At 66.9% G+C, this 56,029-nt stretch carries 52 protein-coding genes (2 of these 52 only partly in view); 14 read left to right on the top strand and 38 right to left on the bottom strand.

Features of this window, described 5'->3' with window-relative positions:
• On the top strand, positions 1–782 hold the 3' portion of the coding sequence (locus KF707C_RS01055) for a Fic family protein (RefSeq protein WP_197704970.1). 424 nt of this gene lie to the left of the window's left edge; the window shows 782 of its 1,206 coding nt (coding positions 425–1,206); its start codon lies off the left edge, out of view; the stop codon is at positions 780–782.
• 127 nt (positions 783–909) lie between these two features.
• On the opposite strand, the gene KF707C_RS01050 is transcribed toward KF707C_RS01055, so the two are convergent.
• The 4 genes from KF707C_RS01050 to KF707C_RS01035 are packed head-to-tail and all read right to left on the bottom strand — an operon-like array spanning position 910 to position 4,343.
• Positions 910–1,908: a ribonuclease T2 family protein gene (locus tag KF707C_RS01050; RefSeq protein WP_003455768.1), complete on the bottom strand. Its 999-nt coding sequence runs from the start codon at positions 1,906–1,908 to the stop codon at positions 910–912.
• A gap of 48 nt (positions 1,909–1,956) precedes the next feature.
• A complete protein-coding gene (locus KF707C_RS01045; protein WP_003455769.1) occupies positions 1,957–2,751 on the bottom strand; it encodes a thymidylate synthase in 795 nt (264 codons plus the stop codon).
• Positions 2,748–3,551, bottom strand: coding sequence for a prolipoprotein diacylglyceryl transferase (lgt, locus tag KF707C_RS01040; protein ID WP_003455770.1), 804 nt, complete (start codon positions 3,549–3,551; stop codon positions 2,748–2,750). The genes KF707C_RS01045 and lgt overlap by 4 nt, the downstream gene beginning before the upstream one ends.
• Before the next feature lie 9 nt (positions 3,552–3,560).
• Positions 3,561–4,343, bottom strand: a complete 783-nt coding sequence (locus tag KF707C_RS01035) for a sulfite exporter TauE/SafE family protein (RefSeq protein WP_003455771.1) — start codon at positions 4,341–4,343, stop codon at positions 3,561–3,563.
• Between the two features lie 151 nt (positions 4,344–4,494).
• On the opposite strand from KF707C_RS01035, the gene KF707C_RS01030 reads away from it, so the two are divergent.
• Positions 4,495–5,247 (top strand): NRDE family protein, encoded by a 753-nt coding sequence (locus tag KF707C_RS01030; protein ID WP_003455772.1) that lies wholly within the window; start codon positions 4,495–4,497, stop codon positions 5,245–5,247.
• A 124-nt stretch (positions 5,248–5,371) separates the two neighbouring features.
• Here the strand turns inward: KF707C_RS01030 and KF707C_RS01025 are convergent, their stop codons facing one another.
• From KF707C_RS01025 to KF707C_RS00990, 8 genes are all read right to left on the bottom strand, one after another.
• Entirely contained in the window at positions 5,372–6,256 is an 885-nt protein-coding gene (locus tag KF707C_RS01025) for an ABC transporter permease subunit (protein WP_003455773.1), read from the bottom strand.
• Positions 6,253–7,161, bottom strand: coding sequence for an ABC transporter permease subunit (locus tag KF707C_RS01020; RefSeq protein ID WP_003455774.1), 909 nt, complete (start codon positions 7,159–7,161; stop codon positions 6,253–6,255). The genes KF707C_RS01025 and KF707C_RS01020 overlap by 4 nt, the downstream gene beginning before the upstream one ends.
• Positions 7,158–8,300 (bottom strand): polyamine ABC transporter ATP-binding protein, encoded by a 1,143-nt coding sequence (potA, locus tag KF707C_RS01015; protein WP_003455775.1) that lies wholly within the window; start codon positions 8,298–8,300, stop codon positions 7,158–7,160. Before potA ends, KF707C_RS01020 begins: the two co-directional genes overlap by 4 nt.
• A gap of 140 nt (positions 8,301–8,440) precedes the next feature.
• On the bottom strand, positions 8,441–9,514 hold the full coding sequence (locus KF707C_RS01010; protein ID WP_036993881.1) for a polyamine ABC transporter substrate-binding protein: 1,074 nt from the start codon (positions 9,512–9,514) through the stop codon (positions 8,441–8,443).
• 160 nt (positions 9,515–9,674) lie between these two features.
• The gene (locus KF707C_RS01005; protein ID WP_003455777.1) at positions 9,675–10,775 is read right to left on the bottom strand and encodes a polyamine ABC transporter substrate-binding protein; all 1,101 of its coding nucleotides are present in this window, start codon (positions 10,773–10,775) and stop codon (positions 9,675–9,677) included.
• A gap of 158 nt (positions 10,776–10,933) precedes the next feature.
• On the bottom strand, positions 10,934–12,301 hold the full coding sequence (locus tag KF707C_RS01000) for an aspartate aminotransferase family protein (RefSeq protein WP_085986677.1): 1,368 nt from the start codon (positions 12,299–12,301) through the stop codon (positions 10,934–10,936).
• Positions 12,302–12,367: 66 nt separating this feature from the next.
• Positions 12,368–13,726: a glutamine synthetase family protein gene (locus tag KF707C_RS00995; RefSeq protein WP_003455779.1), complete on the bottom strand. Its 1,359-nt coding sequence runs from the start codon at positions 13,724–13,726 to the stop codon at positions 12,368–12,370.
• Positions 13,727–13,868: 142 nt separating this feature from the next.
• Positions 13,869–14,621, bottom strand: a complete 753-nt coding sequence (locus KF707C_RS00990; protein WP_081608127.1) for a gamma-glutamyl-gamma-aminobutyrate hydrolase family protein — start codon at positions 14,619–14,621, stop codon at positions 13,869–13,871.
• Between the two features lie 278 nt (positions 14,622–14,899).
• Between KF707C_RS00990 and KF707C_RS00985 the strand changes: the two genes are divergently transcribed.
• The 5 genes from KF707C_RS00985 to aguA all read left to right on the top strand — a co-directional run bounded on the left by KF707C_RS00985 (position 14,900) and on the right by aguA (position 20,537).
• Positions 14,900–16,279 carry a glutamine synthetase family protein gene (locus KF707C_RS00985; RefSeq protein WP_003455784.1) on the top strand — a complete coding sequence of 460 codons (1,380 nt, stop codon included), beginning with the start codon at positions 14,900–14,902 and terminating at the stop codon, positions 16,277–16,279.
• A 148-nt stretch (positions 16,280–16,427) separates the two neighbouring features.
• A complete protein-coding gene (locus KF707C_RS00980; RefSeq protein WP_003455786.1) occupies positions 16,428–17,486 on the top strand; it encodes a polyamine ABC transporter substrate-binding protein in 1,059 nt (352 codons plus the stop codon).
• Between the two features lie 137 nt (positions 17,487–17,623).
• Positions 17,624–18,268 carry a TetR/AcrR family transcriptional regulator gene (locus KF707C_RS00975; protein ID WP_003455788.1) on the top strand — a complete coding sequence of 215 codons (645 nt, stop codon included), beginning with the start codon at positions 17,624–17,626 and terminating at the stop codon, positions 18,266–18,268.
• A gap of 198 nt (positions 18,269–18,466) precedes the next feature.
• The gene (aguB, locus tag KF707C_RS00970) at positions 18,467–19,345 is read left to right on the top strand and encodes an N-carbamoylputrescine amidase (RefSeq protein WP_003455789.1); all 879 of its coding nucleotides are present in this window, start codon (positions 18,467–18,469) and stop codon (positions 19,343–19,345) included.
• Positions 19,346–19,430: 85 nt separating this feature from the next.
• On the top strand, positions 19,431–20,537 hold the full coding sequence (aguA, locus tag KF707C_RS00965; protein ID WP_003455790.1) for an agmatine deiminase: 1,107 nt from the start codon (positions 19,431–19,433) through the stop codon (positions 20,535–20,537).
• Positions 20,538–20,726: 189 nt separating this feature from the next.
• Here aguA and KF707C_RS00960 read toward each other — a convergent pair whose 3' ends face one another.
• Both KF707C_RS00960 and KF707C_RS00955 read right to left on the bottom strand, forming a co-directional pair.
• The gene (locus KF707C_RS00960; RefSeq protein WP_003455791.1) at positions 20,727–20,942 is read right to left on the bottom strand and encodes a TOBE domain-containing protein; all 216 of its coding nucleotides are present in this window, start codon (positions 20,940–20,942) and stop codon (positions 20,727–20,729) included.
• A 166-nt stretch (positions 20,943–21,108) separates the two neighbouring features.
• Positions 21,109–22,440 carry an OprD family porin gene (locus KF707C_RS00955; RefSeq protein ID WP_003455792.1) on the bottom strand — a complete coding sequence of 444 codons (1,332 nt, stop codon included), beginning with the start codon at positions 22,438–22,440 and terminating at the stop codon, positions 21,109–21,111.
• 333 nt (positions 22,441–22,773) lie between these two features.
• Between KF707C_RS00955 and KF707C_RS00950 the strand changes: the two genes are divergently transcribed.
• The 6 genes from KF707C_RS00950 to KF707C_RS00925 all read left to right on the top strand — a co-directional run bounded on the left by KF707C_RS00950 (position 22,774) and on the right by KF707C_RS00925 (position 27,905).
• A complete protein-coding gene (locus KF707C_RS00950; RefSeq protein WP_003455801.1) occupies positions 22,774–23,775 on the top strand; it encodes a D-cysteine desulfhydrase in 1,002 nt (333 codons plus the stop codon).
• 107 nt (positions 23,776–23,882) lie between these two features.
• Complete coding sequence (tcyJ, locus tag KF707C_RS00945) at positions 23,883–24,680, top strand: cystine ABC transporter substrate-binding protein (protein ID WP_003455813.1); 798 nt, start codon at positions 23,883–23,885, stop codon at positions 24,678–24,680.
• Positions 24,677–25,345: a cystine ABC transporter permease gene (gene tcyL / locus KF707C_RS00940; protein ID WP_003455815.1), complete on the top strand. Its 669-nt coding sequence runs from the start codon at positions 24,677–24,679 to the stop codon at positions 25,343–25,345. The genes tcyJ and tcyL overlap by 4 nt, the downstream gene beginning before the upstream one ends.
• Positions 25,345–26,091, top strand: coding sequence for an L-cystine ABC transporter ATP-binding protein TcyN (tcyN, locus tag KF707C_RS00935; RefSeq protein WP_003455817.1), 747 nt, complete (start codon positions 25,345–25,347; stop codon positions 26,089–26,091). The genes tcyL and tcyN overlap by 1 nt, the downstream gene beginning before the upstream one ends.
• A 125-nt stretch (positions 26,092–26,216) precedes the next feature.
• On the top strand, positions 26,217–27,407 hold the full coding sequence (locus KF707C_RS00930; protein WP_003455819.1) for an MFS transporter: 1,191 nt from the start codon (positions 26,217–26,219) through the stop codon (positions 27,405–27,407).
• Between the two features lie 123 nt (positions 27,408–27,530).
• The gene (locus KF707C_RS00925; RefSeq protein ID WP_003455821.1) at positions 27,531–27,905 is read left to right on the top strand and encodes a nuclear transport factor 2 family protein; all 375 of its coding nucleotides are present in this window, start codon (positions 27,531–27,533) and stop codon (positions 27,903–27,905) included.
• Between the two features lie 10 nt (positions 27,906–27,915).
• Here KF707C_RS00925 and KF707C_RS00920 read toward each other — a convergent pair whose 3' ends face one another.
• On the bottom strand, positions 27,916–28,497 hold the full coding sequence (locus KF707C_RS00920; RefSeq protein ID WP_003455822.1) for an RBBP9/YdeN family alpha/beta hydrolase: 582 nt from the start codon (positions 28,495–28,497) through the stop codon (positions 27,916–27,918).
• Positions 28,498–28,677: 180 nt separating this feature from the next.
• Between KF707C_RS00920 and KF707C_RS00915 the strand changes: the two genes are divergently transcribed.
• Positions 28,678–29,598 (top strand): LysR family transcriptional regulator, encoded by a 921-nt coding sequence (locus KF707C_RS00915; RefSeq protein ID WP_003455824.1) that lies wholly within the window; start codon positions 28,678–28,680, stop codon positions 29,596–29,598.
• A gap of 4 nt (positions 29,599–29,602) precedes the next feature.
• Here the strand turns inward: KF707C_RS00915 and madM are convergent, their stop codons facing one another.
• The 23 genes from madM to KF707C_RS00800 form a co-directional block, all read right to left on the bottom strand.
• A complete protein-coding gene (gene madM, locus KF707C_RS00910; RefSeq protein ID WP_003455825.1) occupies positions 29,603–30,367 on the bottom strand; it encodes a malonate transporter subunit MadM in 765 nt (254 codons plus the stop codon).
• A gap of 5 nt (positions 30,368–30,372) precedes the next feature.
• On the bottom strand, positions 30,373–30,774 hold the full coding sequence (gene madL, locus KF707C_RS00905; RefSeq protein ID WP_003455827.1) for a malonate transporter subunit MadL: 402 nt from the start codon (positions 30,772–30,774) through the stop codon (positions 30,373–30,375).
• Between the two features lie 59 nt (positions 30,775–30,833).
• Entirely contained in the window at positions 30,834–31,760 is a 927-nt protein-coding gene (gene mdcH, locus KF707C_RS00900) for a malonate decarboxylase subunit epsilon (protein ID WP_003455828.1), read from the bottom strand.
• Positions 31,757–32,371, bottom strand: coding sequence for a malonate decarboxylase holo-ACP synthase (locus tag KF707C_RS00895; RefSeq protein WP_003455830.1), 615 nt, complete (start codon positions 32,369–32,371; stop codon positions 31,757–31,759). The genes mdcH and KF707C_RS00895 overlap by 4 nt, the downstream gene beginning before the upstream one ends.
• Positions 32,372–32,392: 21 nt before the next feature.
• Positions 32,393–33,178 carry a biotin-independent malonate decarboxylase subunit gamma gene (gene mdcE / locus KF707C_RS00890; RefSeq protein ID WP_003455832.1) on the bottom strand — a complete coding sequence of 262 codons (786 nt, stop codon included), beginning with the start codon at positions 33,176–33,178 and terminating at the stop codon, positions 32,393–32,395.
• On the bottom strand, positions 33,175–34,029 hold the full coding sequence (locus tag KF707C_RS00885; protein WP_003455833.1) for a biotin-independent malonate decarboxylase subunit beta: 855 nt from the start codon (positions 34,027–34,029) through the stop codon (positions 33,175–33,177). Before KF707C_RS00885 ends, mdcE begins: the two co-directional genes overlap by 4 nt.
• Positions 34,022–34,321 (bottom strand): malonate decarboxylase subunit delta, encoded by a 300-nt coding sequence (locus tag KF707C_RS00880; protein WP_003455834.1) that lies wholly within the window; start codon positions 34,319–34,321, stop codon positions 34,022–34,024. The genes KF707C_RS00885 and KF707C_RS00880 overlap by 8 nt, the downstream gene beginning before the upstream one ends.
• Position 34,322: 1 nt before the next feature.
• Complete coding sequence (locus KF707C_RS00875; protein WP_003455835.1) at positions 34,323–35,174, bottom strand: triphosphoribosyl-dephospho-CoA synthase; 852 nt, start codon at positions 35,172–35,174, stop codon at positions 34,323–34,325.
• Complete coding sequence (gene mdcA / locus KF707C_RS00870) at positions 35,174–36,838, bottom strand: malonate decarboxylase subunit alpha (RefSeq protein ID WP_003455836.1); 1,665 nt, start codon at positions 36,836–36,838, stop codon at positions 35,174–35,176. The genes KF707C_RS00875 and mdcA overlap by 1 nt, the downstream gene beginning before the upstream one ends.
• A 1,120-nt stretch (positions 36,839–37,958) precedes the next feature.
• Positions 37,959–40,388, bottom strand: a complete 2,430-nt coding sequence (locus tag KF707C_RS00865; protein ID WP_003449215.1) for a TonB-dependent siderophore receptor — start codon at positions 40,386–40,388, stop codon at positions 37,959–37,961.
• A 126-nt stretch (positions 40,389–40,514) separates the two neighbouring features.
• A complete protein-coding gene (locus KF707C_RS00860; RefSeq protein WP_003449216.1) occupies positions 40,515–41,519 on the bottom strand; it encodes a FecR family protein in 1,005 nt (334 codons plus the stop codon).
• A complete protein-coding gene (locus KF707C_RS00855; protein ID WP_003449218.1) occupies positions 41,509–42,111 on the bottom strand; it encodes an RNA polymerase sigma factor in 603 nt (200 codons plus the stop codon). The genes KF707C_RS00860 and KF707C_RS00855 overlap by 11 nt, the downstream gene beginning before the upstream one ends.
• Positions 42,112–42,238: 127 nt before the next feature.
• Complete coding sequence (locus KF707C_RS00850; protein ID WP_003449219.1) at positions 42,239–43,372, bottom strand: OmpA family protein; 1,134 nt, start codon at positions 43,370–43,372, stop codon at positions 42,239–42,241.
• 29 nt (positions 43,373–43,401) lie between these two features.
• Complete coding sequence (gene tssE / locus KF707C_RS00845) at positions 43,402–43,833, bottom strand: type VI secretion system baseplate subunit TssE (RefSeq protein ID WP_003449221.1); 432 nt, start codon at positions 43,831–43,833, stop codon at positions 43,402–43,404.
• Positions 43,830–44,372: a type VI secretion system lipoprotein TssJ gene (gene tssJ, locus KF707C_RS00840; RefSeq protein WP_003449223.1), complete on the bottom strand. Its 543-nt coding sequence runs from the start codon at positions 44,370–44,372 to the stop codon at positions 43,830–43,832. The genes tssE and tssJ overlap by 4 nt, the downstream gene beginning before the upstream one ends.
• Positions 44,353–45,447 (bottom strand): type VI secretion system baseplate subunit TssG, encoded by a 1,095-nt coding sequence (gene tssG, locus KF707C_RS00835; RefSeq protein ID WP_003449225.1) that lies wholly within the window; start codon positions 45,445–45,447, stop codon positions 44,353–44,355. Before tssG ends, tssJ begins: the two co-directional genes overlap by 20 nt.
• Entirely contained in the window at positions 45,411–47,180 is a 1,770-nt protein-coding gene (tssF, locus tag KF707C_RS00830) for a type VI secretion system baseplate subunit TssF (protein ID WP_003449227.1), read from the bottom strand. The genes tssG and tssF overlap by 37 nt, the downstream gene beginning before the upstream one ends.
• Before the next feature lie 28 nt (positions 47,181–47,208).
• Positions 47,209–48,792, bottom strand: coding sequence for a type VI secretion system protein TssA (gene tssA, locus KF707C_RS00825; RefSeq protein WP_003449229.1), 1,584 nt, complete (start codon positions 48,790–48,792; stop codon positions 47,209–47,211).
• Positions 48,789–52,148 (bottom strand): ImcF-related family protein, encoded by a 3,360-nt coding sequence (locus KF707C_RS00820; RefSeq protein ID WP_051050693.1) that lies wholly within the window; start codon positions 52,146–52,148, stop codon positions 48,789–48,791. Before KF707C_RS00820 ends, tssA begins: the two co-directional genes overlap by 4 nt.
• Positions 52,141–53,271: a hypothetical protein gene (locus tag KF707C_RS00815; RefSeq protein WP_003449234.1), complete on the bottom strand. Its 1,131-nt coding sequence runs from the start codon at positions 53,269–53,271 to the stop codon at positions 52,141–52,143. The genes KF707C_RS00820 and KF707C_RS00815 overlap by 8 nt, the downstream gene beginning before the upstream one ends.
• Entirely contained in the window at positions 53,268–53,531 is a 264-nt protein-coding gene (locus KF707C_RS00810) for a PAAR domain-containing protein (RefSeq protein WP_003449236.1), read from the bottom strand. The genes KF707C_RS00815 and KF707C_RS00810 overlap by 4 nt, the downstream gene beginning before the upstream one ends.
• Positions 53,528–55,849, bottom strand: coding sequence for a T6SS phospholipase effector Tle1-like catalytic domain-containing protein (locus KF707C_RS00805; RefSeq protein ID WP_096367999.1), 2,322 nt, complete (start codon positions 55,847–55,849; stop codon positions 53,528–53,530). The genes KF707C_RS00810 and KF707C_RS00805 overlap by 4 nt, the downstream gene beginning before the upstream one ends.
• Positions 55,837–56,029, bottom strand: partial view of a DUF3304 domain-containing protein gene (locus KF707C_RS00800; protein WP_096367998.1) — the final stretch only. The gene runs 326 nt beyond the window's last position; only the last 193 of its 519 coding nucleotides appear in the window; its start codon lies beyond the right edge, outside the window — the gene reads right to left on this strand; its stop codon occupies positions 55,837–55,839. The genes KF707C_RS00805 and KF707C_RS00800 overlap by 13 nt, the downstream gene beginning before the upstream one ends.

The raw sequence follows: 56,029 nt of genomic DNA, 5'->3' as shown, positions 1-56,029 counted from the left end.
ATCAATTGCAGGGGGTGCCACTCTCCATACGCCTGCTCAAGCAGACCCACTCGGTCCTGATGCAGGGCGTTCGCGGCGCGCACAAAATGCCGGGAGAGTTTCGCGCCTCACAGAACTGGATCGGCGGCAGCAACCTGAACAATGCGGTGTTCGTACCGCCGCATCCGCATGAGGTGCCCGACCTCATGAGTGACCTCGAACGTTTCTGGCACAACGACGACATACGAGTGCCCGACCTCATTCGCATCGCGCTGAGCCACTACCAATTCGAGACCATCCACCCCTTTCTCGACGGCAATGGCCGGATCGGGCGCCTGCTGATCACCCTGTACCTCGTGGACAAGGGGCTACTGCACAAGCCCGCGCTGTACCTGTCGGACTTCTTCGAGCGGAATCGGGGCGCCTACTACGACGCACTGACGGTGGTACGCGCCTCCAACGACTTGCTGCACTGGCTGCGCTTCTTCCTGACTGCCATTGTGGAAACCGCCACCAGCAGCAAGGACACGTTCATGGCCATCATGGCGCTCCGCCAGGATGTGGAGCATCAGATACTCGCCCTTGGCGGCCGGGCGGAAAACGCCAAGAAACTGCTGATGCTCCTGTATCAGCGCCCGCTGCTCAATGTGAACGAGGCGGCCGAGCATCTGGGAGTCACTCACCAAAGCGCCAATGCGCTGATCAAGCAACTGGAACAGATGAAGATCCTCGTGGAAACGACCGGCTACGGGCGCAATCGCCTGTATCTGTTCCAGCGCTACTTCGACCTGTTTGTGAAGTAGAAGGGCACGCGCTTACAGTGCAAAAATCATATGTAAGGAATAAGGCGTATTTCTTACATATAAGCAGTCTTATGTAAGGCGTCGCGCCTCAATCAGAGAGCCGCTCGGCAAAAGACCTGATCAGGCCTCACGAACCCGCCGCCTCGATCAGGATGCGGTCCCCCCGGCAGGCGTTGCGATCGTCCGGGCGGCGGGGGGCGAATTGCCCGTCCATGACGCCCACCAGGCTATCGGCGGGCTTCAGCTCGCGGGGAAGCGACACCCGGATCTCCTGCAGGTAGTTGCCCTTGGCGCAGATCAACAGGATGTTGTTGCCGGCCCTGGCGCTGCCGAACTCCTCCGTCACGCGCTGGTAGAACGCCTGCCTGGAAATGGCGCCGCCGATGTTCTCGACGACGTACTGGCCGGCGCGGGTGGCGTCCAGTTGGCGAACGAGATCGGCAGCCCGACGGAAGTAGGCGTCGTCATCCATCTGGGTCTGGCAGACGCCATGCTTGTCCCACTGGTAGCGGCCGAAGCTCGTGCCGAACTGAAAGTTGGGCATCCAGGGGCGCACATGCTCCAGGGTCGACTCGGAGAGTCTCAACGCCGGCCCGTCGCAGTGGCCGTAGTTTTTTCCACAGGACTGGCGGTTGGGCCAGAGCCCGTGCAGGGTCAGGTGGCGCGCCTGCAGCTCGCCGGAGGCGAGGGCGTCGCACTCGGGCTTGCGCCCCTTGAATGGCACGTGCTCGCAGAAACCCGGCTGCCAGGTGGCGGCCAGCACGTAGCCGTCATGCTGGTCCGGCTGGCGGCAGACATCGCCGCCGGCCTCGGACCGCTCGGTATCGCCGGTGTTGAACGCCAGCCCTTCCACGCTGCCGCACGAGGCGGCGACCCAGCGCAGCGGCGTCGGGCTGTCCGGGATGCGCACCCGCAGCCAGTCGTAATCGCGCTTGTTCACCTCCACGACCTCGTAGCGCTGGCCGGGTCTTACCTTGGCGTCATCGGGGTTGGTCCGCTTGCGGATGGACTGGAAGGCCTCGCACGTCTGGGCAGCGACGAAGCTGCCCTGGGCCGGCTCGGCGGTGGCGAAGCTCGACCAGAGGCCGACGAATCCGGTGAGCAGGACGGCGAACGGGGCTTTCATGACGGATCCTGGCGAAGGCCGCCCGGGGCGAAACGCCCCGGCGACGGGTCAGACGGCCACCGGGGCCTTGATGTGGGGGTGGGCCTGATAGCCCACCAGCTCGAAGTCCTCGAAGCGGAAGGCGAACAGGTCCTTCACTTCGGGATTGAGCTTCATGGTCGGCAGCGGCAGCGGCTCGCGGGTGAGCTGCAGGTCGGCCTGTTCCAGGTGGTTGGCATAGAGGTGGCAGTCGCCGCCGGTCCAGATGAACTCGCCGGGCGCGAGGTCGCAGACCTGGGCCACCATCAGGGTCAGCAGGGCGTAGCTGGCGATGTTGAAGGGCACGCCGAGGAAGATGTCCGCCGAGCGCTGGTAGAGCTGGCAGCTGAGCTTGCCCTCGGCCACGTAGAACTGGAACAGCGCATGGCAGGGCGGCAGGGCCATCTCGTCCACCAGGGCCGGGTTCCAGGCGGAGACGATCAGGCGACGCGAATCCGGGTTCTTGCGGATCATCTCGATCAGCTTGGTGATCTGGTCGATGGACTCGCCGTTGGGGGTCGGCCAGCTGCGCCACTGGTAGCCATACACCGGGCCCAGCTCGCCGTTCTCGTCGGCCCACTCGTCCCAGATGGAGACGCCGTTGTCCTTGAGGTACTGGATATTGGTGTCGCCCTGGAGGAACCACAGCAGCTCGTGGACGATGGATTTCAGGTGGCATTTCTTGGTGGTGACCAGGGGAAAGCCCTCGGCCAGGTCGAAGCGCATCTGGTGGCCGAACACGCTATAGGTGCCGGTGCCGGTGCGGTCGCTCTTGAAGGTGCCGGTCTCGCGCACGCGGCGCATCAGGTCGAGGTACTGTTTCACGGGGTCACTCCTTGGGCGTCCTGACGACGGTACGCCCAGACGATCAATGCGATGCCGCCGACGATCATCGGCAGGCAGAGGATCTGGCCCATGGTCAGCCAGCCGAAGGCCAGGTAGCCGAGCTGGGCATCCGGCACGCGGACGAACTCCACGGCGAAGCGGAAGAGGCCGTAGAAGAGCGCGAACATGCCGGAGACGGCCATGGTCGGCCGGGGCTTGCGTGAGTAGAACCAGAGGATGGCGAACAGCGCCACGCCCTCCAGGGCGAACTGGTAGAGCTGGGACGGATGACGCGGCAGCTGGGCCGGGTCGGTGGGGAAGATCATCGCCCAGGGCAGGTCGGTGGCCTTGCCCCAGAGTTCGGCATTGATGAAGTTGCCGATGCGGCCGGCCCCGAGGCCGATGGGTACCAGGGGCGCGATGAAGTCCATGAGCTGGAAGAAGCTCTTGTTGTTCCGCTTGCCGAACCAGAGGGTGGCCAGCATCACGCCGATGAGGCCGCCATGGAAGGACATGCCACCCTTCCACACTTCGAGGATCAGCAGCGGATTGGCCAGGTAGGCCGACAGGTCGTAGAACAGCACGTAGCCCAGGCGTCCGCCGGCGATCACGCCGAGGGCGACCCAGAACACCAGGTCGGAGAGCTTCTCGCGGCTCCAGGTGGGGTCGAAGGCCTTGAGTCGGCGCGAGGCCAGCCACCAGGCGCCCCCGATACCGATCAGGTACATCAGGCCGTACCAGTGGATCTTCAACGGGCCCAGGGCGATGGCCACCGGGTCGATCTGGGGATAAGCCAGCATCACAGCTCCTTAGATCAGGAAGTTCAGGCCCACTGACACCAGCAGCAGGGCGAACAGTCGCTTCAGCAGTCGCGGCGAGAGCCGATGGGCCAGCCGAGCGCCGAAGCGGGCGAAGAACATGCTGGTGACGGCGATACCCACCAGCGCCGGAAGATAGACGAAGCCCAGGCTGTAAGGCGGCAACTGCTCGTGGTTCCAGCCCAGGGCCATGAAGGACAACGCACCCGCCGCCGCGATGGGCAGGCCGCAGGCGGAAGAGGTCGCCACCGCCTGCTGGATGGGCAGGCTGCGCCAGACCAGGAAGGGCACGGTCAGCGAGCCACCTCCGATGCCGAAGATGGCCGAGGCCCAACCGATCACCACGCCCGCCGCCGTCAAACCGGGCTTGCCTGGGACACCGCGGCTGGCCTTGGGTTTCAGGTCCAGCCCCATCTGCAGGGCCACCAGTATGGCGAACACGCCGATGATCTTCTGCAGCACCGGCCCCTGGATGGCGGTGGCGGTGAGGGAGCCGAGGCCGGCGCCAGCGAGGATACCCAGGGCCATCCAGGCGAAGATGGGCCAGCGCACCGCCCCTTTGCGATGGTGTTCACGGACCGAGTTGACCGAGGTGAAGATGATGGTAGCCAGCGAAGTGCCTACCGCCAGGTGAGTCAGGATGCCAACGTCGAATCCATGGGCGGTGAAGCTGAATACCAGCACCGGCACGATGATCATGCCGCCACCTACACCGAACAGCCCGGCCAGTACGCCGGCGCAAGCACCGAGTACCAGGTAGAGCAGGAATTCCATGGACACCCCCGAAAACAAAGCGGCATGTTAACGGAAGGCCGATTTCCACTCCACCGGGGGCGATGGATGCCCGGCGGGACCGGGGACTCCCGCGTGCAGGAAGATTGGTTGCCGCCTGCTACACTCCGGCTCACAAGAAGGAGACGACCCCATGTGCCTGATCGTATTCGCATGGCGCCCCGGACACGACGTCCCGCTGGTGCTCGCCGCTAACCGCGACGAATTCTACGCCCGCCCCACCCTCCCCCTCGCCCGCTGGGAAGACGCGCCCGGTGTCGTCGCCGGCCGCGACCTGGAAGCCGGAGGAACCTGGCTGGGTGCCGGCCCCCGTGGCCGCTTCGCCGCCCTCACCAATATCCGCGATCCACGCACGCCTCCGGTGGGGCGAACCCGTGGCGAACTCTGCGTGCAGTTCCTGCGCGGCGAGATGGGGCCCGGGGAATTCCTCGAGGACGCCCTGCGCCGGGCAGGCGACTATTCGGGTTTCAACCTGCTGGTGGGGGACGACCGCGAACTCTGGTTCCTCAACCCCCGCAGTGGCGGCCCGATCAACCTGGGGCCAGGCGTCTACGGCGTCTCCAACGCCGACCTGGATACGCCCTGGCCCAAGGTGGAGCGCGGCAAGGCGGCGATCGCCGAGTGCCTGGAGCCGCCTTCCACCGATGCCCTGCTTAACCTGCTGCACGACCCGGAGCAGGCGCCGGACCACATCCTCCCGGAAACCGGCGTGGGGCTGAACACAGAGCGCATGCTCTCCAGCGTGTTCATCGCCACCCGCACCTACGGCACCCGCGCCAGCTCGGCGCTGATCGTCCGCGCCGATGGCAGCCGCGAGTTGGTGGAGCGCAGCTACGGGCCCTATGGCGCCCTGCTGGGGGATGTACGCTTCGACCTGCAGGACTGAACAGGGCCATCGGCGCCTGTGAGCGAATTCAATCGCCAATGGATCCGCCCACGCACCGATAGCCCCAGGTTCCTGAAACGACAAAGGCCACCCGAAGGTGGCCTTTGCGCGTTCGATCGCCGGATCAGGCGGTCTGGGTGGAACCCGGCTTCCAGTTGGCACCGCCGGCTTCCTCGGCCATGACCTCCATGGCCTGCTGGATGGCGCGCTTGCGACGCTCCTCGGCCTTGCGGGTGAAGTACCAGGCCAGGAAGGTGAACAGCGAGACGCTCAGCAGGATCAGGCTCGCCACGGCGTTGATCTCCGGTTTCACGCCCAGGCGCACGGCGGAGAAGACCTCCATCGGCAGGGTAGTGGAGCCAGGACCGGACACGAAGCTCGCCAGCACCAGGTCGTCCAGGGACAGGGCGAAGGACATCATGCCGCCCGCCGCGAGCGACGGGGCGATCATCGGGATGGTGATCAGGATGAACACCTTCCACGGGCGGGCGCCCAGGTCCATGGCCGCCTCCTCGATGGACAGGTCCAGCTCCCGCAGGCGCGCCGACACCACGATGGCCACGTAGGCCGAACAGAAGGTGGTGTGGGCGATCCAGATGGTCACCAGGCCACGCTCCTCCGGCCAGCCCACGAGCTGGGCCATGGCCACGAAGAGCAGCAGCAGCGACAGACCGGTGATCACCTCGGGCATCACCAGCGGCGCGGTCACCATGCCACCGAACAGCGTGCGGCCACGGAAACGCGGGATGCGGGTGAGCACGAAGGCGGCCAGGGTGCCCAGGGCCACGGCGGCAATCGCGGTATAGAGGGCGATTTCCAGCGAGCGGAACACCGAGTTCATCAACTGGGTGTTGTCCAGCAGGCCCACGTACCACTTCACCGACCAGCCGCCCCAGACCGTCACCAGCTTGGAGGCGTTGAAGGAGTAGATCACCAGGATGACCATGGGCAGGTAGATGAACAGCAGCCCCACCCAGAGCATCAGATTGGAGAAACTGAAGCGCTTCATACCTTGCCCTCCAGTTCCTTCGCCTGGTTCTTGTTGAAGAGGATGATCGGGATCAGCAGGATCGCCAGCATCACCACCGCCAGGGCGGAGGCCACCGGCCAGTCGCGGTTATTGAAGAACTCCTGCCACAGCACCTTGCCGATCATCAGGGTCTCCGGGCCGCCCAGCAGTTCCGGGATCACGAACTCGCCCACCACCGGGATGAACACCAGCATGGAGCCGGCGATGATGCCGTTCTTGGACAGTGGCACGGTGATCTTCCAGAAGCTGTTGAAGTTGCTCGACCCCAGGTCGGAGGCGGCTTCCAGCAGGCTGGGATCGTGCTTGACGAGGTTGGCGTAGAGCGGCAGCACCATGAACGGCAGGTAGGAGTAGACCACGCCGATGTAGACCGCCAGGTTGGTGTTGAGTATCTGCAGCGGCTGGTCGATCAGGCCGATGCCCATCAGCAGGCTGTTGAGCAGGCCGTTGTTGCTGAGGATGCCCATCCAGGCATAGACGCGGATCAGGATCGCGGTCCAGGTCGGCATCATGATCAGCAGCAGCAGCACGGTCTGCGCTTCCTTGCTGGCCCGGGCGATGGCGTAGGCCATCGGGTAGCCGATGAGCAGGCACAGCAGGGTGCTGAAGAACGCGACCTTCAGCGAGCCCAGGTAGGCGGCCAGGTAGAGTTCGTCCTCGCTGAGCAGGAAGTAGTTGCCCAGGTTGAGGATGAGCTGGATCTGGTTATCCGCCCAGGCATAAATGTCGGTGTAGGGCGGGATCGCCACATCCGCTTCCGCGAAGCTGATCTTCAGCACGATGGCGAAGGGCAGCAGGAAGAACAGGAAGAGCCAGAAGAACGGGACCCCGATGACGAGATGCCGGCCGGTAGGGACCAGGCGTTTCAGTTTGGCGATTTTCATGACCGCAGCACCACTCCGCTGTCGTCCTCCCACCACACGTACACTTCGTCTTCCCAGGTGGGACGGGCGCCGCGACGTTCCGCGTTGGCGACGAAGGACTGGACGATGGAACCATTGGGCAGCTGCACGTAGAACACCGAGTGGCCGCCGAGGTAGGCGATGTCATGCACCCTGCCGCGGGACCAGTTGTACTGGCAGTCCGGCTGCTCGGTGGTGACCAGCAGCTTCTCCGGACGCAGGGCGTAGGTGATGCGCTTGTCCTGGACGGAAGTGGTCACGCCGTGGCCGACGTAGATCGGGCGCTCCAGCTGCGGGCAGGCGATCAGGGCGTGGGCTTCCTCGTCCTCCACCACTTCGCCTTCGAACAGGTTGACGCTGCCGATGAACTCGCACACCAGGCGGTTGATCGGGGTCTCGTAGATGTCCACCGGGCTGCCGATCTGCTCGATGCAGCCCAGGTGCATGATGGCGATGCGCTGGGCCATGGTCATGGCCTCTTCCTGGTCGTGAGTCACCATCACGCAGGTCACGCCCACGCGCTCGATGATCTCCACCAGCTCCAACTGCATCTGCGAGCGCAGCTTCTTGTCCAGGGCGCCCATGGGCTCGTCCAGCAGCAGCAGCTTGGGACGCTTGGCCAGGGAACGGGCCAGGGCGACACGCTGGCGCTGGCCACCGGAGAGCTGGTGCGGCTTGCGCTTGGCGTACTGGGTCATGTGCACGAGCTTGAGCATCTCGTTGACCCGGGCGTCGATCTCGGCTGCGGGCAGCCTGTCCTGTTTGAGTCCGAAGGCGATGTTCTGCGCAACAGTCATATGCGGGAAGAGCGCATAGGACTGGAACATCATGTTGATGGGCCGCTCATAGGGCGGCATGTCGGTGATGTCCACCCCGTCCAGCATGATGCGGCCCTCGGAGGGGCGCTCGAAACCGGCCAGCATCCGCAGCAGGGTGGATTTACCCGAACCGGAGCCACCGAGCAGAGCGAAGATCTCACCCTTGTTGATGGTCAGGGACACATCGTCCACGGCCACGGTCTCATCGAACTTCTTGGTTACCCGGTCGATCTTCACCAGAACCTCTTTGGGTTGCTGGTTGCCTTCGAGGGCTTTCTTGTAGGCACCGGAGGCTATTGCCATTACCACACTCCCAGAATTTTGCGACCCGACCACCGCGGCCGGGCGCGTTTATACCGCATGGGCGCACGCCGGGCATCCTGCCTGGCTAGGCCTGGTTGGACCGGCGGGCACGCCACACCACGCGCCCGACCGGCCGGTTATCACTTGCCCGACTTGATCTTGGTCCAGCTGCGGGTCATCAGCCGCTGGACTTTCGGCGGCAGCTCCGCCGAGACGTAGAGCTTGTCCAGCACCGCTTGTGGCGGGTAGACGGACTCGTCGGTGCGTACTTCCTGATCCATGAACTCCCCAGCCTTGAGGTTGGGGTTCGCGTAGCCCACGTAGTCGCTCACCTTGGCGATCACCTCGGGCTTCAGCAGGTAGTTGATGAAGGCATGGGCCTCTTTCGCATTGGCGGCGTCCGCCGGGACCGCCAGCATGTCGAACCAGAGGTTGCCGCCCTCTTTCGGGATCGCATAGGCGATCTCGATGCCCTTCCCGGCTTCCTCGGCGCGGGAGGCGGCCTGGAAGATGTCACCGGAGAAGCCTGCCGCGACGCAGATGTCGCCGTTGGCCAGGTCGCCGATGTACTTGGAAGAGTGGAAGTAGGTGACGTAGGGGCGAACCGCCATCAGCTTCGCTTCGGCCTTCTTGTAGTCGTCCGGGTTGGTGCTGTTGGGGTCCAGGCCCATGTAATTGAGCACGGCGGGAATCATTTCGTCCGCCGAATCGAGGAAGGCCACGCCGCACTGGCTGAGCTTCTTCATGTTCTCGGGCTCGAAGATCGCGGCCCAGGAGTCGATGTGGTCGACGCCGAGCGCGGCCTTGACCTTCTCCACGTTGTAGCCGATGCCGTTGGTGCCCCAGAGGTAGGGAACGGCGTACTGGTTGCCCGCGTCGTTGCGCTCCAGTTGCTTGAGCAACTTCGGGTCCAGGTTCTCCCAGTTCGGCAACTGGCTGCGATCCAGCTTCTGGAAGGCACCGGCCTTGATCTGCTTGCCGAGGAAGTGGTTGGACGGCACCACCAGGTCGTAGCCGGTGCGGCCCGCGAGCAGTTTGCCTTCCAGGGTTTCATTGGAGTCGAAGACGTCATACACCGGCTTGATGCCGGTTTCCTTCTGGAAATCCGCCAGGGTCGTCTCGCCGATGTAGTCCGACCAGTTGTAGATATGGACCGTCTGCTCCGCCTGGGCCTGGGATACCAGGGTCAGGGTCGCGGCGGCGGTGATCATCATCTTGCGGATGGGGAAGTGCACAGGTTCGTCCTCTTGTTGTTTCCGGCGCGGCCGGATTGAGCCCGGGGTTCTCCTGCAACCCGGACGTTAGAACTCGCGGAACTCAGCGTCGCGGTCCGGGCACCGGCGGGACCATTCCCGCCGGGCTCGGATACCGTGCTTACTTGCCCGACTTGATGGTGGTCCAGGCGCGGGTCATCGCGCGCTGCACCTTGGCCGGCAGGTCAGGGAAAGCGTAGAGCTTGGCCATGGTTTCCTGGCTCGGGTAGATGCCCGGGTCCTTGCGGATCGCCTCGTCGACCAGTTCGGTGGCGGCAGCGTTGCCGTTGGGGAACTGTACGAAGTTGGTGATCTCGGCCATGACGTCCGGCTTCATGAGGAAGTTCATGAACGCGTGGGCGGCATCCGGATTGGCGGCATCGGCCGGGATGGCGACCATGTCGAAGAAGGTACCGGCACCCTCTTTCGGAATGTTGTAGGCCACGTTCACGCCAGCCTTGGCCTCATCGGCGCGGGACTTGGCCTGGTACACGTCACCCGAGTAGCCCACGGCCACGCAGAGGTTGCCGTTGGCCAGGTCGGAGATGTACTTGGAAGAGTGGAAGTAGGTGATGTGCGGACGAATCTTCAGGAACAGCGCTTCGGCTTCCTTCAGTTCCTTCGGGTCCTGGCTCACCGGGCTGTAGCCCAGGTAGTGCAGGGCGATCGGCAGGATCTCGGTCGGGGAGTCCAGGAAGGACACGCCGCAGGATTTCAGCTTCTCGATGTTCTCGGGCTTGAACAGCAGGTCCCAGGAATCCACCGGGGCGTTGTCACCCAGGACGGCCTTGACCTTGTCCGGGTTGTAGCCGATGCCGATGGAACCCCACATGTAGGGGAAGGCGTACTGGTTGCCCGGGTCGGAGACCTCGACGGTCTTCAGCAGGTTGGGGTCCAGGTTCTTCCAGTTCGGCAGCTTGGACTTGTCCAGGGGCTGGTAGACCTTGGCCTTGATCTGCTTGGCCAGGAAGTTGTTGGACGGCACCACGATGTCGTAACCGGACTTGCCGGCCAGGAGCTTGGCTTCCAGGGTCTCGTTCGAGTCGAAGACGTCGTACACGACCTTGATACCGGTCTCCTTGGTGAACTTCTCGACGGTATCGGGGGCGATGTAGTCCGACCAGTTGTAGACGTGCAGCACCTTGTCGTCAGCCTGGGCCATGCCGGCCACGGCACCGGCCAGGGTCATGGCGAGCAGGGTCTTGCCGAAGGTTTTGATCATGCGGGTAGCTCCATTGTTGTTGAAGTGTCCGAGTGGCGTCGTACCGAATACGTCACCACTCGGTGAGCCTGGCCAACGCACCGGCGAAGTCTGGCAAGGTAGAGGGGCTGGATACAACAGGCGGCATCTCGAATCGCCACTATCCAGCCCACTTTTTCTTAGCCTTTGACTTCCGCCAGGGTGAGGTCCAGGCACTTGCGTGCCTTGGTCACCAATTCATCGACCTCATCCTTGCTGATAACCAACGGCGGCGAAATGATCATGGTGTCACCCACCGCCCGCATGATCAGGCCGTTGCGGAAGCAGTGCTCACGGCACAGCATCCCGATACCGCCGGCGAAACGCTCGCGGGTCTGCTTGTTCTTGACCAGCTCGAGTGCGGCCACCAGACCGACCCCGCGCGCCTCGCCAACCAACGGATGGTCAGCCAGCTCCTGCCAGCGTTGTTGCAAATAGGGTGCCGTTTCGGCCTTGACCTTCTCGACGATCTTTTCCTCCCGCAGGATGCGGATGTTTTCCAGGGCCACGGCGGCGGCCACCGGATGACCAGAGTAGGTGAAGCCGTGGTAGAACTCGCCCCCCTCATTCAGGGTATCGACGATCTCGTCACGGACGATTACGCCGCCCATGGGGACGTAGCCGGATGTCAGGCCCTTGGCGATGGGCATCAGGTCGGGGGCGTTGCCGTAGTACTGGCTGCCAAACCATTCGCCGGTGCGACCGAAGCCGCAGATCACTTCGTCGGCGATGAAGAGGATGTCGTACCGGGCAAGGATCTCGCGGATCTTCGGCCAGTAGGTTTCCGGCGGAACGATGACGCCGCCCGCGCCCTGGATGGGCTCGGCGATGAAGGCCGCCACCTTGTCCTCGCCCACTTCGAGGATCTTCTTCTCCAGCTGCTCGGCGGCCCAGACGCCGAAGTCCGCCGGGGACATGTCGCCGCCCTCGCCGAACCAGTAGGGCTGGGCGATGTGCTCGATGCCGGGGATCGGCAGGTCGCCCTGTTCGTGCAGCGCCTTCATCCCGCCCAGGCTCACGCCGGCGACGGTGGAGCCGTGATAGCCGTTCCAGCGGCCGATGACGACTTTCTTCTGCGGCTGGCCCTTGGTCGCCCAGTAGTGGCGGACCATGCGCAGCACAGTGTCGTTGGCCTCCGAGCCGGAGCCGGTGAAGAACACATGGTTCATGCCTTCCGGGGCGATCTCGGCAATGGCCTTGGCCAATTCCACCGCCGGCGGGTGCGCGGTCTGGAAGAACAGGTTGTAGAAGGGCAGCTCGCGCATCTGTCGGGTTGCCGCCTGGACCAGTTCCTCACGGCCGTAGCCGACGTTGACGCACCACAGGCCGGCCATGCCATCGAGGATCTTGTTGCCTTCGCTGTCCCAGATGTACACGCCTTCGGCCTTGGTGATGATCCGCGCACCCTTGGCGTTCAGCGCCTTGTAGTCGGTGAACGGCGGCAGGTGGTGCTGACGACCGAGCGCTTGCCATTCAAGGGTCTGGGGGTTGGTCACTTGGCTATTCATCTACTTACTTACCTCGGTAAACACATCTCTGGAGGGCCGGCCACGGGGGCCGGCTCCCGTTGTGGATCAGACGGAGAGCAGCAGGAACTCCCGCTCCCAGGAGCTGATCACCCGCTTGAAGTTCTCATGCTCGGCGCGCTTGACCGCCACATAGGCCTGGACGAACTTGCTGCTCAGGTACTTCTCGATGTCGCGGCAGGACTCCATGCGCTCCAGGGCGGCTTCCAGGGTCAGCGGAAGGCGCAGGTTGCGACGTTCGTAGCCGCGCCCCTTCACCGGCGCACTGGGGTTCACGCCCTCCACCATGCCGATGTAGCCGCACAGCAGGCTGGCGGCGATGGCCAGGTAGGGGTTGGCGTCGGCACCGGCCAGGCGGTTCTCCACACGACGGTTCTGCGGGCCGGCATCCGGTACGCGCAGGCCCACGGTGCGGTTCTCCTCGCCCCACTCCACGTTCACCGGCGCGGAGGTATCCGGCAGGAAGCGGCGGAAGGAGTTCACGTTGGGCGCGAACAGCGGCAGCACCTCGGGGATGTACTTCTGCAGGCCGCCGATGTGGTGGAGGAACAGCTCGCTCATGGAGCCATCGTCGTTGGAGAAGATGTTCATCCCGGTCTTGATGTCCACCACGCTCTGGTGCAGGTGCATGGCGCTGCCCGGTTCGTCGGTGATCGGCTTGGCCATGAAGGTGGCGGCCACGTTGTGCTTGAGCGCCGCCTCGCGCATGGTGCGCTTGAACACCAGGATCTGGTCGGCCAGATCGAGGGCATCGCCGTGACGGAAGTTGATTTCCATCTGCGCCGGACCTTCCTCATGGATCAGGGTGTCCAGGTCCAGGTCCTGCATCTCGCACCAGTCGTACATGTCCTCGAACAGCGGATCGAACTCGTTCGCCGCGTCGATGGAGAAGGACTGGCGACCGGTTTCCGGCCGGCCCGAGCGCCCCAGCGGGGCCTGCAGGGGGAAGTCCGGGTCGTCGCAGCGCTTGGTCAGGTAGAACTCCATCTCCGGCGCCACGATGGGCTTCCAGCCCTTGTCGGCGTAAAGCTTGAGCACCTTCTTCAGGAGGTTGCGGGGCGACAGCTCGATGGGGTTGCCCTGCTTGTCGAAGGTGTCGTGGATCACCATGGCGGTGGGCTCGATGGCCCAGGGCACCAGGAAAACGGCCTTCTCGTCCGGGCGGCAGAACATGTCGATGTCCGCCGGATCGAGCAGGTCGTAATAGATGTCGTCTTCAACATAGTCGCCGGTGACGGTCTGCAGCAGCACGCTCTCGGGGAGGCGCATGCCCTTCTCGTCGAGGAACTTGTTGGTCGGCGAGATCTTGCCGCGCGCGATGCCGGTAAGATCACTGATCAAGCATTCAACTTCGGTGATTTTGCGTTCTTTCAGCCAGCTGGTCAGCTGGTCGAGCTTGGTAGTCATAACGACCTCAGGGTTGAGAGCTTCACTAGGAGGCTGCTTCAGGTTCGTGCCGAGCACGCCCGTGGAGACGGCCGGCCGCGGAAAGTACAGTCCGAACTGCGCGACACGGCAACTTCGCCGGTTTCCTGAAGGTTTCTCCCGCTCAGCGTTGCCCCGCCGTCTTCCTGCAAGCCTCACCAAAGGCCTGGAAGATGGCGAGATAGTTCGGGTTGGTCAGCACTTGCCACTCGGGGTGCCATTGCACCCCCAGGGCAAAGCTCCTGGCGCCTTCGACCGAAAAGGCCTCGACCAACCCATCTGGCGCCAGTGCCTCTACATGCAGGCCGGGCGCCAGACGTTCAACGCCCTGGCCATGAATGGAATTGACTTGGATTTCGGACGGCAAACCGATGCCGTCCAGGATTCCGCCCGCCTGTACCCGAACAGGGTGGCGCGGTGCATACTGAACCTCGAGAGGCTCGTCGGCCGGCTCGCGGTGATCCATGTACCCTGCTGTTTCATGCACGCGCTGGTGCAGGGTTCCGCCAAAGGCCACGTTCATTTCCTGAAAACCACGGCAGATGCCGAGAACGGGAATTCCGGCGGCGATGGCCGCACGGACCAGAGGCAGGGTAGTGCGATCCCGGGCGGGATCGTGTCGGGTGCCTGCGGCGGACGCGGGCCCCTGATAATGGTGGGGCTCAACGTTGGACGGCGATCCGGTGAACAGCAGACCATCCAGGCTGGCCAGCAGCGTTTCCTGATCCAACAGATCACCAAGGGCTGGAATCACCAGCGGAATACCGCCGGCACCGAGCGCCACCGCGCGAAGATACTTGTCACCAGCTATATGATAGGTCTGTGGACCCATTTCTCTGGTGCAAGCGGAGACGCCGATCAACGGCAGGCGAGCCATGAGACACCCGTTTTATTTGTCTGTTATGGGTTGCGACCGAGCTTAGCCTTGTTCATTTTTTTACACAATAGGGCTGTAAAAAATTGAACACGGCCCACTGAGCACCGCACCCGGCCTGCTCTCCAGAGAAGTATTAATGCCCTGAAACGCCCCAAAACTGGCCATCGAGCCCGTTTTTAGGGCAAAATGAGGCCCGCTTGACATCAAGGGGTGATTCGGATTGACTCACACCTTATAGAGAGCGTGATTGATATTTTTAACAAAAAAGGTGTTGCATCATGTCGGTACCCCCGCGTGCCGTTCAGCTTCAAGAAGCGAACGAGTTCCTTAAGGAGCATCCTGAGGTCCAGTTCGTCGACCTGTTGATTGCGGATATGAATGGTGTGGTGCGAGGCAAGCGTATCGAGCGCGCCAGCCTCACCAAGGTCTACGAGAAAGGCATCAACCTTCCCGCGTCCATCTTCGCCCTCGATATCAACGGTTCCACAGTAGAAAGCACCGGCCTCGGCCTGGACATCGGCGACGCCGACCGCATCTGCTATCCCATTCCAGGCACCCTCAGCGACGAACCCTGGCAGAAGCGCCCCACCGCGCAGCTGTTGATGACCATGCACGAAATGGAAGGCGAACCCTTCTTCGCCGACCCGCGCGAAGTCCTGCGCCGTGTCGTCGAGAAGTTCGACGCGCTGGGCCTGACCATCTGTGCCGCGTTCGAGCTGGAGTTCTATCTGATCGACCAGGAGAACATCAACGGCCGTCCGCAACCGCCACGCTCGCCGATTTCGGGCAAGCGTCCGCAGTCCACCCAGGTCTACCTGATCGACGACCTGGACGAATACGCCGACTGTCTGCAGGACATCCTCGAAGGTGCCAAGGTCCAGGGCATTCCGGCCGACGCCATCGTCAAGGAAAGCGCCCCCGCGCAGTTCGAGGTCAACCTCCACCACGTGGACGACGCCCTCAAGGCCTGCGACTACGCCGTGCTGCTCAAGCGACTGATCAAGAACATCGCCTACGACCATGAAATGGACACCACCTTCATGGCCAAGCCCTATCCGGGCCAGGCGGGCAACGGCCTGCACGTGCACATCTCGCTGGTGGACAAGAAGACCGGCAAGAATATCTTCGCCGCCGATGATCCCGAGCAGAACGCCGCCCTGCGTCATGCGGTCGGCGGTGTGCTCGAGACCATGCCCGCCTCCATGGGCTTCCTGTGCCCGAACGTGAACTCCTACCGCCGTTTCGGCGCGCAGTTCTACGTGCCGAACGCACCGAGCTGGGGCCTGGACAACCGCACCGTGGCGGTCCGCGTCCCCACCGGCAGCGCGGATGCCGTGCGCATCGAACACCGCGTGGCCGGCGCCGACGCCAACCCCTACCTGATGATGTCGGCGATCCTGGCCGGCATTCACCATGGCCTGACCAACAAGATCGAGCCCGGCGCGCCCATCGAAGGCAACTCGTACGAGCAACTGGAGCAGAGCCTGCCGAACAACCTGCGGGATGCCCTGCGGGAGCTGGACGACAGCGAAGTCCTGGCCCGGTATATCAGCCCCGAGTACATCGACATCTTCGTCGCGTGCAAGGAAAGCGAGCTGGAGGAGTTCGAACACTCCATCTCCGACCTTGAGTACAACTGGTACCTGCATACCGTGTAAGCGAGTCAGCAACGCCGGCCCCCGGGCCGGCGTTGTCGTATCTGCCCCCAGATGATTTGCGCTACGGCGGCCCTTCATGGCCCGCCGGGCCACGCTGCACCCGTAACGACCACAATCCGCCACCGCATGCTCTACCAGGGAGGACGTCATGCCCCGCTCGCTCGCCCCGCTGTTGCTTGCATTGCTCCCCACGCTGGCCCAGGCCGAAGACCTGATCCGGGTCTACAACTGGAACGACTACATCGCCCCCGAGGTGCTGGAGACCTTCCAGGAGGAAACCGGCATCCGGGTCGAGTACCACACCTTCGCCAGCGCCGAGGAACTGGAACTGGCGTTGAGCAGCGACGCCCCCATCGACGTCGCGGTGCCCTCCCACAACGACCTGCCGCGCCTGATAAAGGCCGGAACCCTCCAGCCACTGGACTTCAGCCGGCTGCCCAACCGCCAGCACCTGGACAAGCAACTGCTGAGCAAGCTGGCGGCCATGGACCCGCAGAACCGCCACGCAGTGCCCTACCTCTGGGGCGCCGTGGGCCTGGCGGTGAACAAGCCCCAGGCGGAGCAGGCCTTTGGCGGACCGCTGCCCCAGAGCTGGAGCCTCCTGTTCGACGCACAACAAAGCGCCCGCCTCGGCCAGTGCGGCATGAGCCTGCTGGACGCCCCCGATGAAACCCTTTCCGTGCTGCTCAACTACCAGGGCCGCAACCTCGCCCGCAGCGCTCCCAGCCGCCTCAAGCGCAGCGCCGAAACCCTGACCGCCCTGCGTCCGCACCTGCGCTACGTGGATAGCGAGCGCTACATCGACGATCTGAACGCCGGCAAACTCTGCGTGGCCATGGCCTGGGTCGGTGACGCCCTCAATGCCGCTGCGGCAGGCCAGCCGGTCACCTTCATGGTTCCGGACGAGGGCTCGGTCCTGTTCATCGACAACCTGGCCATCCCCCGGAAAGCCAATCGGGCCGACCTCGCCCATCGCTTCATCGACTTCATGCTGCGACCCGAGGTGGCGGCCAAGGTCACCAGCGAGACGCTCTACCCAAGTGCCAACGCCGACGCCCGCCAGTTCCTCGCCCCCGGCCTGCGCGACCAGCCGGGCCTCTACCCGGACAAGGACACCAAGCGCCGCCTGTTCCCGGTCGAGCCCATGCCGGAGAAGCTCGGCGCTACCCGTGACGAGGTCTGGACCGCCTTCCGCGACGGCCAGTAACCCACCGGGCACCACGCGCCGCGCCCGGGAACGCGCGGCGTACCCCACCGATGGTTCGGCCGCCCTCGCCGCGCGACGCGCTTGCCCCTGGAGCACCGCCTGGATTCCAATAGCGGCTCTACGGAAAGGAGCCCCCCATGCCGCGTCCCGCCACCGCCCGCAAACCGCGCGCCAGCAGCCAGCTGCGCATCGCTGGAATCCTCGATGCCGCCCGCGCCCTGCTGGCCGAACAGGGCGTGGCCAACCTGTCGATCTACAGCGTGGCCGAACGAGCGGAGATGCCGCCCTCCTCCGTCTACCACTTCTTCGCCAGCGTCCCGGCCATCCTCGAAGCGCTGACCACCGATATCCACGGGGCCTTCCGCGCCTGCCTGCTGGAGCCCATCGGTCACGACAGCCTGCAACACTGGCGCGACCTCTCGCGGATCGTCGAAGAACGCATGCTGTCCATCTACGGTGGCGACGCCGCCGCCCGCCAGTTGATCCTCGCCCAGCACGGGCTCACCGAAGTGACCCAGGCCGACCGCCAGCACGACATCGAACTCGGCCGGCTGATGCACGCCCTCTTCGACCGTCACTTCGAGCTGCCGGCGTTGCCCACGGATGTGGATGTGTTCGCCCTAGCCATGGAACTGGGCGACCGGGTCTACGCCCGCTCCGTGCAACTGCACGGCGAGATCACCCCGCGCCTGGCCGAGGAAGGCATGCGCGTGTTCGACGCCTACCTCGGCCTCTACCTGCCGCCCTACCTGCCGAAACGACTGCAACCTCTGGCCGACTGACGTCAGAACAAGCCGATATTTATCGGCAAATTAATCGAGAATTCAACCTCGATAGAAAAATCACGCTTCAAATACGGATTTTTATCGGATATAAAGCTGACATCCGCACGGCGGTCCACACCCCGCCGGCACGGAAATGTCCCCTTTGCCGATAGTTATCGGGCAACGGGTCCTGATTCGTACTGACGAGGTGTCTTCATGTCCCGCATCGTTACCGTCGCCGCCACCCAGATGGCCTGTTCCTGGGATCGCGCCGCCAATATCGCCAACGCCGAGAAACTGGTTCGCCAGGCCGCCGCGGAAGGCGCCCAGATCATCCTGATCCAGGAACTGTTCGAGACCCCCTACTTCTGCCAGAAGCCCAACCCCGACTACCTGCAACTGGCCACCCCCACCGAGACCAACGCCGCCATCGCGCACTTCCAGAAGGTCGCTGCCGAACTCCAGGTGGTCCTGCCCATCAGCTACTTCGAACAGGCCGGCCGAGCCCGCTTCAACAGCATCGCCATCATCGATGCCGACGGCTCCAACCTGGGCGTCTACCGCAAGAGCCACATCCCGGACGGCCCCGGCTACCACGAGAAGTACTACTTCAACCCGGGCGACACCGGCTTCAAGGTCTGGAACACCCGCTACGCGAAGATCGGCGTGGGCATCTGCTGGGACCAGTGGTTCCCGGAAGCCGCCCGCAGCATGGCCCTGCTGGGTGCCGAGATCCTCTTCTACCCCACCGCCATCGGCAGCGAGCCGCACGACCCCAGCATCAGCTCCCGCGACCACTGGCAACGCGTGCAGCAGGGCCATGCCGGCGCCAACCTGATGCCCCTGGTGGCGTCCAACCGCATCGGTCGCGAAGAGCAGGACGGCTACGACATCACCTTCTACGGTTCCTCTTTCATCGCCGACCCGTTCGGCAAGAAGGTCGCCGAGCTGAACGAAACCGAGGAAGGCATCCTGGTCCACAGCTTCGACCTGGACAAACTGGAACACACCCGCAGCGCCTGGGGCGTGTTCCGCGACCGTCGCCCGAACCTATACTCCCCGATCAAGACCCTGGACGGCTCCCTCGAGTCCTGATACCCGAATCCAGGGGCCGGCCCGATGGCGATGCACTGTTCGCCAGCGGGTTGGCCCCTGCTCTATTTCAGATGGTGAAATGTCGATGAATACGCTGAACAGCCTCCCCCGCGACGACGGCTTCCGCATGCCCGCCGAGTGGGAACCCCATACCCGCACCTGGATGGTCTGGCCCGAGCGGTCGGACAACTGGCGTCTGGGCGGCAAGCCGGCGCAGGCCGCCTTCACCGCCGTGGCCAAGGCCATCGCACGTTTCGAGCCGGTGACCGTCTGCGTCTCCGCAGGCCAGTACGAAAACGCCCGGGCGCGCCTGGACGAGCCCAATATCCGCGTGGTGGAAATCTCCAACGATGACGCCTGGGTCCGCGACACCGGCCCCACCTTCGTGATCAACGACCAGGGCGAAGTCCGCGGCGTGGACTGGACCTTCAACGCCTGGGGCGGCTTCGACGGCGGCCTCTACTTTCCCTGGAACCGCGACGACCAGGTGGCCCGCAAGATCCTCGAGATCGAAGGCTGCAAGCGCTACCGCACCAACGGCTTCGTACTGGAAGGCGGCTCCATCCACGTGGATGGCGAAGGCACCCTGATCACCACCGAGGAGTGCCTGCTCAACCGCAACCGCAACCCGCACCTGACCCGCGAGCAGATCGAGGCGGTGCTCCGCGAGCAGCTGGCGATCGACACCGTGATCTGGTTGCCGGACGGCCTCTACAACGACGAGACCGACGGCCATGTGGACAACTTCTGCTGCTACGTGCGCCCGGGCGAAGTGCTCCTGGCCTGGACCGACGACCCGCAGGACCCGAACTTCCCCCGCTGCCAGGCCGCCATGAAGGTGCTGGAACACGCGCGTGACGCCAAGGGTCGCCAACTGGTGGTGCACAAGATGCCGATCCCGGGTCCCCTCTATGCCACCGACGAAGAATGCGCCGGCGTGGACCTGGTGGAAGGCACCCAGGAACGTGATCCCTCGATCCGCCTGGCCGGCTCCTACGTGAACTTCCTCATCGTCAACGGCGGCATCGTCGCGCCGAAATTCGACGACCCGAAGGACGCCGAGGCCGAAGCCATCCTCAAGCGCGTCTTCCCGCAGCACGAGGTGGTGATGGTGCCGGGCCGCGAGATACTCCTGGGCGGCGGCAACATCCACTGCATCACCCAGCAGCAGCCGGCGCCGCAAAAGCGCTGAGCCGAGCCTGGATGAACGAAGCCCCGCAATGCGGTGGTGCTGTTCACATAAAAAAACGCCGTCTTTCCTTCAGCAGGAAAGCGGCGTTTTTTGATTCTGCGTGATCGCTCCTGCATCGGCGATTGAATCCCCAGCGACTGACGTGAACAGCATTTCGCGCATGAGCGGGGCTCTTCATCCCGGGATGCATCACAGCTTGGCGATGGACACCTCGGTGGACTTCACGAAGGCGATCACCTCGGAGCCGATGCCCAGCTCCAGCTCGCGTACGGAGCGCGTGGTGATCACCGAGGTGACGATGCCGGCGGCGGTCTGTACATCGATTTCCGACAGTACCGGGCCTTCGATGATTTCCTTGATGGTGCCTTTGAACTGATTGCGGACGTTGATGGCCTTGATGGTCATGGCGATACCTTCCTGTGATCGGGATTGAAGGCCCGGAGGAACCGACGCAGCTGCGTGGGCAGGGGCGAAGCGGGTCCGGGCTGCTGAATCGGCGGTTGGGCTGCGGGCTCAGGCGCAGGTAGGGCCGCACGGCCATGGAAGGGTGCGCCCCCTGCTCCCCCGCCGCTTACAGCAGCGTCAGGGTGTAGCTGAGGATCAGGCGGTTCTCGTCCTGGTCGCGCGCCGCATCGCTGCGCAGGGCGGCGTTGCGCCAGGACAGGCCGAGCCCCTTCAGCGGGCCGTCCTGCAGCACGTAGTCGAGGCGGAAGTCCCGCTCCCATTCGCCCTGGTCGCCGCCCTGGGTCTCGATGTTGGAGCCCTTCAGGTAAGTCGCCACCGCCCTCAGCCCAGGCACACCCAGCGAGGCGAAGTCATGGCCGTATTCCGCCACCCAGGTGCGCTCACCCGCGCTAAGGAACTTGCCGATCTGGCGGTCGGTGATCAGGTAGGCGGTGGCCCCATCGCCCTGATTCAGGAAGGGGAAGGCGCTGTCGCCGGACACCTGCTGGTAGCCCAGGCTCGCCGCGTGGCCGCCCAGGCTGTAGGTGAACAGGGCGCTCCAGGTGCGGTTGTCCACCTCGTAGCGGTCCGGGTCGCTGGCCGCCCAGTTGCCGCTGCTGCGGAAACCCTCGGCACGGCCGGCGACGCTTGCGTTCTTGCCGTCGGAGTCGCTGTGGAAGTAGCGCAGGTCGGACTTCAGCGCGCCCACCGGCAACGCCCAGTTGTGGGTCAGGCCAACGAAGTGCTGGGTGTAGAAGTCTTCCAGGTTGCCGTAGTAGTACTGCGCCAGCAGGTTGTCGCGGACCTTGTAGTCGCCACCGGCGAAGTAGAAGGTGTTGACGAACTGGCCGGTGCGCGCATTGTTGGCGCCGCCGATGGACAGGCCACGGGCATCGCTGGAGTTGCGCCCCTTGGCATGCTCCAGCTGGCCGCCCACCAGGGTCAGGCCGTCGATCTCGCTGGAGGTGACCTGGCCACCCTCGAAGGTCTGCGGCAACAGCCGACCGTCGTTGAAGGTCACCACCGGCAGCTTCGGCTGCAGCGTGCCGATGCGGGCCTCGGTCCTGGAAATACGCACCTTGCCGGTCAGGCCCAGGCTGCTGAAGTCGTCCTTGGCACGGCCATCGTTGTCGGAGGGAAACACCGTGCCGCCGTAGCCGGCGCTGGTGGGGTTGTAGTGGCGGCCCTTCCCGGAGTCGAGCTTCACGCCCAGGAGGCCCAGGGCGTCGACGCCCACGCCGACGGTGCCTTCGGTGTAGCCGGAGCTGTAGTTGAGCAGGAAGCCCTGGCCCCACTCTTCCTGCCTGGACGGCAGGGCAGCGCCCTCGCGGTTGTCCTGGTTGATGTAGAAATTGCGCAGGCTCAGGCTGGCCTTGCTGTCCTCGATGAAGCCGCCGGCGGCGGCGTGCTGGGCCAGAGAGGCCAGGGCGACGGCCAGGGAAAGTGACGATCTGTTCATGCTGAAGTGCTCCAGTGCGGTCTCTTGGAATGGGGAGATCGCCCGGAGCCCAGCGAGGAACCTGCATCGCGGTGGCCTGGAACCCTCTTGGTCGGGGCTCCGGAACGAAGGCGATGCGGTGGTCCGCTGTCGAATGCCCGCACTGTAAACAACGCTTCTAATTCCCAAAAAGAATTATTAATTATTTTTAAATATCCATAGTGAATAAGCAGTCTACCGCTCTCACCTGCCGCTGAACCTCATCGCCCGGCATGTCGATGTCGCTTCCATGAATTGCCTGCCAAGGCCCGCCTCACTAGAGTGGCAGCCTTCGCAACGACCCGGACCGCCGCCATGCTCAACGACGCCCTCGCCCGTTTCACCCGCCTGGAGCTGGTCCCCTCGCCCACGCCGCTGGAGTGTCTGGAACGGCTGTCGAAGCAGCTGGGCCGTGACCTCTATGTGAAGCGCGACGACCTGACGCCCTTCGCCCTGGGCGGCAACAAGGTACGCAAGCTGGAGTACCTCGCCGCCGAGGCCCTGGCCCAGGGGGCCGATACCCTGGTGACCGCCGGCGCCATCCAGTCGAACCATGTCCGCCAGACCGCCGCCCTGGCCGCGCGCCTGGGCCTTTCCTGCGTCGCCCTGCTGGAAAACCCCATCGGCACCGCCGATCGCAACTACCTGGAGAACGGCAATCGCCTGCTGCTGGACCTGTTCGGCACCGAGGTGGAGCCGGTTCCCAACCTGGACAATGCCGACGAATTGCTGGCCGCCACAGCCGAACGCCTTCGTGGCGCCGGGCGCAGCCCCTACGTGGTGCCCATCGGCGGCTCCAACGCCCTCGGCGCGCTGGGCTACGTGCGCGCCGGCCTGGAGCTGGCCGAGCAGATCCGCGCCAGTGGCGAGACCTTCGCCGCCGTGGTCCTGGCCTCGGGCAGCGCCGGCACCCACGCCGGCCTGGCCCTGGCGCTGGAGTACGCCCTGCCCGGCACCCGGGTCATCGGCGTCACCGTTTCGCGCCCGGACGCCACCCAGCGCCCCAAGGTGGAAGGCCTGCTGCAACGCACCGCCGAACTGCTGGGCGTCCCCGTACCCGCCAGCCTCAGGGTGGAGCTGTGGGACCGGTATTTCGGCCCGCGCTACGGCGAGCCCAATGCCCTCACCCTGGAGGCCCTGGGTCACGCCGCACGCCTGGAAGGGCTGCTGCTGGATCCGGTCTACACCGGCAAGGCCTTCGCCGGCCTGCTGGACGGCGCGGCGCATGGCGCCTTCGACGGGGACGGCCCGGTGCTGTTCCTGCACACCGGTGGCTCCCCCGCCCTCTTCGCCTATCATCCTGCGGGGAATACCTGATCCGCTTATAACCAGAAGATCGACATTAAAAATATTTGTTATTTCTTTGGATATAAGTAACTCCTTAGAGTTGCCCCCTCATCAGCCAACCGCCCCGAGAGGCTCACATGACATTCGCAACCCTGCGTCGCCCATTTCTCCTCGCCAGCCTGACATTGGCCCTCGGCATCGGCTTCGCCGGCACCGCCTCCGCCGCCGACCTGTTGCAGGACATCCAGCAGAAAGGCGCCATCAAGGTGGGCCTGGAAGGTACCTACCCGCCCTTCAACTACCAGGATGAAAGCGGCAAGCTCACCGGCTTCGAAGTGGAGCTGGCCCAGGCCCTGGCCAAGGAGCTGGGCGTGACAGCCGAGTTCCAGCCCACCAAGTGGGACGGCATCCTCGCCGCGCTGGAGTCCAAGCGACTGGATGTGGTGATCAACCAGGTGACCATCTCCGACGAGCGCAAGAAGAAGTACGACTTCTCCACCCCCTACACCGTCTCCGGCATCCAGGCGCTGGTGCGCAAGGGCACCGAAGGCGACATCAAGAGCGCCGCGGACCTGGCCGGCAAGAAGGTCGGCGTGGGCCTCGGCACCAACTACGAACAGTGGCTGAAGGACAACGTCCCGCAGGCCGACATCCGCACCTACGACGACGACCCCACCAAGTTCCAGGACCTCAACGTCGGCCGCATCGACGTGATCCTGGTGGACCGCCTGGCCGCCTTCGAGATGGTGGAAAAGACCGGTGGCCGCCTGGCCGTGGCCGGCGAGCCCTTCTCCCGCCAGGAGGCCGGCATCGCCCTGCGCAAGGGCAACCCCGAGCTGCTCGCCGCACTGGACAAGGCCCTGGCCAAATTCAAGGCCGACGGCACCCTCAAGGCCCTCTCCGAGAAATGGTTCAAGGCTGACGTGACCCAATGATCGAAGCCAGTCTGCAGCTTGCACTGGACTCCGCGCCCTTCCTGCTGAAGGGCGCGGTCTATACCGTGGTGCTGAGCCTGGGCGGCATGTTCTTCGGCCTGCTGCTGGGCTTCCTCCTGGCCCTGGCGCGGCTTTACGGCTTCACGCCGCTGCGCTGGCTGGCGCGGGTCTATGTGTCCTTCTTCCGCGGTACGCCGCTGCTGGTCCAGTTGTTCATGATCTACTACGGCCTGCCGCAACTGGGCATCCAGCTGGAACCCTTGCCCGCCGCGCTGATCGGCTTCTCGCTGAACATGGCCGCCTACACCTCGGAGATCCTCCGGGCCGCCATCGCCTCCATTGACAAGGGGCAATGGGAAGCCGCCGCCAGCATCGGCATGAGCCGCAGCCAGACGCTGGTCCGCGCCATCCTCCCCCAGGCCGCGCGCACCGCCCTGCCGCCGCTGGGCAACAGTTTCATCTCGCTGGTCAAGGACACCGCCCTGGCCGCCACCATCCAGGTGCCGGAGCTGTTCCGCCAGGCGCAGCTGATCACCGCGCGCACCTTCGAGATCTTCACCCTGTACCTGGCCGCCGCGCTGATCTACTGGGTGCTGGCCACTGTGCTGTCGCACTTCCAGACGCGCCTCGAAGCCCGGGTCAACCGCCATGAACAGGACAACTGATGATCACCGTCCGTAACCTGACCAAATCCTTCAAGGGCCAGGCGGTGCTCAAGGGCATCGACCTGACCATCGAACCGGGCGAAGTGGTGGCCATCATCGGCCCCAGCGGCTCGGGCAAGACCACCCTGCTGCGCTGCCTCAACCTGCTGGAGGAACCCAGCGGCGGCAGCATCCGCGTGGGCGAGATCGAGATCGACGCCAACCAGCCGCTGAAGGCCCAGCAGGGGCTGATCCGGAAGCTGCGCCAGCACGTCGGCTTCGTGTTCCAGAGCTTCAACCTCTTCCCGCACCGCACCGCCCTGGAGAACGTCATCGAAGGCCCGGTGGTGGTGAAGAAGGAGCCCCGTGAGCGTGCCATCGAACGGGCCCGCGCCCTGCTGGCCAAGGTCGGCCTGGCGGGCAAGGAAGACGCCTACCCCAAGCGCCTCTCCGGCGGCCAGCAGCAACGGGTGGCCATCGCCCGCGCGCTGGCCATGGAGCCCGACGTGATCCTCTTCGACGAACCCACCTCCGCCCTCGACCCTGAGCTGGTGGGCGAGGTGCTGGCCACCATCCGGGGCCTGGCCGAGGAGAGGCGCACCATGGTCATAGTCACCCACGAAATGAGCTTCGCCCGCGACGTGGCCAACCGCGCGATCTTCATCGACAAGGGCGTCATCGTCGAACAGGGCGAGGCCAAGGCGCTGTTCAGTGCGCCGAAGGAAGAACGCACCCGGCAGTTCCTCAGCAAGTTCCTGCAGGGCTGACCCGCCTCGGTGCGACGCCTCCTGGGGGCGAATGCATTCGCGCCCAGGAGCGGAGGATCAGGCAAGCCTCGCGCAAGGAAAGGGGCGTAGAATCGCCGGCCGCAGCAATTCCCCCCGGTACACCGATGAATCCCTCCACTCTCCTCTCCCTGCCCCTGCTGGCGCTGGCCCTGGGCGGCTTCGTCGTCGGCAGCAGCGAATTCATCATCATGGGCCTGCTCCCCGAAGTGGCCCAGGACCTCTCTGTCAGCCTGTCCGACGCCGGCCTGCTGGTCAGCGCCTACGCCATGGGCGTGGTGATCGGCGCGCCCCTGCTGGGTCCCCTGCTCGGCCGCCTGCCCCGCCGCCGGGCCCTGCTCTGGCTGATGGGCGCCTACGCCCTGGGCAACCTCGGCTGCGCCCTGGCGCCCAGCTACGAGTGGTTGATGGCGATGCGCATGTTCACCGCCTTCAGTCATGCGGGGTTCTTCGGCTGCGCGACCCTGCTGGCCGCCGAGCTGGCGCCGCCCCATCGCCGCGCCTCGGCCATGGCCCTGGTACTCAGCGGCCTGACCATCGCCAATGTGCTCGGGGTGCCGGCCGGGGCCTGGCTCGGCCAGGCCACCAGCTGGCGGGTGACCTTCATGGTGGTGGCCGGCCTTGGCTTCCTCACCCTGCTGGCACAGGCCCTCTGGCTGCCGGCCACGCCCAGGCCGACACCCAATGCCGCCGGCGCCTGGGATGGCATCCTGCGGCGACCGGTGCTCCATGCGCTGTTCGTCTGCAGCCTGTCGTCGGTGGCACTGTTCGGCGTGTTCACCTACATCAGCCCGCTGCTGCGGGAGATCTCCGGCTTCAGCCCGGAACAGGCCAACCTTGCCCTGCTGCTGTTCGGCATCGGCCTCACCCTCGGCAACCTGCTGGGCGGCCGCCTGGCGGACAGGGGGTTCCGCTACGCCCTGCCCCTGGCCTTCGGCGTGAGCGGCCTGTGCCTGCTGGGCCTGTTCCTGTTCGCCCAGTTGCCGGTACTGGCGCTCGGCTGCCTGTTCCTCTGGGGCGTGGCCAGCTTCGCTATCTCCTCGCCGCTGCAACTGCTGCTGGTGGAGCAGGCGGGCGAGTCGGCCAGCCTCGCCGCGACCCTCAGTCACGCGGCCTTCAACCTGGGCAACGCCAGCGGCGCCTTTATCGGTGGCCTCTGGCTCAGCATGGGAATGGGGCTTTCCAACCTTCCGTTGATGGGTGTCGGGGTCCTGGCGCTGACGCTCCTCGTCTGCCTGCCCCTGCCGCGCCTGAGGGCGACGCGAGAGCGGCTCAGGGAAAGCGGGCAGATCCACTGATCCCGATTCCCCGAGAAGGACGGAAGGCTCCGACGAGTAAGGCGGATACGGTCACGGCACCCGCAACTAGGCTTCGATCATGACGCCGGCGCCAGCCGCGCCAGCCCATCTGGAGCTTCCGACATGAACGCAGAAAATGCCGCACACAACGCCATCCGACAGCTTGTCCGGGACTATGTCGAAGGCATGGTCAGGGCCGACGAATCCCTGCTGCGCCTGGCCTTCCACCCCAACGCCCGAATCATCGGCCGCTTCCAGGCCCTGCCCGAGTGGCTGACCCTGGACGATTTCGTCGATGCCATCCGCGATCGCGGGCCGGTCCTGGCCCCGGAGCAATCACCCTTCTGGCAGATCGTCAGCCAGGACGTCACCGACGAGACCGCCATGGTCAAGGTGCTGGACGACTACGCCGGCCTGCGCTTCACCGACTACCTGTCGCTGATGGTGCTGGACGGTCGCTGGCGCATCGTCAACAAGCTCTTCCATTGCCACAGCTGACGCATTCGCATCAGGCAAGCCTGCGGGCGGACTCCTCCACGAGCCCCTGCAGGCGGTACAGATGGACGAATCCCGACTCCCAGGTCCGGTGGCCGGACTTCAGGTTGATATGGCCGGCACCGGCGAGGATGACGGCCTCCGAGCCCCAGTCGCTGGCCATGGCCAGGGCCCGTTGCGGGCTCGCGGCGTGGTCGTTGTCCGAGCCCACCAGCAGGCTGGGGAACGGCAGCATCGCCCGGGGGATGGGAGCGAACCCCGTGAGCGGTTCCGGGCACCCCGCGCGCTCCACATCCGCCGGCGCCACCAGCAGGGCACCGCGCACCCGGCGCAGCACGTCGGAGTCGGCCTGCCCGGCCCAGTGGGCGACAGTGACGCAACCCAGGCTGTGAGCGATGAGGATCACCGGCGTGCGTTCGGCGTCGATGGCATGCTCCAGCGCGGTCACCCAGGCCGCGCGGTCGGGCTGGTCCCAGTCCGCCTGCTCGACCCGGCGGGCATTGGGCAGGACACGCTCCCAATGGCTCTGCCAATGATCGGCGGGGGAGCCCTGCCAGCCCGGCAGGATGAGATAGCGAATGGCCTGGCTGCGCATGGCGAGCCCTCCTTGCGAAACGGTCGATGGAAGGGAGTCTAGGGCCTCGTTTTATAGCTGTTAAGGAATAAGAATTCATTTGCTTATGCATTTTCAGCCAACCCATAACAGACTCCTCCGGTCCGCCGCCCCAAACTTGTAGGATGGGCGCCTCGCTCCCCCTCCACCGGTACGCGGCGCATGCAGATCGACGACGAGCTGACCCTGAAGAAACTGCAGACCTTCCTGGTCTTCATGCGTGCGGGCAACCTCTCCCGCGCCGCCGCGGAGCTGAACACCAGCAACGTCAGCGTGCACCGTGCCATCCACTCGCTCGAAAGCGCCCTGCGCTGCCCGCTGTTCAGGCACGAGGGGCGCAACCTGACGCCGCTGGAGAGCGCCTACGTGCTGGAGGAGAAAGCCCAGAAGCTGGTGCAGGACGTGATGGACATGGTGCGCCTGACCCGCGAGGCAGCCGGCTTCTCGGCCGAGCGATTCAAGCTGGGGGCGCTCTACTCGCTGACCGTGAAGACGGTGCCGCAGCTGGTGATGGGCCTAAAGCTCAGGCGTAGCGAGCTGAACATCGACCTGACCCTGGGCTCCAACGTCGACCTGCTCTACCGCCTGAAGAACCTGGAGCTGGACGCCATCCTGGTGTCCCTGGACGAAAGCGTCAGCGACCCCGATTGCGAGCAGCTGCCGCTGTTCTCCGACGACATCTTCCTCGCCGTGCCCACCGATTCGCCCTTCTCCGAGAAGACCGAGGTGGACCTGGCGGACCTGGCCGAGTCCACCTTCATCACCCTCACCCAGGGCTTCGCCACCCACCGCGACGGTGCGCGGGTGTTCCAGCAGGCGGGCTTCGAGCCGAAGGTGGCGATGCAGGTGAACGACATCTTCACCCTGCTCAGCATGGTCAGCTCAGGGGTGGGCTACGCCCTGCTGCCAGGGCGCATCGCGGCGGTGTACGAGAACCGGGTGAAGCTGATCCCGCTGCAGGCGCGCTACCGCCTGCAGCAGCACATCGGCGTGGTCTTCCTCAAGGCCCGGGAGCGCGATCCCAACCTCCTCGCACTCCTGGCCGAGTGCCGCATGTACAGCCTGCGGCAGGAACAGCGCTAGCGACTCAGCCGGCCACGCCGCGCATCACGAAGAACAGCAGCGACGGGCCCAGCAGGCAGCCCAGTGCGGTGTAGAAGGCGGCGGTCAGGCAGCCGTAGGGGACCAGCTTCGGGTCGGTGGCCGCCAGGCCTCCGGCCACGCCGCTGGAGGTGCCCATCAGGCCGCCGAAGATCACTGCCGTGCGCGGGTTGTTCAGGCCGATGAAAGGCGCCACGAAGGGGGTCGCCACCATCACCAGGATGGCCTTCACCAGGCCGGCGGCGATGGACAGCGCCATCACCTCGGAGCTGGCGCCGATGGCCGCCCCGGTCACAGGCCCGACGATGTAGGTCACCGCCCCCGCGCCGATGGTGGTCAGGCTCACGGCATCGGTGTAGCCGAAGGCCATGGCCACGCCGACGCCGGCGACGAAGGAGGTGAGGATGCCGAAGAACAGCGCCACCACCCCGGACACCCCGGCGCGTTTCAGTTCCTCGACGTTGACCCCGAAGGCCGTGGCGACGATGGCGAAGTCCCGCAGCATGGCCCCGCCCAGGAGCCCGATTCCGGACAGCAGCGGGATATCCACCAGCCCCTTCTGGCCACCGGTCATCACGCCGCCGACGTAGGAGAGCACAAGGCCGAGGAAGATCGCGATGGCCGAGCCGTGCAGGCGGCCGCGGGTGAGCCTGGCGGAAAGCCAGTAGGACAGCCACATGGTCACGCCGATGACGGCGAAGCCGCTGATCAGGCCGTAGCCGCCGATCACTTTCATCATGGATTCGTACATGGCGGTCACCGTTGGGCGGAGGTCAGGGATTCAGCGGCGGCCGCCCCGGGCTTCTTTTGCCCGAAGCGATCGATGGCAGGGACCATGGCGAAACTCAGCACGACGGCGGCGACGCCGGCGAGGATGGCCATGGGGCCGCCGGACAGCGCGCCGAGCACATTCTGCTGGGCGGCCATGGCGACCACGATGGGGATGTAGATGGCGCTCCAGAACTCCACGCCCTGCTCGCTCCTGGCGTCCATCAGGCCGCGCTTCTGCAGGTAGCTGCCGATGAAGATGAGCAGCAGCATGGCGATGCCGACACCGCCGACGTTGGCGGGAACGCCCAGGAGCTTGCCCAGGAGCTCGCCGATGAACAGGCCGACAAGGGTACACAGGGCCAGGAAGGCCACACCGTAGATGATCATTGTTGTTGTCCTCGTGTTCGGGTCGAAGTGGCTTGTTGTTGTCCTTCGAATGCACGCGCTTATCGGTTGTACTCCACCTCCTGACGCAACAGGGCGTCCAGCGTATCCAGACGGGCGCCCTGGAAGGCGATCACCGTACCTTTGTCGAACACCCGTCGCGCCAGGCCACTGAGCACGGCGCCGGGGGGCAGTTCGATGAACAGGCGCACGCCGCGCTCGTAGGCGGTGCGCTGGGTGCCGTGCCAGTCGACGACACGGCACATGTTGTAGGCGAGGTCGTCCCGCAGGCGCGCGGGGTCGTGGATCGGCCGTGCGCTGGTCCCGCTGAGGTAGCGGATCGCCGGGCGGCGCACCTCCACCCCGGCGAAGGCCGCCGCCAGCTCACGGGCCGGCGCCTCCAGCAGCGGGCAGTGGGACGGCACGCTCATCGCCAGCCGCCGGACCAGCCCCGCTCCCAGGGCGCGGGCACGCTCGGCGACGGCGGCCATGGCGGCATCGCTGCCGGCGATGACGATCTGGTTGTCGGCATTGAGGTTGCCGATGAACACCGGCCCCTCGGCCTCGGCCAGCAGCCCTTCCACCGTGGCCAGGTCCAGCCCCTGCAGCGCAGTCATGCCGTAACCCTGTGGATAAGCCTGCTGCATCAGTTCGCCACGCAGGGCCACCAGGCGCAGGGCGTCGGCGAAGTCCAGGGCACCGGCCACCACCGCCGCCGGGTAGGCACCGATGGACAGTCCGGCCACGTAGTCCGGCGCCGGGCTGCGCGCCAGCAGCAGGCGGGCACAGGCGACCCCGGCGATCAGCAGGCAGAGCTGCACGGCACGGGTGGATTGCAGCGCCTCGGCGCTGTCCAGGGCGCCCAGGTCTTCGCCCAGCACACGGCCGGCCTCCTCCAGGCAGGCACGCACCTCAGGCTCGCTGGGCAAGGCCTGGAGCATGCCGGGCTGCTGGGCGCCCTGGCCGGGAAAGGCGAACAGGCTGCTCACGCCGCAAGCTCCAGGGGCTGCCAGGGGTTATCCACAAGCCGCGCGCCCGCATCGCACTTGAGCAGCACTCGGCGGGAATCACCGGCCCACTCGCGCAGCGCCACGGCGCCACAAGGGGTTTCCAGCTGCAGGTCGATACGGCAGGACGCGCTGTCGAGTTGCGCCAGCAAGGCACGGGCCCGGGCGCGATCGATGGGTTCGGCGATGCGCAGCAACAGGTCCAGGTCGCTGGCCCCGTGCAGCACGGCCAGGCCGGTGGCGAGCTGGTAGCCCACGCCGCCGGTGGGTCCCCAGGCCAAGCCGATCGCGTCCAGCAGCGGCGTCACCTGGTCCAGTGCCCGTAATGCCGCCAGCTCGGCCGGGGCGCGCAGGCGCAAGTGCTCCGGGGCGATCCGCCGCTGGATGGCGTCGACCGGCATGCAGGCGGCGAAGCGCTCGCCACGGGTGGCGCCCCGCACACCGACGGCCACCCGGCCTGGCGCGCAGAGGGCGCGGCGCACCACCACCGGCTGCCCGGCGGCCAGCACCTGCCGCGCCCAGGCGGGAGCCTCGGCGGGCAGCTGGTCCGGGGCCAGGCCCCAGAGCAGGTCGTGAGGATGGATAGTGTCCATGGTTCGCTCCCGTTCGGGTCCCTACCACTGCGCCCGCAGCATCTCCCGCACCTTCGACGATGCGGCGCGGTTCTCCGCGCCGAGACGGTTCGTCAGGTCGGTGCTCGCACCGATGTCCGCTACCGCCCGCACCAGGCTGTCCCGTACCCGGTCGAGGTCGACGGGACCGGGGCAGTCAGGGTTATCCACAGCCAGGCGCTCCCACAGCAGGCCGAGGGAGGCGTAGTTGCCGAGGTCATAGGCCATGGGCGGCACCATGGCGGCCAGGGCCTCCAGTTCGTCGACGCTGCGCAGGGTGATGCGCGCGGCGGCGGCCTTGCCCATGGCGTGGACCATCACCCCGGCGTCATCCAGGGCGATCAGCCGCTGGGCCTGGTAGCCGTGGGCGAGGAAGGCGCCGGACATGGCCTTGCCCACCAGCAGCCCGATCACCGGGTGGCCGGCCAGGCGGGCACGGGCGTAGGCGTCCACGGCGCCGGCCAGGGCCTGGTGGATCCCCAGGGCCTCCTCGCGGCGACCGTAGGCCTGGCTGGGCACATCCACCACCGCCACCAGCACGCGCTTGTCGGCGCGCCCGGCGTCGGCCTCGATGGCCTCGCCCACCGCCTTGGCCAGGCCCCAGCCCTCCAGCAGCCCCACCTCGCCATTGTGGGCACGGGGGAAGGGATTCCGGGCATCCGGCACCACGGCGATGAAGCGCGCGGCACGATTGCCCAGCTCGCCATCGATCACCTTCACAGAGGCGGGGAAACCCGCCACCTCGTTGCCGCCGGCCAGGCCGTGCAGCCAGTTCAGTCCTCGGCTCATTGCGGGTCTCCCTGGTAGAGGGCGCGCACGCGGGCGGCGTCCAGTTGTTCGCAGTCGTCCCCCAGCCGCGCCAGGCGGGCGAGGAATTCGTCGGGGCGACGGCAACGCGGAGCGGCCGGTTCGCCGGCGGCCAGCAGGCCGGCCAGGGCCTCGCGGATGGCCGCCACGTCATCGGCCAGGTAGGCGTCGGCCAGGCCGCTGGCGTGGCGCTGCTCGCCCCCGGTAAGGCTCCAGATGAAGGGGCGGTCGCGGGCGTCGTACTCGTCGAGGCCGGCTTCCTGCTCGATCACCTGAGGGCCGTTGAGGCCCAGGCGCGCTTCGCGGGTCACCAGCAGGTGGCTGCACAGGCCGGCAGCGATGGACATGCCACCGAAGCAGCCCACCGCCCCGGCGATCAGCCCCACCACCGGCTGGTGCTGGCGCAAGGCGACGATGGCGGCCTGGATCTCGGCGATGGCGGCCAGGCCCAGGTTGGCCTCCTGCAGGCGCACACCACCGGTCTCCAGCAGCAACACGGCGGCGGTGGGGATGCCCTGGCGGTTGTCTTCCACGGCCAGCTCCAGGGCGCCGGCGATCTTCGCCCCGCCCACTTCGCCCAGGCTGCCGCCCTGGAAGGCGCCTTCGATGGCGGCGACCACCAGGGGCCGGCCGTCGAGGCTGCCCTTGGCCACCACCACGCCGTCGTCGGCCTGGGGCACGATGCCCTGCTGCACCAGCCAGGGGGACATGACGCGGTCGAAGGGGCCGAGCAGTTCGCGGAAGCTGCCGGCATCCAGCAGCGCGCGGGCACGCTGGCGGGCGCCCAGTTCGACGAAGCTGCGGGCCGCCAGCAGGCGGGCGGTGTCAGTCATGGGCCACCTCCTCCAGGGCCTGCTCCAGGCGCAGGCGCACCACCCCCGGCGTGGCGCCGAAGTCGTGGATGTCGATGTTCAGGGCCGGCAGCGCCTGGCCGGCGAAAAGACGCTGGAACAGCTGCTCCCAGCGCGGGCCGCTGCCGTTCACCGAGGTCACCACCTGGATCGCCAGGGTGCCGGCACGGCCGGGTTCCAGCAGCACTTCCAGGTCGCCGGAGCCGACGCAGCCCACCAGGGCGCGCCCTCGGGCCGGCTGCCCGGCGGGGAATTCGAAGGTCAGGGTTTCCATGTCACAGGCTCCCGGCGTGATCGAGGAACAGGCAGGCGGCCAAGAGGTCGGCGGCTCCGCCCGGGGATACGTTGAGCTCCAGCAGGCGCGCCTCCAGGGCACGCAGCTGGCGACGCCCGGCGAGGCTGGCGGCACCGCCGGCGACGAGCACCGCGCGGGCGCCGGCGCGGGTGGCCTGCAGTCCTTCCGGGCCGGCGCGCCAGAGCACGCAGGTGTCGGAGAGCTCGGCCATGATCGCCAGCAGCGCGTCGAGTCGGGCGTTCTGCTCGCCGGCCCCGGCGGCGCGGCTGCGGCGCAGCTGGGGCAGGCCGTGGTCGAGGGCGGCGGGGAAGCCCAGTTGAGCCTCCTCGCGCGCGCCACGCACGCCGTAGCGGCGGCAGACGTCGGCGCCGTGGCTGTCGGGTTTCGGTGCGGCGGGGTCGTCGATCAGCGCGATACGTCCGGCGCGCAATGCGATGGCGCGGGCATCGAGGCTGTCGGGGCTCAGCGCCAGCGCCGCCACCAGCAGGCCGAGGGCCCAGATGGCGCCCCGGTGGGTGTTGACCCCGCCGGTGATGGCCAGCATCGCCGCCTCACCCTCGCGGCCGATGCGGCCGAGGGCTTCGCGCAGGGGCAGGCCGACCTCGCCGTGCTGCTGGGCCGCTTCGGCCATCTGCCGGAAACAGGGCCAGAGGGACAGCGCCGAGGCGTGCATCAGGCCCAGGTGCAGGTCGTGGTGGGCGCCGCTGCCACGGCGGTCCACCAGGCCCGGCTTGGGCGTCAGGTCGGCCTCGTCGATCAGGGCGTCCACCGCCAGGTCCGCCAGCCAGTCGGCCAGGGGCAGGTCGGCGTCGCGTAACGTGAGTGCGCTCATCACCAACTCCTGAACCGGGCCGGGGGGGTATAAAGGCCGCCGGACCACTCCACCAGATCGGCGATGCTCTTCGCCGCCAGCAGTTCCCGCGTGGCTTGTGTACGGCGGATGCCGAGGTCTTCCGGCAATGCGATGAGGCCCTCGCGACGCAGGCGCTCGGTGTCCTTCGGGTCGTGGCGCAGGCCGATGGCGGTGACGCCGGCGACGGCGGCGATCATGGCGCGGCGTTCTTCGTCCGAGCGGGCCTTGTAGAGGTAGGCGATGCCTTCCTCGGTGAGCAGGTGGGTGACGTCGTCGCCGTAGATCATGATCGGCGCCAGGGGCATGCCGGTCTTCCGGGCCACGTCGACCGCGTCGAGGGTCTCGACGAAGGTGGGTTTGCCGCCTTCCTGGAAGGTTTCCACCATCTGCACCACCAGTTTCTTGCCCCGGGCCAGCAGGGCCTCGGGCTCGGCACGCATGTCCAGCCAGGCGGGCGTGGAGTGGCGGCGTCCGCGCGGGTCATGGCCCATGTTCGGCGCACCGCCGAAACCGGCCAGGCGGCCCCGGGTGACGGTGGAGGAATGGCCGTCGCCGTCCACCTGCAGGGTGGCGCCGATGAACAGGTCCACCGCGTATTGCCCGGCCAGTTGGCAGAGCATGCGGTTGGAGCGCAGGGAGCCGTCGCGGCCGGTGAAGAACACATCCGGACGCTGGGCGATGTAGCCCTCCATACCCAGTTCGGTGCCGAAGCAGTGCACGCTTTCCACCCAGCCGGTTTCGATGGCGGGGATCAGCGTCGGGTGCGGGTTGAGGGTCCAGTTGCGGCAGATCTTGCCTTTCAGTCCCAGGGATTCGCCGTAGGTGGGCAGGATCAGTTCGATGGCGGCGGTGTTGAAGCCGATGCCGTGGTTGAGGGACTGGACCTTGTGTTTCTCGTAGATGCCGCGGATCGCCATCATCGCCATCAGCACGTGCACCGGCTTGATGTGGCGCGGATCGCGGGTGAACAGCGGCTCGATGTAGAAGGGCTTGTCGGCCACCACCACGAAGTCCACCCAGGACGCGGGGATGTCTACCCGGGGCAGGTCGCGCACGTCCTCCACCAGCTGGTTGACCTGGGCGATGACGATGCCGTCGGAGAACGCGGTGGGCTCCACCAGGGCCGGGGTGTCCTCGGTGCTGGGACCGGTGTAGAGGTTGCCCTCGCGGTCGGCCATGAAGCCGGCCACCAGGGTGACGTTGGGGATCAGGTCCACCACCAGCCGCGAGTACAGCTCGATGTAGGTGTGGATGGCGCCGACCTCCAGCAGGCCGTCTTCCATCAGTTGGCCGATGCGCAGGCTCTGCGGGCCGGCGAAGGAGAAGTCGAGCCTGCGGGCGATGCCGCGCTCGAACAGGTCCAGGTGCTCGGCGCGGCTGACGCTGGGCATGATCATGTGCAGGTCGTGCAGGCGGCCGGGGTCGACCTTGGCCAGGGCGCGGGAGAGGAAGTCCGCCTGCTTCTGGTTGTTGCCTTCGAGCACCACGCGGTCGCCGGGGGCGATCAGGGCTTCGAGGGCCTCGACGATGCGCTCGCTGGGCAGCACCGCGCCATCGGCGAGGTGGCGCACGCGGTCGAGGCGACGCTGCTTTTCGGCACGCCGGCGCGACCACTGCGGCGGGGAGGTGGGTGTTGTTGTCATGGTGGCTCCACGGGTTCCGCTGTCGTGGAACGCACCTTAGGCGCGTGACCGGAGGGTCATCAATCAAGCCGGGCGGCGGATCGTTACGGACAAGTTAACGATCCCTTGCGCAGAGCCGACCGGGACTCCGCTTGTGGGAGCGGATTCATCCGCGAAAGGCCCGCGCCGTGATCTCGGGTGATGCCGGATGTAGGGTGGACCGCGCTCCATCGGTCCACCACGCGGTGCCGACCGGGACTCCGCTGGTGGACGTAAAGAACGACGTCCACCCTACGTGGCGATCCCCGAGCCACGCGCGATGCCGGATGTAGGGTGGACCACGCTCCACCGGTCCACCATGCGGTGCCGACCGGGACTCCGCTGGTGGACGTGAAGAGCGACGTCCACCCTACGGGTGATGCCCCGAGCCCCCTGCAATGCCGGATGTAGGGTGGGCCACGCTTCACCGGCCCACCAGGCGGAGTCAGGCATGGCTCCGACGGTGGACGTGAAGAGCGACGTCCACCCTACGGGTGATGCCCCGAGCCCATGCAATGCCGGATGTAGGGTGGGCCACGCCTCATCGGCCCACCAGGCGGAGTCAGGCATGGCTCCGACGGTGGACGTGAAGAGCGACGTCCACCCTACGGGTGATGCCCCGAGCCCCCTGCAATGCCGGATGTAGGGTGGACCACGCTCCACCGGTCCACCAGGCGGAGTCAGGCATGGCTCCGACGGTGGACGTGAAGAGCGACGTCCACCCTACGGGTGATGCCCCGAGCCCCATGCAATGCCGGATGTAGGGTGGGCCACGCCTCACCGGCCCACCTGGCGGAGTCAGGCATGGCTCCGACGGTGGACGTGAAGAGAGACGTCCACCCTACGGGTGATGCCCCGAGCCCCCTGCAATGCCGGATGTAGGGTGGACCACGCTCCACCGGTCCACCAGGCGGAGTCAGGCATGGCCCCGGCGGTAGACGTGAAGAGCGACGTCCACCCTACGGGTGATGCCCCGAGCCCCCTGCAATGCCGGATGTAGGGTGGACCACGCTCCACCGGTCCACCATGCGGTGCCGACCGGGACTCCGCTGGTGGACGTGAAGAGCGACGTCCACCCTATGCCTGGCCCCGCCTAGGGGACTCAGAACTCCAGGGTGGTGGAGAGCTGCACCTGGCGCGGGTCGCCGATGGAGACGTTGAGGGCGTTCACCGAGGAGCTGTAGTAGGTCTTGTCGAAGAGGTTCTTCAGGTTCAGCTGCAGTTTCAGGCGGTTGTCCCCCAGGGGCGTCTCGTAGCTGGCGAAGGCGTCGGCCAGCGTATAGGCGTCGAGATCGAAGCTGTCTTCGGCATCCCCCGAACGCTCGCCCACGTAGCGGGCACCGAGGCCCGCCCGCAGGCGGTCGTTGCCGGCCAGCGCGCCGAAGTCGTAGACCGCCGAGAGGGAACCGCTGTGCCGGGCGACGTTCTGCAGGCGATTGCCCTTCAGCTCGGGGTCTTCGGTCACTTCGGCGTCGGTGAAGGCATAGGTGCCGATCAGGCTGAGGCTGTCGGTAAGCTGGCCGGTAAGGTCCAGCTCCAGGCCGCGCGAACGGACCTCGCCGGCGGCGGTGGCGACCGTGTCGGTGAGGCCATTGACCGTCACGCTCTGGGTCACCAGGACGTTCTCCTTGACGATGTCGAACAGCGCCAGGGTGCCGGTGATGCGTCCCGGGAGATCCAGCTTGGCGCCGATTTCCCAGCTCTTGCCTTCCTCCGGGTCGAGGCCGTCGATGGAGGCCGTACCGGACAGCGGGGCGATGGTGGAGTTGGGCTTGAAGGACTCGCTGTAGCCGCCGTAGAGGGACAGCTCGTCGCTCCACTTGTAGACCAGGCCGGCGCGGGGCACCCAGAGCTGGCCGTCGATGTCGGTGTTCTTGCTGAACGGGCGGCCACGACCGGCCAGTTGGTCGTAGAGCTGATAGCGCGCGCCGGCTACCAGGATCCAGCGCTCGGTGAGGTGCAGCGAATCCTGGAAGAACGCGGACTGGCTGACGACCCGGTCGGTCTGGTCGCTGTCGCTGGCGGCCACGGTGGTGGGCACCGGCACCTGGCCATAGACCGGCTCGAAGGGGTCGAAGCGCACGCGGGTGGTCTGGCGGATGAGGTCCTCGCGGAAGAACTTGCGGTACTCGTGGTCCACGCCCATCAGCAGGTCATGCTGCATGCCGCCCCAGTGGACCTCGCCGGCCAGGTCGAAGGTGGCGAAGTGGGAGGTGCTCACCGCGCCCCGGGTGCCGTCCAGCCGCCGCGTGAGGGTGCCGTCGGTGTTCACCCGGGTCACCCGCGCCTGGTAGTCGTCGTAGGTGTCGCGGTTGTAGCTGTAGGCGAAGTGGGCCGTCCAGTCTTCGCCGAGTTGGTGGGACAGGTCGAAGATGGCGAGATCGGAGCGCCCCTCGGTGACGTTGTAGGGCTCGTCCAGGCGCCGCTCGGCGGGGACGTCCAGGGGCTGGCCGTTGACGAAGACGGTGCCCCGGTCGAAAGGCACCGAGTACTCGCGGTGCTCGAAGCTCAGGTTGATCCTGGTCTCCTCGCCGAACCAGGCGAGGGAGGGCGCGAAGGTCTTTTCGCGGCTGTGGCCGAAGTTGCGCCAGTAGTCGCCGTCGTCGTAGTCGGCGATCAGCCGGTAGGCCAGGCCGTTCTCCCCCAGCGGGCCGGTGAGGTCCAGTTGCCCGCCACTGCCGTCCTTGCCGTCGCCGTAGCTCGACGCGCGCGCTGTGATGGCGCGGTATGCCTCCAGTTGTGGCTTCTTGCCGATGACGTTGATCACCCCACCCGGGTCGAGGATGCCGTAGAGCATCGACGAGGGTCCCTTGAGCACTTCCACGCGCTCGGCGGTGGCGGTGAGGTTGCGGCCCTGGATGGTGCGCATGCCGTCGCGCAGGATGGAGCCGTCGCGGTTGTCGCCGAAGCCGCGTTTCATCACCGCATCCATGGTGCCGCCCAGGGTGTTGGCCTGGGTGATGCCGCTGACGTTGGCCAGGGCGTCGTCGAGGTTCTGCGGCTGCTGGTCCTGCAGTGCCTGGGCCGGCACCACGGCCACCGCCTGGGGGATCTCCAGCAGCGGCGTGGAGGCGCGTGTGATGCCGGTGTCCGGCGGTGGCTGGTAGCCCCCGCTGTGGGCGAGACGGGAGTCGATGGTCACCGCGTCCAGGGTCAGGGCGCCCTCATCGCGGCGGGGCTCCAGGGTCAGGGTCGCATCGCCGGCCTGTCGCCAGCTGAAGCCGGAGCCGGCCAGCAGCCGGGCCAGGGCCTCGCTTGCGCTCAGTCGCCCAGCCACCGCCGGCGCTTCAAGACCGAGGGGCGTGTCGAGGGTGTAGACCACGCTGAACCCGGTGACCCGGCTGAAGGCATCCAGCGCCCGCGGCAAGGGCTGGGCGGGAATGTCGAAGTCATGGACCGAGGCCAGGGCGCCGGCCTCCGCCGCGTAGGCCAGGTCCACCGCCAGGGGCGAAAGCGCGCCCGCCAACAGCAAAGACGCCAGCCCCAGGCGACCGAACACACCACCCCGCACCCGCTTTGTCCCGTACTTCATGCGCGCCTGCACCCTTTGTGTATTGGCTTCTCGTTCGCGAATAACTCGCATTTCAAGCACTACACGGATGCCGTCGCGAAGTACCTCAGCAGGTCGTGGAAATTTCCTGACTCAGCAAGTCAGCAGCTAGCGGAGGATCATCACCCGCCCCAGCAGTTCATCGCGCTGGAAGCCCACCACCGCTTGCAGCGCATCGAGCACGGCCGCCGGTTCCTGGCTGGGGAAGCTGCCACTGACGCGGGTCTGCGCCAGCCTGGAGTCGAGCAGGACGATGCGCCCGGGGTAGTAGCGGTCCAGCTCGTCCAGCACCTCGCCCAGGGGCGTGCGGAAGAAGGTCAGGCGTCCTTCGCGCCAGGCCAGGCGCGCCGCCGTATCCACCGACTGGACGGTCTCGGCCTGGCCATCGGCATAGGCCAGTTGCTGGCCGGCGGTCAGCTCGTGCGGGGATGCTGCGGGGCTGGCACGTACACCGACCCGGCCCTGCTCCACCGTCACCTGGGCCCCCTCACCACGCAGACGCACCTCGAAGCGGGTGCCGAGCACCCGGGCCTCGCCACCATTCGCGCTCACCACGAACGGCCGCTGACCCGGCACTACCCGGAAGAAGGCCGCGCCCCGGCGCAGCTCCACCCGGCGCTCGCCTTTGCCGTAGGCGACGGCCACGGCGCTGTCGGCATCCAGGGTCAGCACCGAACCGTCGGCCAATGTCACCTCGCGTACCTGGCCGGGCGCCGACACATGATCGGCGCCCAGGTCCCGCAGGCGCTCCAGTGGCTGCCAGCCGCCCAGCCAGGTCGCCAGCAGCAGGCTGGCGGCCAGTCCCAGGCCGGCTCCCCAGCGGCGATAGGCCGGCTTCGGCGGGGCGTCCATGCGCGCCATCAGCACGCGGAGTTCCTCGGCCTCCTCGCTGGCCAGGCGCGCGGCCGGCGCCAGGCTCAGGCGCCAGAGCGCCTCGGCACGGCGATAAGCGTCGGCATGTTCGGGGGCCCCATGGAGCCAGGCGTGAAAGGCCTCCCGCTGGGCGGGATCGGAGGTGTCCTGGAGACGACCGAGCCAGAGCCAGGCGACCTGCTCCAGGTCGGGCTCGCCGGCGCCGTCGACGGCGCGCAGGGGCGTGGACTCAAGACTCATCGGGGGCGCTCCCGGGACGCGGCGAAGGCTGGTCAGCCCGATGCAGGCTGGTCTTGCAGACCTCCAGGGCGCGCATCATATGTTTTTCCACCGCGCTTTGGGTAAGCCCCATGGCACGGGCTATCTCCCCGTAGGTGCGTCCATGGATGCGGTTCAGCAGGAAGATCTGCCGGGTGCGTTCCGGCAACTCGCGCAGCGCCGATTCCACATGGCGCAGCTGGCTGCCGGCCTCCAGCGCCGCCTCGGGAGAGGCGGGCTCGGCCAGCTGCTGTTCCGGCAGCAACGCGGATTCGGCACGGTTGCGCGAGCCCTCGCTGCGCAGATGGTCGATGGCCAGGTTATGGGCGCTGCGCAGCAGGTAGGTTCCCAGGTCCTCCACCGGCGCGCTCGGGCGCCGCCAGAAGCGCAGGAACAGGTCCTGCACCAGGTCCGCCGCCGTCGCCCGGCATCCCACGCGGCGGCTCACCAGCGTCTCCATCTGCTGTCGCCGCGACAGGAAGGTGCGCAGGAAATCCTCACGGCGATCCGGATCAGCGGACGCGGAAGCGTCCGGCGCGGGCGCGGGCGCGGCCGGGGAGGAGGAATCGGTCATGACGGCAAGGCGAGGGAGGAAAGGCGCGGATGATAATGCTTATCAAATGAATCCGCCTAGCCACCCGACCGATGTGGCTGATGGGTTCTCCGCTGGCCCCTGGCCGCCACCAGCAGGTCCGATCCGGTCAGCGGTGAGCCTGGCAGGCCCCTGGTTCCGGCACCAGGCTGATGTCGACGCGGCGGTTGGCCGCGCGCCCCGCTTCGCTGGCGTTGTCCGCGACGGGCCGGCTAGAGCCCTGGCCGTGAACGGCGAAGCAATCCTCCGGCACATCTCCCATGGTTTTCATCCAGTCGCGCACGGCCTCGGCACGGGCCCTGGCCAATGCCAGGTTGCGCGACTCGTCCCCCGTCGCATCGGAATGACCGGTAATGACGATCCTCCAGCCGGGCTGCGCCTTCATGCTGGCCAGCGCGTTGATCAGCAACTTGGTGGACTCCGGCTTCAGCTCCGCGCTACCCGACCCGAAGAGCTGGAGACTGTCCAGTCGAACCGGTGCCTCCACGATGGGGGGCTCCTGCCCGAATCGCTGCCAGAGGTGCCAGCCCAGCACGCCCGAGAGCGCCAGGATCATCCCGGCCAGCGCGCCCCAGAGTGCGAAACGCAGGCCTCGCCCGCGCGACGCCCCGGCCGGGAGACGCTCCACATAGACCCTGGGTGCGACGGAACCGGCCTCGGGGACCGAAACGAAGACCCGCAGCGGGGGTTCGGCAGCGTTCGACTCAGGCTCCCTGGCACCTTTAGTCGCTGGCATCGGCACGTCGTCCAGTCGCACCGCCAGCAGCTCGACCTGCCGGATGAACGCATGCATCGCCGTCATCGTCGGCAAGCGGTGCTGCCGCAACAGTGCCTGCAGGGTCTCCAGGTCCGATTCCAGGCCCCGGACGGTCGCGGCGTCGCGCTCACCGGCGCCCAACCCACGGAGCAGCGGTTGGAGCTGAACGAACAGCCAGGCGAGGATATCCATGCGCTCCGTGGCGTTACGCGGCCAGAGTCGATCCCAGGCGCCCGAAAGCATCTGGACCATCACCTTCAAGCCTTCGGCCAGGCCCGGCAGACCGTAGCGCTGGGCCAGCGCCAGCGCGAGGAAGGCGGCAATCTGCAGGTCGCTGCCATTGTCGCGGAGCAGCTCCCGACACCATTGCTCGACCTGCCGCCAGTCGATGTCCGGGCAGGCTGGATGATGCAGCTTGGCCAGTTCCTCGTAGAGCGCGGCGAGGTCGCCATGCCCGTCTCCAACCCGTCCGACGAGTCCATTCATGCTGTTCATTCTCCTGCGTAGGCGCTTGTCTAGAGATGGTTCTGCTGCCTGAGGTGGCGAATCAGTGCCTTGCCCGATGGCGCCAGGGTGGTGCCGAAGGTCGCCTGTGCCCCACTTTCGAGGCGGATATCGAGGCTGTACTCCAGTTGCCCAGGCTGTGACTGCGGCAACAACCTGACCTGCAGCTCGGCCAGGCGTGGCTCGTACTTGAGCAGCGTGTGGGTGAGGGTGCCGATCAGACCGTGGGCCGCCGCAGGCAAGCCCTGAAGCACCTGGCCGAGGTCCGGCAGACCGTAGTCCGGCAGGTGCTCGAGCGAGCCGGCGCGGCTGTCGAGGATGCGCTGGAGGTTGTCCAGCACCGAGAGCATCAGCTGGTCCTCCTCGCGCACCCGATGCAGTTCCAGTTCACCGGCGAAGTTCTGCAGCAGCGTTTCGTAGAGCGAGGGGGTCTGTTCGGTCATGGACTCACTCCTCGGAGCGCGCGCAGGGTCAGGCGGTTGTCCGCCAGCTCGACCACCCGGGGCTGGTCGGGGTCCAGCTCATCCCGGGTCAGAACCAGGCGCCAGGCATCGGTCAGGGTGTCCGGCTGCCGGAACAGGGCGGCCACGGCGACCACCCGCGCCGACCCATCCAGCGGCACGCTGAGTTGCGCCCCCTCATCGGGCCGGACCAGTACCGCCCGCTCATCCAGCAGGTCCGCGCCCAGCACCTCGCGGCTGTCGTCCAGCAGTTGGTCGTAGGACGCCTGGCGGAAGGCCTTGTCGTCGCGCAGGGCGTAGATGCGCACCAGGGTGGGCACCGACAGGCCGGACATGTCGTGACTGTCAGTGTTCATCGCGGCACGGCCGTTGAAGTCCAGATGCAGGGTCTTCACCTGCTTGTAGAAGATCGACCTGGCGAAGGCCGCCGATGAATCGCCAACGCTCTGGTACAGGCCGCAGCCGGCGAGCAGGGTGGCCAGCAGGGCTGGCAGCAGGGTTCTAGCAGGGGTACGCGACATGCTCGGCCTCTCGTGCTTGGGGATTGCTCCGCAGGCCCTGGTAACGGCCCAGCGGAATACTGACGGTGCGCGACTCATCCGCCGGCAGGCTGCCACCCAGCCCCAGCAGGCCGGTCATGCCGAGCAGCAGGGTCGCCTGACCCAATGCCGGGCGCGGCAGGCAGCACGTCGGCAAGGTCAGTTCCAGCCGTGCGGTGCAGCGCCAGCCGAGGTAGACCCGCAGCAGGGCCAGCAGATCGCCGTGCAGGCGCGCACCGGGCAGCCAGCCCAAGGCTTCCTGCGGGTCTTCGGTGTACAGCGCCAGGTGCATCTGGCTGTTGGCATCACGACCGACACCTCCCAGGGGCGTCCCCTGGGACAGGTTCACGGGGCGCCGCGACGACAGGCTGGCGGGCTCTTCCAGTACCACAGGCCGTGGCCAGTGCGGCGTCACCCTGGCGCGGGTGCGGGGCGCCAGCAGCCTCACCAGCGCCACCACGCCCTCGGCGTTGCGCGTCGGCAGGCGCATGACGCTGAGCAGCGCGAGGAAACGGGAGATCGGCGTCGCGACATGGTCGGCGGTACCCGGAATGCCCAGGCCGATCAGCCCCAGCAGGCACTGGGAGGTCGCGTCGGTACCGCTGCGCTCGAAGGTCGCCGGGTAGGAGTACTTGCGCCAGATGCGATAGAACTGGGTGAAGATCCGGTGATTGAAGATATCGAGGAAGGCCTCCAGGGCCTCATGTCCCTCACGGCGCTGGGCGATGTCGTCGAGGTAGGCGGTCGGCAGGGGCGAGTCCACGCCGTAGAGCCCGAGCAGCCGCGTGCGCACGGTGGCCGGCCCGGTCGGGCAACGCGCATCGACCTCGATGGCTTTCAGCTCGCCGGCGGGAAACCCCATGCCGGGGTCCGGGCGGAAACGCACCGGATCATCCGAGGGCCGTGTGGTGCTGCCCAGGGGTGGCCTGTCCGGCAGGGCCTGCTCCAGCAACTGGCAGAAGCGGTAGAGACTCGCCTCGGCGATGCGGCCTTCGAGGGCTTGCAGCAGGCCGCTGGCGTTCAGCCGGGGATACGCTGACTGTGATTCTCGTTCCATCGCAGGCACTTTCCGGTGGGTTGCAGGATCAGCGTGAGCTGGTTGAAGAGGTGGATATCGGCGTAGAGGGCGAAGAAGCGACTGAGCATTTCACCGAACAGGCCGATGTCGCCCTCCCCGGAAAAGCCGTTGGCATCCAGCGTCACCTCGATGTCGACGCCACGGAGCAGGAAACCCTTCTCGAAGCGCTGGATCAGGTGGTGGCGCACCTCGACGATGGCCGCCAGGCGGCGGCGATTCAGTTCATCGCCGGTCCAGTCGTAGAGCGCCAGGGTGCCGCGCAGCACCTCGGCGTTGTCCAGCATGGGGAGGAAGTTCGAGCCCAGGTGGCTGAGCACCCGCCAGTGGAAACGGTCGCGGTTCGGCGGGTAGCACGGCAGGGTCGGTGCACACAGGTTGCGCACTCGCAAACCGGTCTGGGTGGACTGCACCAGGCTGTCGAGCAGGGTGCTCTGCAAGGCCTTGCGGGGAAGCTGGCCGTTTGTGCCGGTGAGCCGCAGCGACAGGTTTTCGCCCCGCACCAGGCGGTCGGCGTCGAAACCCTCGCCGCCGAGGATCAGCCAGGTGTCGTGCAGGCCGTTGGCGGCCCGCTTGAGGCGGGTGTGGAAATAGCGCTCCGGGGCGTCGTCACGGAGCATGCCGCCCTTGTGCCGAAAGCTGGTGAAGGGCACGTAGTCCTCGCGCTCGGCATTCTTCGAGGCGGTGACCTGGTCCACCGAGTAGATCTCCGTGTGGCCGTCCTGCAGGCGCATGGGGCGCAGCAGGTACTCGCTCTGCAAGGGATCGAGCCGCAACGGATCGGCCTCCAGCGCGAAGAGGTTGATCACCGGTACGGCATGCAGGCGGATGTGCTCGGCGCGCGGTTCGAAGTCATGGGGCCAGCCCTCGGCCAGCGCCACCTCCAGTTCGAACCAGGGCGCCCCTTCGGGCACGCTCAGTCGCTCCAGGCCGTGCAGGGTGACGAACATGAACTTCTCGCGAAAGCTGAAGTACTCCAGCAACAGCTGGTAGCCGCTGAAAGCGCTGTCCCCCTTGGGCCAGAGGCGGTCCTCCCCGGCGAATCCCTTTGCCGAGAAGTGCCCGCGCAAGGGCGAACGCTCCGGCTGGCCGGGCAGGCGTACGTAGAGGGCATGTACCTGACGGGTCAACGCCAGGTGCAGGGCACTGGCCACCGAGGCTTCGGCATTCAGGTACAGCGGCAACCGGCCCAGGTCCACCTGTGACCACTCGGCGAGGGGGCCGCAGGCGAAGCGCAGCCGCAGCAACGGACGCCCATCGGGCTCGTAGGCCAGCCGCAGGGACTCCACCGCCAGCGGCTGCAGGGTCAGGTCCTGGGTGGTGGTATAGCGACAGCGTGTGCGCTGCGGCCCCACCGGCTGCGACATCACTTCGAGGCCTCGCTCGACCCGCTCGCTGCGCTTCATCTGTTGCAGGTCGGGGGCCAGTTCGACGATCGACAGCGAGGGAATCGTCCGCAGGTAATGCGGCCAGAGCAGGCTCACCAGCCCCTCGGTCAGCTCCGGAAGATCGTCGTCGAGTTTCTCTCGCAGGCGCCCCATGAGAAAGGCGAAACCTTCGAACAGGCGCTCGACATAGGGGTCGCGGGCACCCGGGCGATCCAGGTTGAGCTGCGCCGCGCGATCGGGGAAGGCCTCGGCGAACTCCTGTCCGGCCTCGTGCAGGTAGCGCATTTCCGCGTCGAAGTAACGCAGTGTCAGATTGTCCATATCCATAACGCAGGGTTCCTGTCTTGAATCGGGCTCAGTTGCAGAGCACCGCAGCCCGCACCGGATCGAGGCCGACCAGTTCCGCCAGCAAGGCGTCCTTGCGGCGTCCGAGCGCGGCCTTGTCCACATCGTTGCGCTGGGACTTCAGCCGCAGCAGTTTGAGCAGGCGCGCCAGCACCTCGAAGGCCAGGTCGGGCTCCCACTCCGCCAGGGCCAGGCGCCGGGCCGTGGTTTCCAGTTCGCCGAGCAGGTGGATGGCCAGTTCGGTCTTGCCACACTGTTCGGCCACCCGCGCCATCAGCAGCCGCAGCAGCCAGCGCTGCCGACCGCTCTGGGCTTCAGGGCGCTCGCCAAGCCAGGCAATGGCCGCCTCGACGCCCTCGCTGTCGGCCTGCGCCAGCGCCTTGCCTTCCAGCGCGAGGATGTCGGCATCCATCGACGCCGGTGCCGCCGCCACGGGCAACCATTGCGAGGACTGGTTGCCGCTGACGTGCTGGGCGATCCAGTTGCGGGTGCTCTCGTCGGCGAACGGCGTACCGTCGCTCCAGCGCAGGGACTCCAGGCCCGGCAGGCGGTCGAGGAACATGCCCAGGTCGCGCTTGACGATGTCGGCCCAGCCGTCCTGGGGTGCCGGCTGCTTGCCGAGGGCCTGGCAGAGGTACCACTGCAGGTCGAGCCAGAAGTGATTCACGCCTTCGGCATAGATGCGCTCCACCTGATCGAGCAGTTCGCTCCAGCTCTGCTGCAAGTGCAGCCGCTTGAGCTGGGCCCGGTAGTCGCTGCGCGGTGGCGTCAGCCGGGTGTTGCCGCTGGCCTCCGCAGGCGGCAGCTGGTGCACCGTGTCCCAGCGCAGGCTCTTCATCAGCCGGTGCGCCGCCAGCCAGCCCTGGGGCTGCTCACGCAGGTAGCCGGCCAGCGCGCGGCCGCTGTCCAGCAGATCGCGCCCGGACCTGATGGCCGTGCCCACCGGCGTGGCGCCCTGCCGGGCGGTCTCGTGGACGGCGCTGTTCTGCGGCACCAGCGCGTCGACCCCGCCGGACTGCGCCAGTCGGCTCGACAGGGCCGTATACAGCGCACCCAGCTCCGGACGCTGGTCCTCCGGCCAAGTGGCCAGGCCCTGTTTCAGCCAGGCCAACGCGGCCACCGTCCGCTCCGCTTCGGCCTTCACCACCTCGGGGTAAAGCGAGAGGCTGTCGAGCACCTTGCCGCTGGCCAGCCACTCCAGGGCCATGCGCCGGCTGTTGGGCCGACTCGGCAGGATGTCCTCGGCATAACGCTCCATCAGCGCGGCCAGGAGGGTCAGGCCGTCGGCCAGGCCCGCCTCGCCGTCCCGCTGCATGCGCGCCCAGAGGTAGTAGGTCACCACCCGCAGGTCCTTGCAGCGTTGCGTGAGGAGCTTCTCCGCCAACCGCACGACCCGTTCGGTATCGGCGCCGGAGAGCTTGTTGACCTCTTCCCGCATGTGCTGGAAGTCATCGTCGTAACCGGGGTCTTCGCCAACCGCCGAGCGCGGGCTGATGGGCTGCAGCCAGGCCTCCCAGTCCGATGCCTGCTGCCGGGCCAGGCCCAGGGGGTCGCGCTCCCCGAGGCAGGTGCTGATCAATGCGGACAGGCTCATGCTTCGTCTCCGGACTGCGCCAGGGAGTAGCCCCCGGACTCCAGGAAGATCCGTGTCGGCAGCTTGAAGCCCCGGAGTTGCAGCAAGGCCAGGGGACCTGCACCGAGTTCGGTGCGCAGGTGCCAGGTCAGCCCCAGGCCGTCGGGGGCGTCGAGCCGCAGGCGATAGCGGGTTTCGCTGTCGTCGAGCGGGGTGACCCGAGCCTGCTCCAGCCAGCGGATCAGGCCCCAGGTGCCGGGGTAGTCGCCGAACAGGCGCTCCCCGGTCCGGGCGTGAATCCAACTCAAGCGGGTGCCGGGGTGGTCCTGGATCCCCGGCCATTGGAAGCGCTGCCAGCGCTCCCGCTGGTTGAAGTACGTCAGGGCGTTTCCATCCACCACCAGGCTGGTCTGCACCAGATCCCGCACCGGCTTGGCCCGCAGGTCGAAGGCGATCCCCATGCCGCCGTCGGTGTAGAGCACGTCCGCCAGTTCCCCCAGGCGGTTGATCGCCTCCAGGAACTCGGGGTTGAAGCGCAGCCCCTGGCTGTGGCTGCTGTCCGCCACCCAGCGGTTGCCTTCCTTGCGCAGCACGCCGCCCAACTGCCGGGTGAGGAACTGGTCGATGCGGCCGGTATCGGCGCGGATCATCTGCCCGAGCATGGGCAGCGAGCTGTCGGCGCCGCTGGCGGCGAAGGGATAGCGGCCGGCGAAGGCGTCGTTCCAGGGCGTGACGATAGCGCGCTGCCACTGACCGTTGAGCCCGGCGGCGGAGGGTTGCAGGATTTTCCGCCAGGCCTGGTCCAGCGGCTGGACGAACAGCGCCTGGCCGAAGCCACTCCAATCGCTGCCCAGGCTGGCGGCCATCAGGCTGCCGTAGGACTGGGTGTCGGTGAGGTCGACGCTGCGGCCCTGGAACACGGTCTGCGCCAGGGCCTGGACCATGGCCTGAGGGTCAGGTGCCGTGCTGATCTGCTGCAGCCTCAGGCGGACCCGGGTCACCCGGGTGAGGAAGGCCTGCAGGCTGAGGCTGTCGTCGGTGCCCGGGTGATCGTCCGCTTTGCCGAGCAGCGCCAGAAGTGGGCCGAAGCTCTCGTCCAGGGGGCTTTTCGGAAAGCGGTCCAGCTGGTCGATCACGGGCGCCTTGTCCTGGCCGATGAGGGTCTGCGCGGACTGCAGCAAGGAGTCCCCGAGGGCCTGCCCACGCGCCCCGGCCTGCCCCTGGTAGGCCAGGGTGTTAACCAGGGCGATGAGCGGGGACTGGCGCACATCGGTCATCAAGGTGAGCTGATCGATGGTATCGGCCAGGCTCTGGGCCTCGCGCCAGCGCAGGCTGTTGAGCATCTCCAGCCAGGCCTGGCCGTACGCCTGGAAGTAGCGCTCCGCCAGGCGCTCGCGCAGCACCTCCGGCGTCAGCTCCGCGGCGATCTGGCTGCGGTCGTCACTGAGTACCCAGTCGATCTCCTCCCGGCGCGCGGCGGCGATCTCGTCGATGGCCTGGCGTACCGCGCCTTCCCAGGCCTGGCGCGTGAATACCCCCGGCACCTCGGCGGCGGTGGAGAACAAGAGCTGGGCGTCGGTATCGCCGACCAGCTGTGCCAGCCCCAGGGACGGGTACTGGTTGGCCGCGCGCTGCAATACCTGCCGATAGAGGTTGGCCTCGCCATTGCGCTGGCCGAGCTGGCCGATCAGCAACTGGCGAGCCCCGGCGACCAGGCCGGGAGCCTCCTCGATGCGCCATTCGGGGTGCTCCTCCAGGTGTTCGGCATAGAAGCGCCAGAGGTTGGGCGCCACGCCCTGCCAGAGACCGTCCGCCACACCGGCGCGCTCCGTTTCGTAGGCCGCCAGGGTCTTGCCGAGGAAGGCCGCGTCGGCCTTCTCCGGGCGCGCCATCATCAGGTAGGCCTTGAGCGGAGCGTAGGCGTCTCGGGCACGGATCGCCCGCTCGCGGCTCTCCGGCGGCAGGTCGAGCAACTCACGTAGCTGGCGCTCCAGGCCGGCGGCGGCCGGGTCGCGGATCAGGCGGTTGTTGGCCGTCACGTAACGCGGCCAGAGTGCGGCCAGCAGGCCGTCGTTCTGGCTCAGGCCGAAGCGCTGATACCAGGGCACGCCGTGCTTGGCCCGGTGATCGAGCCGATCGAGCTCGTGGACCAGTTCGTTGAGGGCCAGCAGTTGCGCAGCGCCTTCCCGGGGTTGGTCCAGGGTGGCGAGGACGGACTGCATCTCGGCCACCTGTACCCGGTTGCTGGCGAAGGACAGCACCAGGCCCAGTCCCCAGAGCGCCAGCAGGCCGAGCAGCGCGGCACGGCCGATGCGCCAGCCGGTCCAGCCCTGCGCCCGTCCGCCCGGATGGCGCCCCGCCAGGACCCCATGCCAGGCCGGATGGACCCGCCAGTGGTGATCCCCGGCAACGCTGGACCCCGGTAATGGCAGGCTGAACCACAGGCTGCGCAGCATCACCCCCGAGCCCTGCCGCAACCGCGCCCAGGCCCGGTGCCAGCGGCCGATACCCTCGCCCTGCAGGTCGTGGGCAAGGCGCAGGAGCGAGTCATGGCGGTTGTCGGCCCGCATCCTCGCCAGCCCCTGCTCACGCCAGGACGGCAACAGGCTCCGCAAGTGCCGTTCGAGCAGCTCGGGGCTGGCGCGCAACGGCAGCGCGCAGCCCACGGCCGACTCGATGGCCGGCTGCGCCCAGTGGCTTTCACGCACCTCCCAGAGGTGCACCGGCGCCTGCCAGCGCAACTGCCGCGCCAGCGCCTGCAGCTGGCGCTGGTAGCGGTCCAGGTAATCGGGATCGGCGCCTTGCGCCGGGTTCAGGGCCCAGACGATGCCGTCCAGCGGACGGCGCGGGCGGAGCGTGCGCCACCGCGTCAGCCTCGTGTCGAAGGCGGCTTCCTGCGCGGCACCGCCCAGCAGCAGCACCGCGCCATCGCCCTCCAGCCACTGGCGATCGGCCAGCGCGGGGGCGATGGCGGCCACCTCGCCCGGCTCGCCAATGACCAGCAGCAGGCGGGTGCGGCGGCGCCAGAAGGGGCCAAAGCCTTGACGAAGGTGCGCAAGCGGCGGCTTGACGTCTTGCGTCGCCGAGCCATCCGCAGACACCGGAGCAGTCCCATGCGCGTCGTTACCTAACAATGACCGCGCCCGAACGATCGCCAGATGCCTCCAGGCCAGCAGAAACACCGGGCAGAACATGCACAGCACCAACCAGACCACCAGCCCACGCAACGCCAGATGTACGAGCGCTATACCGGGCAAGCCCAGTTCGGTCCCCCACAGGCCGTAAAGCAATGTGCCCAGCAGCACCAGCGCGCTCACCAGCAATAGGTAGACCAGCGCCGCGCGTCCCAGAGAGCCCTGAGGGCCTTGCTTATCCATTTCCATGCACCGCCACACCCATTGCCATGCCTTGTTCACCCTGAGCGCAGAGCCAGCCGCAGGGCTGCCTGCTCTCCTTTACCTGCAACAGCGCCAGGGACATGCCTACGAAAGGCGCCAAAGGCCCCAGAGCCCCCCAATGAGCGGACAGCTGATGTTCGCCGGCTTGCCACCCGCCCTCGATGAAGGCCCGGTGGCTGGCGGCATCCAGCGCCAGGCAGTGCGCCGGTGCCTTATCCAGCCTGCCGTAGCGCTGCATCTGCGCACAGAGTTCGGCGGCGGACTCCTCGTCGGTCAGGAGGTATTCACCACGGTGCAGCTGCAGCTGGCCGCGATGGCCAATCACCCAGGCGAAGCCCGCCTCGCCGGGCACCGCCCCCTCCTCCGCCTGTGCCAAAGACACCACACCGGCACAGAGCAGCCCATCCGCCTCCTCGGGACAGATGCGGGGGAACTCGTCGATCAGTGTGTCCAGATCATCCAGGGTGCGCAGCCGCCAGCGGGTCTCCGGCAACTGAGCTCCAGCGGCCACCAAGGTCGCGGCAAAAGACACCTCCCCCGCCGCATCGCCGACCCAGGCCAGGCCTCGCCAGCCGGACCAGCGTGCCTCCCGTTCGGGTAACGCCAGCAACTGCCGCGCAAGGTGCTGGCCCAGCGCGGCGTGCCGATCTTCGGCTTGACGCAACGAAACCTGGCAGCGCAGCGCCAGCTCTCCCGATCCGGGCAGCACGACCGGCTTCGGTACCGGCGTTGCCGCCATCAGCCCTTGGTACTGCCAGGATGAATCACCTGCCGGCCCCAATAGCAGTGCATGCTCCACCGGCAAGGTCGCACCACGTCGGCACCACCAGCCACGCAGGGCGGCCTCCAGGGTGGAGCGATGAGCGTCACGATTGATCAGGCCCACCTGCCACACCAGCAAGCGCAGCGCCAAGGCGAGCAACCAGGCCAGCGGCACAATCACACCCAACGGCCACTGCTCCTGGCGCGGCCGCCCTTCGGGCCACAAGGCCCAGGTCAGCCCGAGCTGGACACCCCACAGCAACAGCAGGGCCAGCCACCAGCGCCGCCACTGCGGCGCGCTGGGCTCCACGTAGTCCGGATAATGCGGCGGGCGTTTCATGGCGCCACACTCATCGAGGAGCCGGGCAGCGTGCTCATTACCCGGCAACCGCAGGCGCACGGGTGGCCATCCAGGGCCACCGCGCTCCCCTGCACGGTGGAAAGCGAGGCGCCCTGAACGATCTGGGTCATGCCGTGCTTGTCGCAGCGGGCGCGGGCTCCGACGAACGCCACCGGTTTGCCGAAGGCCAGGAAGTGCCCCTCCAGCACCTCGCCACCGAAGGGCACAAGCGGGTCCCCCACACGCACCAGGGGTTTCATGGCAGCACCGCCTTGGCCTGCTCGACCAGCCCACCGGTCTTGCGCAGGTAGTCCAGCATGGTCTGCATGCGCTGCTCTTCTTCTGCGGCAAGCAGGGCCTGTCGCTGCTCCGCCACCACCTGGCCGATGGCGCGGGTCGGCTGGAGAATCTTCTCCGCTCCCGGTAGGAAAGGCACCGGCTTGCCGCTGACGGTGTTGATCACCTGGTAGCCGATGCTCCCCGCCGCCAGGGTGCCGGCCAGTCCCGTCCAGCCATGCTTGCGAATGGCGTAGGCGCCGCCCAGCAACACCGCGACGCCGACGACACGCCCGGCGATCACGACCGGTGTGACGCGCTTGTTGGTCTGTGTGCCGAAATACACCATGCGATAGCGGAAATAGTCGCCCCACATCTCCCGCGCACCGATCGTGCTGTGCAGGAACCAGGCACGCGAGTCATGCACCTGATCGTCGAACAGCGCCACCAGCGCCGCCCGTGCGGGGTGGTCGGTGAGCTCGAAACGGCCTTTGAAGGGCTCCGCGAACAGCTCCCGCGCCCGCGCCTCGCCCTCCGCCTTGAGCCGTTGGAACTCGGCGAGCTCATCGTCGTCATTGAGCAGCAACACCGTATCGCCCACCAACACATCGAGCAGGAAGCCGCCGAGGCCGGTCTGCTCGCGCCAGCGCTCCGTATAGTCATGCTCGAACTCGGTGGCGGCCTCGCGGATCTGCTGCCGGTCCAGCACCGGCTCGTAGTCCGGCTCGTCTACGAGCCTCACATCGGGATTGCCACGGGCAGCCTGGCGTTTCTTTCGAAGCTCATCCCTGCGCGCCGCGAGGGCCTCCCGCTCCTGCACCTGCTCCTCCGCACTGGTTTGCCTGGCCTCGCCGTAGAAAGGCCGGCTGGCATAGCTGCCCCGGGCGAAGCGCTCGATACGCCAGCCGGTGAGCCAGGCCAACTGCTCGGCCATCAGGGTGTCCAGGTCCTGCCCGGCCTGCTGCGGTTCGTGGCTCGAGGACTCGGCGGGCGTCGCCTCCGACAGGCCCAGGGTGGCGCTGCGCCAGGCGTTGAAACGGTGGGTCAGCTCCTCGTTGAGCGTGAACTCACGATCCGTTTCGGCGGACATTGCTCGTACCGGTTTCATCTGCCTCAGCTCCTCCGGCACCACCGCTTCCGGCACCGCCAAGGGGGCTCCCGCAGCGAAGGCCGCGGCATAGAGATCATGCAGGGCAATCTGCGAGAGCAGCTCGGCCTGCCCATCCCGGGCCTTGCCCTGGGCGCCCGGCGGGTAGCCGCCCCCCACGTCCGAGTGCACGCCGGGGTAGAGCACTTCACGGGCATAGGGTGGGTAGTGCCCCGCTTCGGTGCGGATCGAGTCCAGCGGGAAGCACAGGCGCTGCTCGTGGGCGGCGACGAAATGCCGGCAGTCCTTGATCCACCCTGGAAAGCGCTCGGCGCAGGGCAAGGGCAAGTTGCCGTCGGCCCAGTCCATATGCCCGGAGGCGAAGGGCGCGGCATGGGCACTGCCCACCGAAGCCACGGTGTCCATCAGGCCGAGGAACTCGATGCGCAGCGGAATGCCCAGCAGGCTCCGCTCCGGCTGGTCCGCCCCCTCGGGCGTATCGAACAGCTCGCTGAGCCAGGTGACGAAGGTGCGCGCCTCCGCCGCCCCACGGGAAAAGCCGTAGACGAACAGCTTGATCGCCACCACCGTCGGCTGGGCATTGCCCACCCGCTGGCGCAGCGGCTCGAGCAACTCCATCATCGCCGCACGCCGGCAGGCGCGACCCAGGCCGGTCAATGGCCAGGCGGTGGCCATCTTCTTCAGTTGGGCCTGGGCTTGCGGCAGCTTGAGCCCCTTCTTGTCGTTCAGTGCAAACATCAAGGCATCGGCCACTTGCAGCAGGCCCCAGTTGATGCGGTCCTCCCCACGAAAGCCGAACGCCATTCCTCTTGTGCCGAACTCCAGCTCGCCGATTTCCGGAAAAGGCGTGCCCACGCCAGGGATGTAGTAACGGAAATAGCCACTGTCCAAATGTTCCAGGCTCGCATGGTAAAGGCGGGCGATATTGGTGGGGTGCGGAACCTTCGCCTTGCGGGTGTCATAGTCCTCGTTGTTGTTGGTGCCATCGAAGAACAGGCTGATATGCAGGCTATGGGCGCAGGTGGAGGCCCCCGGCCCTCCCTGGGCGGCATTCAGGCACCGGCGATGAGCCAGTTCCTCGGCCACCTGCTTGCGGTGGTTGGCGCGTACTGCGCTTGGGTCACCGGGCAAACGCCCCACCAAGGGGAAAACCGCCGGGACATGTGCCCAGGCATGAGTGTTCACTTCGGACATTCGGCAGGCTCCTTCATTTCCAGAGGTTCCTTGATTGGATTTTTAGGCGAGCCATAACCCCAGCAAGCCGTGGTGACCTTGACTTGGTGGCAAGGCAAGAAATGCACTTCCAGAGCGCATAGGCCTTGTTCATAGGGTGGCAAGGGAACGATGGCGGTGTGATGCTCGTAGTTAGCCTTG

This window comes from Pseudomonas furukawaii, assembly GCF_002355475.1.
GTDB lineage: Bacteria > Pseudomonadota > Gammaproteobacteria > Pseudomonadales > Pseudomonadaceae > Metapseudomonas > Metapseudomonas furukawaii.
The sequence above is the reverse complement of the archived record's forward strand: the minus strand, read 5'-3'. Positions and strand labels throughout refer to the sequence as shown.

What these genes read in the sequence shown, in the direction of transcription:
- KF707C_RS01050 (WP_003455768.1), bottom strand. Translation starts at nt 1,908, where the DNA reads ATGAAAGCCCCGTTCGCCGTCCTGCTCACCGGATTCGTCGGCCTCTGG.
- lgt (WP_003455770.1), bottom strand. Translation starts at nt 3,551, where the DNA reads ATGCTGGCTTATCCCCAGATCGACCCGGTGGCCATCGCCCTGGGCCCG.
- KF707C_RS01035 (WP_003455771.1), bottom strand. Translation starts at nt 4,343, where the DNA reads ATGGAATTCCTGCTCTACCTGGTACTCGGTGCTTGCGCCGGCGTACTG.
- KF707C_RS01030 (WP_003455772.1), top strand. Translation starts at nt 4,495, where the DNA reads ATGTGCCTGATCGTATTCGCATGGCGCCCCGGACACGACGTCCCGCTG.
- KF707C_RS01025 (WP_003455773.1), bottom strand. Translation starts at nt 6,256, where the DNA reads ATGAAGCGCTTCAGTTTCTCCAATCTGATGCTCTGGGTGGGGCTGCTG.
- KF707C_RS01020 (WP_003455774.1), bottom strand. Translation starts at nt 7,161, where the DNA reads ATGAAAATCGCCAAACTGAAACGCCTGGTCCCTACCGGCCGGCATCTC.
- potA (WP_003455775.1), bottom strand. Translation starts at nt 8,300, where the DNA reads ATGGCAATAGCCTCCGGTGCCTACAAGAAAGCCCTCGAAGGCAACCAG.
- KF707C_RS01010 (WP_036993881.1), bottom strand. Translation starts at nt 9,514, where the DNA reads ATGATGATCACCGCCGCCGCGACCCTGACCCTGGTATCCCAGGCCCAG.
- KF707C_RS01005 (WP_003455777.1), bottom strand. Translation starts at nt 10,775, where the DNA reads ATGATCAAAACCTTCGGCAAGACCCTGCTCGCCATGACCCTGGCCGGT.
- KF707C_RS01000 (WP_085986677.1), bottom strand. Translation starts at nt 12,301, where the DNA reads ATGAATAGCCAAGTGACCAACCCCCAGACCCTTGAATGGCAAGCGCTC.
- KF707C_RS00995 (WP_003455779.1), bottom strand. Translation starts at nt 13,726, where the DNA reads ATGACTACCAAGCTCGACCAGCTGACCAGCTGGCTGAAAGAACGCAAA.
- KF707C_RS00990 (WP_081608127.1), bottom strand. Translation starts at nt 14,621, where the DNA reads ATGGCTCGCCTGCCGTTGATCGGCGTCTCCGCTTGCACCAGAGAAATG.
- KF707C_RS00985 (WP_003455784.1), top strand. Translation starts at nt 14,900, where the DNA reads ATGTCGGTACCCCCGCGTGCCGTTCAGCTTCAAGAAGCGAACGAGTTC.
- KF707C_RS00980 (WP_003455786.1), top strand. Translation starts at nt 16,428, where the DNA reads ATGCCCCGCTCGCTCGCCCCGCTGTTGCTTGCATTGCTCCCCACGCTG.
- KF707C_RS00975 (WP_003455788.1), top strand. Translation starts at nt 17,624, where the DNA reads ATGCCGCGTCCCGCCACCGCCCGCAAACCGCGCGCCAGCAGCCAGCTG.
- aguB (WP_003455789.1), top strand. Translation starts at nt 18,467, where the DNA reads ATGTCCCGCATCGTTACCGTCGCCGCCACCCAGATGGCCTGTTCCTGG.
- aguA (WP_003455790.1), top strand. Translation starts at nt 19,431, where the DNA reads ATGAATACGCTGAACAGCCTCCCCCGCGACGACGGCTTCCGCATGCCC.
- KF707C_RS00960 (WP_003455791.1), bottom strand. Translation starts at nt 20,942, where the DNA reads ATGACCATCAAGGCCATCAACGTCCGCAATCAGTTCAAAGGCACCATC.
- KF707C_RS00955 (WP_003455792.1), bottom strand. Translation starts at nt 22,440, where the DNA reads ATGAACAGATCGTCACTTTCCCTGGCCGTCGCCCTGGCCTCTCTGGCC.
- KF707C_RS00950 (WP_003455801.1), top strand. Translation starts at nt 22,774, where the DNA reads ATGCTCAACGACGCCCTCGCCCGTTTCACCCGCCTGGAGCTGGTCCCC.
- tcyJ (WP_003455813.1), top strand. Translation starts at nt 23,883, where the DNA reads ATGACATTCGCAACCCTGCGTCGCCCATTTCTCCTCGCCAGCCTGACA.
- tcyL (WP_003455815.1), top strand. Translation starts at nt 24,677, where the DNA reads ATGATCGAAGCCAGTCTGCAGCTTGCACTGGACTCCGCGCCCTTCCTG.
- tcyN (WP_003455817.1), top strand. Translation starts at nt 25,345, where the DNA reads ATGATCACCGTCCGTAACCTGACCAAATCCTTCAAGGGCCAGGCGGTG.
- KF707C_RS00930 (WP_003455819.1), top strand. Translation starts at nt 26,217, where the DNA reads ATGAATCCCTCCACTCTCCTCTCCCTGCCCCTGCTGGCGCTGGCCCTG.
- KF707C_RS00925 (WP_003455821.1), top strand. Translation starts at nt 27,531, where the DNA reads ATGAACGCAGAAAATGCCGCACACAACGCCATCCGACAGCTTGTCCGG.
- KF707C_RS00920 (WP_003455822.1), bottom strand. Translation starts at nt 28,497, where the DNA reads ATGCGCAGCCAGGCCATTCGCTATCTCATCCTGCCGGGCTGGCAGGGC.
- KF707C_RS00915 (WP_003455824.1), top strand. Translation starts at nt 28,678, where the DNA reads ATGCAGATCGACGACGAGCTGACCCTGAAGAAACTGCAGACCTTCCTG.
- madM (WP_003455825.1), bottom strand. Translation starts at nt 30,367, where the DNA reads ATGTACGAATCCATGATGAAAGTGATCGGCGGCTACGGCCTGATCAGC.
- madL (WP_003455827.1), bottom strand. Translation starts at nt 30,774, where the DNA reads ATGATCATCTACGGTGTGGCCTTCCTGGCCCTGTGTACCCTTGTCGGC.
- KF707C_RS00895 (WP_003455830.1), bottom strand. Translation starts at nt 32,371, where the DNA reads ATGGACACTATCCATCCTCACGACCTGCTCTGGGGCCTGGCCCCGGAC.
- mdcE (WP_003455832.1), bottom strand. Translation starts at nt 33,178, where the DNA reads ATGAGCCGAGGACTGAACTGGCTGCACGGCCTGGCCGGCGGCAACGAG.
- KF707C_RS00885 (WP_003455833.1), bottom strand. Translation starts at nt 34,029, where the DNA reads ATGACTGACACCGCCCGCCTGCTGGCGGCCCGCAGCTTCGTCGAACTG.
- KF707C_RS00880 (WP_003455834.1), bottom strand. Translation starts at nt 34,321, where the DNA reads ATGGAAACCCTGACCTTCGAATTCCCCGCCGGGCAGCCGGCCCGAGGG.
- KF707C_RS00875 (WP_003455835.1), bottom strand. Translation starts at nt 35,174, where the DNA reads ATGAGCGCACTCACGTTACGCGACGCCGACCTGCCCCTGGCCGACTGG.
- mdcA (WP_003455836.1), bottom strand. Translation starts at nt 36,838, where the DNA reads ATGACAACAACACCCACCTCCCCGCCGCAGTGGTCGCGCCGGCGTGCC.
- KF707C_RS00865 (WP_003449215.1), bottom strand. Translation starts at nt 40,388, where the DNA reads ATGAAGTACGGGACAAAGCGGGTGCGGGGTGGTGTGTTCGGTCGCCTG.
- KF707C_RS00860 (WP_003449216.1), bottom strand. Translation starts at nt 41,519, where the DNA reads ATGAGTCTTGAGTCCACGCCCCTGCGCGCCGTCGACGGCGCCGGCGAG.
- KF707C_RS00855 (WP_003449218.1), bottom strand. Translation starts at nt 42,111, where the DNA reads ATGACCGATTCCTCCTCCCCGGCCGCGCCCGCGCCCGCGCCGGACGCT.
- KF707C_RS00850 (WP_003449219.1), bottom strand. Translation starts at nt 43,372, where the DNA reads ATGAATGGACTCGTCGGACGGGTTGGAGACGGGCATGGCGACCTCGCC.
- tssE (WP_003449221.1), bottom strand. Translation starts at nt 43,833, where the DNA reads ATGACCGAACAGACCCCCTCGCTCTACGAAACGCTGCTGCAGAACTTC.
- tssJ (WP_003449223.1), bottom strand. Translation starts at nt 44,372, where the DNA reads ATGTCGCGTACCCCTGCTAGAACCCTGCTGCCAGCCCTGCTGGCCACC.
- tssG (WP_003449225.1), bottom strand. Translation starts at nt 45,447, where the DNA reads ATGGAACGAGAATCACAGTCAGCGTATCCCCGGCTGAACGCCAGCGGC.
- tssF (WP_003449227.1), bottom strand. Translation starts at nt 47,180, where the DNA reads ATGGATATGGACAATCTGACACTGCGTTACTTCGACGCGGAAATGCGC.
- tssA (WP_003449229.1), bottom strand. Translation starts at nt 48,792, where the DNA reads ATGAGCCTGTCCGCATTGATCAGCACCTGCCTCGGGGAGCGCGACCCC.
- KF707C_RS00820 (WP_051050693.1), bottom strand. Translation starts at nt 52,148, where the DNA reads ATGGATAAGCAAGGCCCTCAGGGCTCTCTGGGACGCGCGGCGCTGGTC.
- KF707C_RS00815 (WP_003449234.1), bottom strand. Translation starts at nt 53,271, where the DNA reads ATGAAACGCCCGCCGCATTATCCGGACTACGTGGAGCCCAGCGCGCCG.
- KF707C_RS00810 (WP_003449236.1), bottom strand. Translation starts at nt 53,531, where the DNA reads ATGAAACCCCTGGTGCGTGTGGGGGACCCGCTTGTGCCCTTCGGTGGC.
- KF707C_RS00805 (WP_096367999.1), bottom strand. Translation starts at nt 55,849, where the DNA reads ATGTCCGAAGTGAACACTCATGCCTGGGCACATGTCCCGGCGGTTTTC.